The following is a 57,671-nucleotide window of genomic DNA, read 5'->3' on the forward strand; positions in this document are numbered from 1 at the left end:
CGAACGAAACCAGCAGACCCAACAGCATTCCTCGAAAGCCGCGCATGATCCTCTCCCCTGTCGTGACGACGCCTGTGCCCTTGCCCTCAAATTCGGCATTCAAGACGCGCAACCGTCATGCTCGCTCCAGCCCCACCATCCTGTCAATCGATTAATTCACTTGAGTTGGATTAATCGAAAGCGCAGCCTGTCGATCTCAACAAGCACTGGCCCATCATGCCTCACCGCCGCTCTCCCCCGTCCCGCAGCGTCGCCGTCGGCACCAATCCCGAGCGAACGCGCAGCCATAACCGCCGCGTGGTGCTGGAAACGGTGCGCCAGCACGGCCGGCTCGGCCGCTCCGACATCGCCGCCCTGACGCGGCTGACGGCGCAGGCCGTCTCGAACATCGTCGCGGAACTGGTCGGCGAAGGGTTCCTGATCGAGCAGGGGCGCCGGCGCACGGCGCGCGGCCAGCCGCCGATGGAGCTCGCGGTCAATGCCGATGGCGGCATGACCGCCGGCATGGAGATCGCAGCCGACCATATCACCACCGTCCTGGTCGATCTCGCCGGTGCAGTCCGGGCGCAGCGCATCGTGCCATTAGGCGATTCCGCGCTCGAGGCCGTGCAGGCGCTCGCCGCTGCCGAACTCGCCCTTGCCCGCACCGGGGCGGGATTGCCGCGCCGCCTGCTCGGCTGCGGGGTGGTGATGCCGGGCCCCTTCGAGATCGAGGGGATGAACTCTGTCGGCTCATCGCCGCTGCCGGGCTGGGCCGGGCACGATGCCGGCCGGCTCCTGTCATTGGCACTGCAGACACCCGTCACGATCGAGAACGACGCGACGGCAGCTGCCGTCGGCGAGCATCTGCACGGGCTGGGGCGGAATCTGCGGCATTTCTGCCTGGTCTATTTCGGCGCGGGCCTGGGGCTCGGCACCATCATCGGCGGGCAGCCCTATCGCGGCGCCTTCGGCAATGCCGGCGAGATCGGCCATATCCCGGTCGTCCAGAACGGGCTCGCCTGCGCCTGCGGCGGCCAGGGCTGCCTCGAACGCTATGCCTCGACGCATGCGTTGAGCGAGGCCCTGCGCGCCGCCGGGATTGCGCATGCCGGCCCCGACGAGGTCGCGCAGCTGCATCTGGCCGGGCACCCCGCCGTGCTGGGCTGGATCACCGAAGCGGCCCGGCTGCTCGCGCCGATGCTGGTGATGCTGGAAAACCTGTTCGACCCGGAGACCATCATCCTGGGTGGCGGCTTGCCCGATGGCGTCATCGACGCCTTGATCGAGGCGATGTCGCCTTTGGCCGTCTCGGTCTCGAACCGGTCGGGCCGCAGCGTGCCGCGCGTGCAGCGCGGCGCGACCGGCAGGCTCACCGCGGCGCTCGGCGCAGCCGCCTTGCCGCTGCTCGACACGATGACGCCGAAACTCGACCGCACCGTTCTGCATGAGCAGGACGAGACCATCACGGCCGAAGCCGAATAAGAGGCCTCCTAGAGATGCTTTCCGATCCGATGGATTCGAAAAGCATCTCTAGTCTCTTGTTTTGACGCATTTTCTTCAGGCGAACCGGATGCCACTTCGCTTGAAAATGCTCTTGCGATCAGCCGGCGGTCGCTCTCGCGAAGAAATCGACCGGCCCCATCTGGCCGCCCTTCAGGACGATATCGAGATCGTCCAGACGAGGGTCATCGCTATGTGTCCGGCAGAGCGGCGCGCCCGAAGCCAGCGGACCGCGATAGGACAACCCCCAGATGTCGAGCGATTTGACGGCAAGGCTCGATGTGTCGCCACCGGCCACGACGAGCCGGGACAGGCGCGCTTGCGCAATGATGTCGCGCAACAGCAGGCCGGTTGCCGCCGCGACGCCGCCGGCATTCTCCGGAGCCTGCGACGGACGCTCGGTGATCAACATGACATGGCCCTCCGCCAATCGCCGGAGCGCCTCCTGCCGCAGCGCCTCGGCATAGGCTGCATCATCGAGAAGCCTGCGCGGCTCGATCGCCAGCTTGGCAAAGCCCGTCGCCACCTCGACCTGCCCCCGGGTCACGGGCGAAAGGCTGCCAACCAGCGCCAGCACGGGACCATCGCGCCGCAGCGGAACAGTCCTCGCTACGGCTTCCTCCTGGACACCCCACAGGCCCGCCAGCGCCTGGGCGACAGAGCTCGGGCCGACGGCAAGCATCGGCTGCGCCTGCGCCCGCTGCGCGATCAGCTTGCCGATGACCGGGAGATCGGAAGCGCGGGCGACATCGAGCAGGACTGCGCCAGGCTCGGTTGCGAGACAGGCGGCGAGTGCAGCCTCCGCCCCGTCCTCCCAATTGCGATAGTCGAGCAGGGCGACCCGCTCCAACCCCTGCGCCGTGAGATGCCGGCGCAGATCCGCCTCCGCCATCGGCGTGACCGGGTGGACGCTCATCGTCGGATGGCGGTCGATCCTGTGGACCACGCCACCGATGCCGGCCGCGGCGAAGAGGTTTCCGAACAGGCAGTAGCGGCCGAGATTGGGCTGGCCGCCGAGGATCGGCAGGAACGGACTCTGAAAATAGGGGCGCAGCGCCTTCACCGCGGCGCCGATGCTGCCGATAAGTGGCGCGCTGTCGAAGGTCGAGCAGCATTTATAGTGCAGCAACGCGACGCCCTGCCCGGCGAAGAAGCGGCCGGCCTCGTCGAGCTCGGCTGCCATCGCGACCGGTTCCATCGAGCGGGTCGCCCCGGCTATGCCGATGGCGTCGAGCGGACCTGCAGCGCTCAGTTGCTCCGGCGTCGGAATCCGCAGGAACAGCAGCGCACGCCGCCCCTGCTCCGCCAGCGCCGACAAGGTGTCGGTCGCGCCGGTGAAATCGTCGCCATACCAGCCATAGAGCGGCGATGGGTTTGCCATCAGGGCCTCAACCAGCAAGCTTGCCGAAGAAATCGAGCGCCTGCCGCAATTCGCCCTGCGTCCTGGCAGCGTCCTCCAGCGAAATGCCGGCCGCCACGGCGTCCCAGGCCTGCCGGATGCTGACCACGCCGGCCGTCGGCCCGCCGGGATGGGCGAGGATGCCGCCGCCGGCCATGAAGAGCAGGTCGGAATGGCCGATCGCATCCCAGGTCGGCTGGGCCGTGCCGGCCCATTGGCCCGAAGAGAAAGCCGGCATGACGCGGTCATCGATGCCCGCGCTCAACGGCGTCACGCAATCCCTGGCGGAGGAGACGACCTCCTCGTCTTCCTGCGCGAATTTGCCCTGCAAGCCGTGGACATGCATGTGATCGACGCCGGCGAGCCGCCAGAGCGTCTGATAAGCCTGGAAGGAGATACCGAGCATGGGATGGCGCGAGAGCGCGCCATAGCCGTTGCGATGGCCGTGCACGGCGAGATCGGTCGAGCGGCGCAGCGTCTCCATGGCAGAGAACCCGCACCAGTTCAGGCTCGTCATGATGCAGGTACCGCCCTCGCGCGCCACCAGATCGGCATGGCGGCGCATCGCGTCGGTCTCGTCGGTGATATTGAAGGCGACCATCACCGCCTTGCCGGTGCGATCCTGATGGCGGCGCACGGCGGCCATCACCGCCGGCACGCGTTGCGCCAGCGGCGCATGGACGGGATCGGCCGAGATCTCGTCATCCTTGATGAAATCAAGCCCCGCCTCGCAGAGCTTGGCAACGAGCGCCGCCGTCTCCTCCACGCTCAGCCCGACATTGGGCTTGATGATCGAGCCGACCAGCGGACCCTGCGGAACACCCGTCAGCCGGCGCGTCCCAGCGATGCCCTGGCTCGGCAGCGGGAAGCGAGCCCGGAAGGAGGCGGGCAGCGTGATCGTGTCGAGCCTGAGGCCCGTGACCTCGCCGAGATCATAGAGATTGCCCGCGACGATCGCAGCCAGGGTCGCCAGATTGGCGCCGACATTGTCGACCGGAAACGAGATCGCCACGCGGGCCCGCCGCCAGGGGCCGGAGACGCCTTTGCGGGCGAGCCAGGCATTAGGCAGGCTCGGCGTGGCGATCGTTTCAAGCTCCTCGACCTTGATGACGACGGCGCTCGCCCGCTCGCGCAATTCGTCGGTCTCGCCGGCGACGCGGGTGAAGGTGCCACTCGACTGCTCGCCCGCCATCACCTGCGCCACCTTCATCGGATCGAGCGGTGTCTCGATCAGATAGGTCGCCTCGAAGCGTTCGCTGGTCATCTCGTCGATCCATCGTTGGGCCTGCCATTGTTCGGCCTGCCATCATTACACGGAGGCGCAGCCGAATAAGCAATCCGGGGAACCGCCTGCGAGACGCAGGATTGCTCCGCCGCGCCCGCAATGACGGGGAAGGCGCCGCCTCGCCGTCCCGCCCTCAGAGCTTGCTGAGATCGGGGAATGGACGCACGGGATCCTTGCCGTCCCAGCCTTCCGAGGCCTCGCGAATCAGGCGGAACATCTCGCCCTTGGGGCCGGCGACCTCCGACAGCTCGATCACGGTGCCGGGATGGTAATGCGTGTCGAAATAGATGAAGCGGCCGCGCTCGCCGACTTCGCCTGACATCACCGGCTTGAAGCCCTGCCCGATCAGGCGTTCGAGATCGGCGTCGTAGCTGTCGGTCCAGTAGGCGACATGCTGCAGGCCGCTATGCCCGGCCTGGGTGAAGTCGCGATACATCGAGGGCACGTCGTTGCGGCATTGGATCAGTTCGATCTGGAGCGGCCCGGAATTGGCCAGCGCGACCGAATTATGCGGCTCGTAGCGCTCGCCCTTGTAGCGGTAATTCTTGATCGGAACCTTCGGGTTGTAGAAGAACGGCCCGACGCCAAGGACACGGCTCCAGTAGTCCATCGCCGCCTCGATATCGGGGACGACATAGCCAGCCTGGCGGATCTGGCCGAAGAAGCGGCTCATGGGAATGCCTCGCGTTCGAAGAGCGGTGAAGGATCAGAATTTCAGGAAGCCGGTGGAGATCCACGGCACGGCGGCGACCACAACGAGGCCGATCAGCAGGGCCAGCATGTAGCCCCAGATGTATTTCAGGCCCTCATCGGGATTGATCTTGCTGATCGCGCAGGCGCCGTAATAGCCAACCCCGAAAGGCGGCGCGAAGAGGCCGATGCCCATCGCGAAGATCACCACCATGGCGTAGTGCACCTCATGCACGCCGACCTGCTTGGCGATCGGAAACAGGAGCGGTCCGAACAGCACGATCGCCGGGATACCCTCCAGCACGCTGCCGAGGATGATGAAGGCGACGATCGAGATCGCCAGGAAGCCCCAGGTTCCACCGGGCACGGCCGCCATGATCTTCGCCAGATCCTGCGAGAAGCCGGATTGGGTCAGGCCCCAGGCCATGGCCGTGGCGCAGCCGACGATGAAGATGATTGCACCCGTCAGCGAGGCGGTGTCGACCAGCATGCGCGGCAGCCGGCGCCAGTCGAACTGGCGGTAGACCAGAAGCCCCATCACGACGGAATAGGCGATGCCGATGGTCGAGACCTCGGTCGCCGTCGCCACGCCCTCGACGACCGCGGCGCGAATGACGAAGGGCAGCGAGACGGCCGGCAGCGCGACCAAAGCGAGCTTGCCGATCTCGCGCTTTGAATAGCGCGCGACATGGCTGAGATCCTCGCCGCGATAGCGCCACCAGATCACGAAGCAGAGCGCAGCGCCGAGCACGACACCGGGCAGCATGCCGCCGGTGAAGAGCGCAGCGATCGAGACGCCCGTCACGGAGCCGATGGTGATCAGCACGATCGAGGGCGGGATCGTCTCGGTCTGCGCGCCTGTCGCCGAGAGCAGGGCGACGAGATCGCCGGGCTTGGCGCCGCGCTTCTGCATCTCCGGGAAGAGCACCGGTGCGATCGCGGCCATGTCGGCGATCTTCGAGCCCGAAATGCCGGAGACGAGATACATCGCCCCGACCAGCACATAGGAGAGGCCGCCGCGGACATGGCCGAGCAGCGAAGCGAGGAACTGGATCATCGCCCTGGCCATGCCGGTCATCTCGATCAGCGCGCCCAGGAAGATGAAGAGCGGCACCGCGAGCAGGATGAGATGGCTCATGCCCTCGTCGAGCCGCCCGACCATGACGATCAGCGGCGTCGCGGTGGTGAGCGCGAGATAGCCGAAGGTGGCGAGCGCGAAGGAGAAGGCGATCGGCACGCCGGAGAAGACGTTGAGCGCCACCACCCCGACGAAGAAGACCACGAGATTGAGCTTGCCGAGCGGCTTCAGCATGGGGCCGACAAGCCAGAACAGCAGCACGAGGGCAACTGTGAGGCCGAGCGCCAGCAATAAGGGCTTGAGCGAGCCGAAACGCAGCAGCCGGAAACACGCCGCCAGCAGCATCAGCCCCATGCCGACGGGAATCGCCGCCGCGCGCCAGGCATTGGTGATCTCCAGCGCCGGAGTGACGATGAACCTTTCCTCCTCGGCATATTCCAGCGCATGGGGCAAAATCATCAGCAGGAAGGCGATCGAGGCGGTGATCGCGAGCGCCTCCAGTAGGCTGCGCGCCCCTGGCCCGACACGGCTGACGAGGCCGGTCATGCGCATATGCTCGCCGCGCCGGAGGGCTACGACCGCGCCCAGCATCGAGAGCCAGAGGAACAGGATCGAGGCCAGTTCGTCCGACCAGATCAAGGGCCTGTGGAAGACATAGCGCGCCGTCACGCCCGCCCCGAGGATGGCGATCTCGACCAGGACGAGCGCGGCCGCCACGGCCTCGACGAGGCCGCCGACCAGGCGGTCGAGCTTGCCGGCGAGATGCGCAATGCCATTCTCGGGGACAGGCGCAGGCGACAGCGTCGCATGTCCGTGCATGACGGGATCCTCCATCGGCTCGACCGCGCGACGCACCGGCCTCAAGCCAGCTTGCCGACAGCGCCTTCGAGCAGCCCCCAAGCCTCCTCCCCGAAGCGCCCCTGCCAATCCTTGTAGAAGCCGGCCTCGCGCAGCTTGGCGCGGAAGGAGTCGGGATTGGTCTTGTTGAAGGCGAGGCCCTTCGCCTGCAGATCCGCCTGGACCGTCTCGTTCAGGCCCTTGATATCGGCGCGCTGCCTGACGCCGGCCTCGTTGATGGCGTCGCTGACGATCGTCCTGACGTCGGCCGGCAGGGCGTTCCAGGCGCGACCATTGGCGATGAACCAGAAGCCGTCCCAGATGTGGTTGCTGATGGCGCAGTTCTTCTGCACCTCATAGAGCTTGGCGACCTGGATGATCGGCAGCGGGTTCTCCTGCGCGTCGACGATCCTGGTCTGGAGCGAGGAATAGACCTCGCTGAACTGCAGGCTGGCGGGTGCGGCCTCCAGCGCCTTGAACATCGCGATCGAAAGCGGGCTCACCGGCACGCGGATCTTCAGGCCCGCCATGTCCTTGGCGGTCTCGATCGGCTTGCCTGACGTCGTCATCTGGCGAAAGCCGTTGTCCCACATCTTCTCGAAGGCGAAGAGGTTCACCTTGGCGATCGCGGCGCGGACATGGGCGCCGAGCGCGCCATCCATCGCCTTCCAGACCTGGTCGTAATCGGCAAAGGCGAAGCCCACCGCATTGATCGCGGCGACAGGCACCAGCGTCGCGATCACCAGTGCTGAAGGCGTGAAGAAGGTGATGCCGCCATTGCGGACCTGGCTCAGCATGTCGGTGTCGCCGCCAAGCTGGTTGTTGGGGAAGATCTTGATCTCGACCCGGCCGTTGGTCTTCGCCTTGATCTCTTCGGCAGCCTCGGCGGCGCGCACGTTCAAGGGATGGCTGAGCGGCAGGTTGTTGCCGTATTTCAATTCGATCTCGGCGGCGCGCGCGATATGCGGCATGCCGATGAGGGGAATGGCCGGCGTCGCGGCAAGCGTGCGCAGCACCGTACGGCGGGTCAATGACGTCATCGTAACCTCCCTGGATCGCCTTGCGACCTGATTGTTTGCCGTCTTCTTGCCAAAACGATAGGAATTGCCGATGAGGTCCGTCAAACTCATTCTCTGATGGTTTTTGATTGGATTTGAATGCCTCTCTCTCAGAATGACGGTGCCACGACCGAGGAAACGGAGAACCTGCCACGCCGCCGCCGCATGGCCGGGATGGGCGATGTTGCGCGGCTCGCCGGCGTCTCGAGCGCGACCGTCGACCGGGTCTTGAACCAGCGCCCCGGCGTGCGCGCAGTCACAGTGCAGCGCGTCCTGAAGGCGGCTGGCGAGCTCGGCTACGTCATGGACGGCGCCCTGCCGGCCAGCGCGCTCAAACCCTTGCGTCTCGCCTTCCTGATCCCCGCCGGCACGAACCGCTTTCTCGGCATGCTCGGGCGCCTGATCGGCAGCTCCCAGGACCAGCTCGCCTCCTTCAACATGCGGGCGCGCGTCGATTATATCGAGAGCTTCAAGCCCGAATTGCTGGCCCAGCATCTGCGCCGCATCGGGCGCGACGTCGACGGCATCGCCTTCATGGCGCTGGAGCACCCGACGGTCCGCGAAGCGGTCGACTGGCTGGCCGAGCGCGGCGTGCCGACGGTGACGCTAATCTCCGACATCGCCAAGACACAGCGCGTCGCCTATGTCGGGCTCGACAACCGCTCGGCGGGGCGCTCGGCCGGATACCTGATCGCACGCTTCATCGGGGCCAAACCCGCCAAGGTCGCGATGATCGCCGGCAGCCTGAGCTATCGCGCCCATGAAGAGCGCGAGATGGGCTTCCTGCATCTGTTCGAGGAGCTCTTCCCGGCAATCGAGGTCGTCGGCCTGCGCGAGGGCCATGACGACGAGGCCAGGAATTATCGCCAGACCAAGACCCTCCTGGCGCAGCACCCCGACCTTGCCGGTATCTACAATATCGGCGGCGGTCCCGAAGGCATCGCGAGGGCGCTGAAGGAAGCCGGCCGGCAGCACGAGGTCGTCTTCGTCGGCCATGGCCTGACGCCGGAGACGCGGGCCTTGCTCATCGAGGGCGCGATGGATGCGGTCATTACCCAGAATCCGCAGGCGGCGCTGATGGATTGCGTCGCGATCTTCGCCAATCTGCGCGCCGGGCGGCCGGCCCTGCACGGCACGGCAAGCCCCCGCACCGAGATCATCCTGCGCGAGAACCTGCCGTGAGAGGCCGTGGCCTCAAGCCTTGAAATGCATGCTGACCAGCACGGTGATCTCCGCCCCCGCGGGCAAGGACGCCGCAACACGCAAAAAATTGCCGAAATGGGCGACGCGCTGGAAGGTGACGGCGTTCTCCGTCGCCGGCAGGTCGAATTCCGAACCTTCCGGGGCCCAATGCATGCCGTCGGCCGAGATCTCGATGCGCGCTTTGGGGAGTTTACCCTTGGGTGGCTTCAGCGCCCGCACGAAGACGATCGCTTCCTTGGCCCAGCCGGCCTCATAGGGTTCGGTCGCGCTCTCGGCCGTCCAGATCTCGTTGCGGGCGACGATGGCGGTGAGGTTCTCGGGCAGCATCAGAAGTCTCCCGACAGGCAGACGGAATCGAGATAGGCGAAGGCGCGCTTGTCGGTGTCGGTCTCGGCGAAGAAGCCGATATTCAGCATGCACCAGAGGTTCTTCATCGCCGGGATGCGGATGCAGTCATAAGCCTGCATGTCGAAGACGCGGTCGTTCACCTGAAAACGCGTCGCCTGCATCGTCGCGAGGTCGAAATCGAAACGCAGATAATGCCAGTTCACCTTGGTCGGGATCTCGTTGTAGCAAAGCCGCTGCTCGCCGCCCGGCAGGTCCTCCCAGTCGGTCGGCGCGAGATGGTAATGCGTGATCGTCTTGCCGGCAGTGCCGATCGGCTTGATCGGCGTCGTCTCGCGCTTGAACTGCCATTTCTGCAGGTGCACGCCGTTTTCGGCATTGAGGAAGCGCAGATGCGGCATCACCCGGTTGCCGCCCGCACCATGCTGGTCGCCGACCTGGAGGTCATAGAGGAAGCCGAAGGAGCGGATGTCGGTCTCAGAGAGCTGGAGCTCGGTCGCCTCCGGCTTGAAGGTGAAATAGGTCTCGAGCCGGATCGGGCCGGCCTTGCGGAAGGTCAGGCGCTTGATCGCGACGTTCTGCGCACCCGTCTTCGGCCGCGTCGCGATCTTCAGCGCATAGGAGCCGTCGACGCCGCCATGCGAGCCGAAATCCCAGTTCGGCAAGGTCGAGAGCATGGCATGGCTGTGTTGGGCATAGCCCGGCAGCATCGCGTCGAGCGAGTGCTCGTAATTGCCGACGAGCTGGGTCCAGCCGCACATCCCCCGGTCGAAATCATCGAGGCAGATGATGCGCGGCAGCGGGTCGAAGCGGCTCAAGCTGGGATCGGCCTCGCGGATGGCACGGCGCATGTCGTCGAGCTGCGAATTGGGTGAGGTCATTGGTTTCTACCCCTTCACCGCGCCGGCGGTCAGGCCGGCGACGAGATGCTTCTGCATGAGGATGACGAAGGCGAGCACCGGCAGGAGCTGGACGGTCGAGGCGGCGAAGAGCACGCCCCATTCGACACCCTCGACCGCGCCGATCATCTCCGAGATCACCAAAGGCGCGGTCTTGGCCTTGGTGGTGGTGAAGATGAAGGCGAAGAGGAACTCGTTCCAGGCATAGACGATGACGAAGACCGCGACCGCGAGCATGCCTTGGGCCGCCATCGGCAAAATGATGCGCCAGACGATCTGCATCTGTGAAGCGCCGTCGATCATCGCCGCCTCGTCGAGCTCGCGCGGGATCTGGTCGATGAAGGTGCGCATCACGATGGTGCCGAGCGAGACGAAGAAGGTGGCGTAGAGCACGATCAGGATCAGATGCGTGTCGTTGAGCCCGAGCCAGTTCACCACCGGAAACAGCGGCAGCGTGATCACGATCGGCGGGATCAAGCGGATGAAGATCAGGAAGAAGGCGCTGGCCTGCAGCCCCTTCGAGGCATGGCGCGAATAGGCGAAGCCGGCGAGCAACGAGACCAGGACGGCGAGCACCGTTGCGCCGACCGTGACGATGAAGCTGTTCCAGAGCCCGAAGAAGAAGTCGCCCCAGCGGCTCCAGAGCAGTTCGTAATTCGCCAATGTCGGCGCGAAGCTGAAACGCGAGGTCAGCGAGAAGATATCGCGGTCCGATTTGAAGGAGGACATCGCGATCAGGGCGATCGGCAGAACCGACCAGGCGACGATGACGAGGACGCCGAGAAGCTTCAGGGCTGCGCGAGAGAGGGAGGGTGGTTTAGACATGCTTGCCGAACATCTCCCTGTAGAGCCGGCGCAGATAGAACAGCGCGAGCAGGAGCGAGGCGAGCACGAGCAGCCAGCCCGTGGCGGCAGCCGAGCCGAAGGCGTTGTAACGAAAGGCCTCGAGATAGAGATAGACCGCCAGCACCTCGGTGGTGCGCGCCGGCCCGCCGCCGGTCATCAGCCAGACCTCGGAGAACAGCCGGAAGGCGAAGATGTAGCGAAACAAGGCCGCGATCAGCAGGGCCGGCATCAAGAGCGGCAAGGTGATGCGGCGAAACGCCGTCCAGCTGCTGGCGCCGTCGATCGCGCCGGCCTCGTAGAGATCGCTCGGGATCGAGAGCCTGGCCGCGTAGATGATGATGAAGGAGAAGGGCAGGTGCAGCCAGATCGAGAGCAGCGAGACCATGAACAGGCCGTGGCTCGGCTTCACCGCCCATTCGATCGGCGGCAGGCCCAGGAATGAGAGCATCTGGCTCATCATTCCGACATCGGGCTCGAACAGATAGCGCCACATCACCACGGCCGAGACCTCGCTGACCGCATAGGGCGCGAGCACGATGGCGAGCAGGATCGGTCGGAACGGCACGCCCGAGGCGAAGAACAGCGCCATCAAGAGGCCAAGCAGCAATTCGAGATGCACGACCACGGCGACGACGATCACCGTGTTGACGAGCGCCCGCCAAAAATAGGGGTCGCTCAGGACCTTGGCGTAGTTGGCGAGGCCGACGAAGCTCGCCGCCTGGCCGAAGGAGGACTGGTTCAGGCTGAGCCAGAACACGTAGATCGCCGGCAGGAAGATGATGCCGCCGACCATGAGCTGGACGGGGCCGACCAATGCGATGGCCGAAAGGGGCGTGCGCGCGGTCATTGGTGACCCCGCAGCATCAATTGCCATGCTCTTGGCCGTTTACACCTCCGCGCCGTCATCCCGGGCGTAGCCCCCGGGTCCGATCTTCGATCGGCCCAAGGATAAACTCCGCGGAGACCCGGAATCCATGCCTGAACCGTTCCGGAATGGATCCCGGATCGGCGCCGCCGCGCGGCTTGTCCGGGACGACGGCGCGTTTCCCAGTGATGGTACGGAAGAGAGAGAAAGAACCTCATCGCCGGCATCACGAAACCCGGAAACGCTGGAGCGCGTCGCGATCGACCTCGATGCCGAGGCCCGGGCCCTGCGGCACTGCGAGCTTGCCGTCGGCGAGCTGAGAGCCCTCGCCGACCACGGGATGCGTGAAGGCATCGCGCAGCGGGTTCTCGTAGACCATGCACTCAAAGGTGCGGAAGCTCTCGGCGGCGGCCGCGAGCTGGAGGCTGGCGGCGACGCAGATCGCGCCGGACCAGCCGACATGGGGAGCGTAGGCCGTGTTGAAGGCGGCGGCGAGTTCCGCGATGCGCCAGGTCTCGGTGATGCCGCCCGAGCGTGTCACATCGGGCTGGATCAGTCCTAGCGAACGGTCCTGCAGCATGAGCAGCGCCTCGGTGGCGACATAGTCGCTTTCGCCCGCCGCGAGCCTGATCGGCAGGTGCTGGGCGAGCCGACGATAGCCCTCGCGATCATGCGGCGCGATCGGTTCCTCGAAGAAGCCATAGCCGAGATCGGCCAGCACCCGGCCGACGATCAGCGCGTCATCGACATCATAAGCCCAGTTGGCGTCGACATAGAGGGCGATATCGTCGCCCGCGAGCTTGCGGATGAACCGCGCCCGGGCGATCGCATCCTTCAGCGGGTGGCCGAGCTTGACCTTGATCTCGCGGAAACCGGCTTTCAGCGCAGCAGTGACCTCCGCCTCCACCGTCGCATCGTCGAGCCAGTTGATCGAGGAGGCATAGGCCGCGACCTGCGTACGCCCGATGCCGCCGAGCAGCTTGTGGATCGGCAGGCCGGCCTGTTTGCCGGCGATATCCCAGAGCGCGATGTCGATGCCCGCGATCGCCTCGACCAACTGCCCGCCGGGGCGGCCAGACAGCGCGGCGCGCATCGCCTTCCAATGCGCGCGCCGGTCGGCTGGGTCCTTGCCGATCAGGCGGGGGCCGAGCACCTCGTCGATCAACCGCGCATAGCCGGCCGCGCCGCGCCGCGCCAAAGCCTCGCCGAACCCCACCACGCCGTCGCTGGTCACGACCTCGACGACGACAAGCTCGATGGCGGGATAGTCGCCCTGCGAGGTGCGCTGCACCTTGGGAAGCGTGGCGCGCAAGGGATGCGCGATGATCTGCGTGATGCGGCTTGCCGTCATGGCGGCGCTGTCCTCCCCAGGACACTGAACTTATCTGAGACGTTAAACTTATCTGATAGGTTGATCAGTTGCAAAGATGAGCAGCATCTGTCAATCATCAATTCATGGAGACGATGATGAACGACGCCGCCCTGACAGCCGCGATCGACAACGACCCGTTCGGCGGGTCCGATGTCGTGCCGACGCGGCTCGGCGACGCGCTGATCGCGCGTATCACCCAGGCGATCCATGACGGGCGCTTGAAGCCTGGTGACGCGCTCCCCTCGGAATCGCGGATCGCGGCCTCCTTCGGCGTCAGCAAGCCGATCGCGCGCGAGGCCATCCGCCAGCTCGCAGCGATGGGCGTCGTCCATATCCAGCAGGGCAAGGTCACGCGCGTGCAGGCGCTGAATGCCGCCCCGCTCGACCGCTTCTTCCGTTTCGCCGTCAGCGGCAGCAAGACCGGGCTGATTGAGGCGGTCGAACTGCGCCGCATCCTCGAGCCGCCGATCGCCGCCCATAGCGCCGAGCGCCGCAGCGACGCCGATCTCGAGCGCCTGCGAGGGATTCTGCAGCGCATGGAAGCCGCACTCGGCGACGTGCCGCTCTGGATCGAGGCCGATCTCGATTTCCACGAGGCCATCGCCGCGTCAGCGGGGAACCGCCTGCTCGATTTCCAGATCAGGGGCCTGCGCCCGGTGATCCGGCAGGTGATGGAGATCTTCAATTCGCGCGAGGCCCGCACCAAGGCCGATTGGCGCCGGACCTATGAGCGGCATGTCCGCGTCGTCGAGGCCATCGCCATCGGCGACGCCGCGGCAGCGCAAGCCGCCATGAACAAGCATTTCGAAGCGGCTGAAGCCGCCATCGCGGAAATCGCGGCATCCCGGGAGGAATATCATGACGGCAGGACAAGGGCTCGACCGTAGAGAACTGCTCGTTGGCATCGCAGGCCTGGGCATCGCAGGTCTGAGCTTCGCCGGGCTGAAGGCTGCACCTGCCTTTGCACAGACAGGTCCGCTCAACGTCTTCGCCCACCGCGTCATGCAGACGGTCGCAACCGGCACGCAGGGCGGCGACATCACCAGGGATTGGAGCCAGAAGACCGGCACCACAATCCAGTGGACGACCTTCGACACCGGCCCGCTGCAGGAGCGATTATTCCGCGAGGCGAGCCTCGGCGAGACCTCCGTCGATGTCGGTTTCCTCCTGAACACCCAGGCGATCCCGCGCGCCGCCAACCTGTTCGAACCGCTCGACGACTATCTCAAGCGCGACCCGCTGGAGGATGCAGCCGACATCTTCCCGGGGCTGATGGAGGGAATGAAGGTCGGCGGAAAGCAGCTCGCCATCCCCTTCCGCCATGCCTCCTCGGGCCTGCACTACAATGAGGAGCTTCTGGCCGAGAAGGGCTTCAGCAAGCCGCCGGCGACGATCGAGGAAATGATCGAGATCGCGCGCGCCTGCACCTATCGCCGCAGCGACGGCACGGCGGTGACGGGCCTGTGCATGCCAGGCGTGACCTATCCCAATGTGATCGACCTCGCGCGCGCCTGGGACGGCGATTTCATCACGGCCGACTTCAAATGCGTCGCCGACCAGCCGGCCATGCTGAACGCGATCAAGCTCCTGCGCGCGCTCTTCGAAAGCGGGGCGTTTCCGCGCAATTTCGCGACGCTCTCGCCCGAGGACGTCAATGTCTGGATGCAGACCGGCCGCGCCGCGATGAGCCTGCAAAGCATGGGCCGCAACCGCATCTACAACGACCCGCAGAAGTCGAAATTTCCAGGCAAAATCAAGACGGTCGCGGTGCCGGCCTCGAAGACGCTCGCCGGGAAATACGACGCTGCGCCAGCCAAGGTCGAGTTCTGGGGTCTCGTCATCCCCAGGAACGCCAGGCGCAAGGAGCTCTCCTGGAGCTTCATCAAGGCGATGGTCGCGAAGGAGGCGACGCTGAAGGCAGCGCTCAACGGCAATGGCCCGGTGCGGGCCTCGACCTATGCCGATGCAGGCTTCGCCGGAACCGTGCCCTATGCGGCCGAGGAGCTGAAGGTGCTGAAGGTCGCGCGCGTGCCGATGCCCGCCTTCGACGAAGCCGCACGTGCCGGCGACCTGTTCAAGGAAGAAGCGGAAGCCGCCGTGCTCGGGCTGAAGACGCCGGAGGAGGCGATGGCCTCGCTGGTCAAGCGCGTGCAGCCGCTGCTCCCCGCCTGAGATCGAACACATGACAACGCGCGAGACAGCGCGAGCCAAACCCTCGGAGGAAAGCCATGACCACATCCATCTCCCGCCGCGCATTCGGCCTGATCTCGGGCGGCGCCGCGGCCTCGCTCGCCTTGCCAGGCATCGCCCGTGCCCAGGCAAAGGCCGTCACCGCGCTCGGCCATCGCGTCCACCAGACCTCGGCCACGACTGGGCCGGGCGGCGACGCAACCGAGGCCTGGCGCAAGCAATCCGGCGCGAGCGTCAACTGGGTGACATTCGGCGACGTCAACGCCATCCATGAGCGGCTGCTGCGCGAGGCGACGCTGGGCGAGACCACAATCGACGTCGCCTATCTGCTCAACGGGCGGGCCGTGCCGCGCAACCTCAAGCTGTTCGAGCCGCTCGACGCCCTGCTGAAGGATGCAGCCATCGAGGCGCTGGATGATTTCGCGCCGGGCCTGATCGCGCCGATGAAGCTCGACGACGCGCTGCACGGCATCCCCGTCCGCCATGCGACCAACGCGCTGATCTACAACGAGGCGATCCTGGAGGAGCGCGGCGTCAGCAAGCTGCCGACCAGTTTCGAGGAGCTGGCCGAGCTCGCCCGCAAGCTGACCTTCAAGCGCGACGACGGCACACAGGTGAACGGCCTCGCCTTCACCGCCGCCTTCGCCTCGAACTTCCTGACGCTCGCGCGCTGCCTCGGCGGCGACTACATGACCCCCGACGGCAAGCTCGTCGCCAACGAGCCCGGCATGGTCAAGGCGCTGACGCTGTTGGCCGATTTCTACAAGGCCGGCGTGCTGCCGCGCAATTTCGCGACCGTGAACAATGAGGAGATCACGACCTGGATGCAGCAGGGCCGCGCGGCGATGACGATCAACCCCTTCGCCCGGTTGGTGACCTATAACGACCCGGCCAAGGGCAAATATGGCGGGCGCTTCAAGTCGCTGCTGCCGCCGATGGCCGCGGATCTCGCCGGCAAGGTCACTTACGCGCCGACGACCGAATTCTGGTCGCTGGTGATCCCGAAGAACGCCAGGCAGAAGCCGCTGAGCTGGGAGATGATCAAGGCGCTGTCGTCCAAGGCCGGGACCTTGGCCATGGCGCTGAACGGCAACGGCCCGACGCGGGTTTCGACCTATACCGACGAGAAGCTGAAAGCCGCGATGCCCTATGCCGCCGATGAGGCTGCCGCGCTCAAGGCCTCGCGCATCCATCTGCCCGCCTTCGACGAGCAGGCCCGCGCCCACGACATCTTCCTGGAGGAGACTCAGGCCGCCGTGCTCGGCATCAAGCCGCCGCAACAGGCGATGGATGACGCCGTGAAGCGCGTGAAGCCGCTGCTCGGCTGATGGGCGAGACGCTGTCAGGACGCGTCGCGCTCGTCACGGGCGGAGCGCGCGGGATCGGGCTGGCGATCGCGACAGCGCTGGCGGAAGCCGGCGCGCATGCGATCCTGCATGACCGCGACCGGGAGGCGGCCCAGGCCGCGACAGCGGCGCTTCTCGGCAGCGGAGCCTCGGCCTCCAGCCTGATCGCCGATCTCGCCGAGCCCCTGGCTCCCGCCGCGATGCTGACGGAACTTCGGGCGCGCGGAAATGAGCCCGACATTCTCGTGCTCTGCGCCTCCGCGGAAATCCGCGAGAGCTGGGATGCGGTCAGCGACAAGGCCCTGCGTGTCCAGAGCGAGGTCAACCTGCACGCAACCGTGCGATTGATCCGCAGCTTCCTGCCCGGCATGGTCGCGCGCGGCTTCGGCAGGATCATCGCGATCGGCTCGGTGCAGGAGGCGCGCGCCAATGCCGACTGCTTCTACTACGCCGCGACCAAGGCGGCACAGACCAGCATGATCCTCACCCTCGCCCGCACGCTGCGCGCCCCGGACGTGACCTGCAACGTGATCCAGCCCGGCGCCATCCGGACGGAACGTAATCGCGCGATCCTCACTGAGCCCGGTCGCGAGGCGCTCGCGCTGGAGCGCATCCCGCTCGGACGGATAGGCGCGCCGCAGGACTGCGCCGGCATCGCGCGGCTGCTGTGCGCGCCCGAGGGCGCCTATATCAACGGCGCCGAGATCGCCGTCGATGGCGGCATGCGGCTGTGACCGTGCTCAGAGCATGATGCCGAAAAGTGGGAACCGGTTTTCGGACGACATCATACTCTAACTCTTTGATGAGAGACGGATTTAGGTTTCAGACGGGATCACTTTTTGATCCCGTCTGAAACCATCCGGCTCTAAGCCGACCGCAGCCGCCCTTCGGCGATATCGCGAGCCTTGTCCTCTGCAGCCCGTTCCGAGGGTGGACCGTAGCCGCCAGCGCCCGGTGTGATGATCTCGACGATCTGCCCCGCTTCCAGCGCTCCGTCGCCCCTAACGAAGGGGCCAACGCCGTCACTGAAGACAAAGGAGCCGCCCTGCCCCGACTCGCCGCCGGCGATGCCCCAGGGACGCGAGTTCAGGCGGGAGTTGTCGACATTGAGGCGGCAGGGAGCCTCGGCGCGGTAGACGCGACGCAGGCCCATGCCGCCGCGATGGCGGCCCTGGCCGCCCGAACCGTCGACCAGTTCGTAGCGCAGCAGCGTCAGCGGATATTCGACCTCCAGCGCCTCGACCGGCAGGTTCGAGGTGTTGGTCATATGGACATGGACGCCGTCGAGACCATCCTTTGTCGCTCGCGCGCCGGAACCGCCGCCGATCGTCTCCAGATAGACCCAGAGCTGACCGGAGCCCGGCATCTCGCCGGCGAAGGTCGCCGACGCCGCCGTGCCGCAGCAGGCGGCGATCACACGCTCTGGCACAGCCTGCGCGAGCGCCCCATGGATCAGGTCGACGACGCGCTGGCAGGCCGCGATGCGCCCGTTCACCGCTGCCGGGTGGACGCAGTTCAGCACCGTGCCCTCCTTCGCCGTGACGGTCAGCGGCCGGGCGAGGCCGGCATTGGGCGGGATCGTCGGGTCGGCCACGGTTTTGACCGCGTAATAGACCGTCGAGAGCAGCGCGGTGTAGACCATGTTGAAGCCGGCGCGCGCCTGCGGCGGGGATTCGAAAGCGAGCTTCATCTCCTCGCCCGCGACCGTGATCGCGACCGAGAACGTCATCGGCTCGTCGATTTCGGGATTGTCGAAATAATCCTCGAAAAGATAGACCCCGTCGGGGATCGACTTGATCCCGGCGCGCATCTTGCGCTCGGCATAATCCTGCAGCGCCTTGCCGGCAGACAGCACGGTCGAGCGTCCGTATTTGTCGCAGAGCGCCCGCACGCGCTCGACACCGAGGCGGTTCGCCGCCATCTGGGCGCGCAGATCCGAGAGGCGCTCGCGCGGCACCTGGCAGTTGAGCAGGATCAGTTCCTGCACGTCCTTCATCAAAACGCCGCCGTCATAAAGCCGGATCGGCGGAATGCGCAGGCCTTCCTGGTAGATATGGGCGTGGCCGCGATCGGCGAAATCGGCATGGTGGGCGGTATTGACGGCCCATGCGACCATCGTGCCGTCATGGAAGATCGGTTCCGCGAGGACGATATCGGGCAGATGAGTGCCGCCGCCTTCATAAGCGTCATTGCCGATGAAGACGTCGCCGGGCTTCATCTCGGCGACGGGATGGCGCTTCAGGATATGCGGGATGATGCCGATGAAGGAGCCAAGATGCATCGGGATATGCTCGGCCTGGCAGAGCGTATCGCCGCCGATGTCGAAGAGCGCGGTCGAGCAGTCGCGGCGCTCCTTGATGTTGGTGGAATAGCTCGCCTTGACCAGCGCCTCACCCATTTCCTCGGTGATCGAGGCAAAGGAGGAGCCGATGACTTCCACGGTGATCGGATCGACGGTGACGGTGGCGCTGATGATCATCACGGCGTCTCCAGGATCAGGTTGAGGTAGGGCTCGACGGTCGCGATCATCCCCGGCAACAGCACGGTGGTCGAATCCATCTGCTCGATGATCGCCGGCCCGGCGATGACATTGCCGGATTTCAGCTTGTCGCGATCATAGATCTTGCACGCCACGAAACCGCCGGCCTCGGGGAACCAGACCTCGCGGCTGCCGATGATCGCTTGATCCGATTCCGGCCCGGCATCGGCTTGCGGCCGGAACTGCGCCTTGGGCACGAAGCCGATCGCCTCGACGCGGTAGGTCACGAGTTGCACCGCCTCGCCTTCGGCGACGAAGCCGTAGAGCCGCTTATGCGCCTCGGCGAAGCCATCGGCCAAAGCCGCGATGGTCGCGCTCGAGATCTGGCCTTCCGGCACGTCGATCGACAATTCGTAATTCTGGCCCTGATAGCGCAGATCGGCCGTGCGCCGGAGCTTGCGATCGTTGGGCGCGACCTTCTCCTCGGCGAACCAGTGCTCGCCCTGCGCGACCAGGCCGGCGAAGGCCTCGGTCATCGCGCCGACCAGAGCGTCGCCCAATGTGGCAAGGCGGGTGGTGGCGAAATTGGCGCGCAGATCGGTCAGCAGGAGGCCAAGCGCGCAGCCGATGCCGGGATTGCGCGGCACGACGATGCGCTTCATCTCCAATTCGCGCGCAAGCCGCGCCGCATGCAGCGGACCGGCGCCGCCAAAGGCGACGAGCGCGTAGTCGCGCGGGTCATGCCCGCGCTGGACCGAGACGACGCGGATCGCCTTGGCCATGTTGGCGGTGACGACCGAGATGATGCCCTGGGCGGTGGCCATCACGTCGAGGCCGAGCTGGTCGGCAAGCCGGCTAATCGCCTGCTTCGAGAGATCCTGCCGGATCGGCATGCGGCCGCCGAGCAGATGAGTGGGGTTCAGCGTCTGCAGCACGACATTGGCGTCGGTGACGGCGGGCTCCGTCGCGCCGCGATCATAGCAGACCGGGCCGGGATCGGCGCCGGCACTGCGCGGACCGACCTTGAGCAGCCCGCCGGAATCGATCGCGGCGAGCGAGCCGCCGCCGGCCCCGACGGTGTGGATGTCGAGCATCGGCGCCTTGATCGGATAGCCGTGGACGATCGCGTCGCTGGCGAACTTCGCCTCGCCGCCGCGCAGCAGCGCGACGTCGGAGGATGTCCCGCCCATATCGAAGGTGATCAGGTTCTCGATGCCGGTCATCTGGCCGATCGCCTGCGCGGCGACGACGCCGGTGGACGGCCCCGACAGCACGGTGCGCACCGGCAGGCGGGCGGCCATGTCGAAGCCGATGACGCCGCCATTGGACTGCGTCAGATGCGGTGTCGTGGTGACGCCGAGTTCCGTCAGCCGGTCGGCAAGGCGGCGGATATAGCTCTGCATGACCGGGCCGAGATAGGCGTTCACCACGGCCGTCGAGATACGCTCATATTCGCGGAACTCGGGCGCGACTTCATGCGAGGCGCAGATGAAGGCCTCCGGGAACTCCTCGGCGACGATGCGCTTGGCAGCCTGCTCATGGGCGGGATTCACGAAGCCGTAGAGGAAGCCGATTGCCACCGCCTTGACGCCGGCCGCCTTCAGCGCGCGGGCGGCAACCCGCACGCCCTCTTCGTCGAGCGGAATCTCGACCGAACCGTCATGGCGCAGGCGCTCCGAGACGCCGAAACGCAGATCGCGGGTCACCAGAGGCGGCGCCTTGTCGACCTGGAGATCGTAGAGATCGGGGCGCTTCTGGCGGCCGATCTCGATCAGATCGCGGAAGCCCTCGGTGGTGATGAGACCGGTCTTGACGCCGCGATGCTGGATCAGGGCGTTGGTGCCAACCGTGGTGCCATGACCGAAATAGGCGACTTCGCTCGGCTTGGCGCCGACGCGTTCGGTGCCTTCCTGCGTGCCGCGCGCGATGGCGCGGGAGGGATCATCCGGCGTGGAGGGCACTTTCCAGACCGCCACCTCACCGGTCGCGTCGTCGAACAGACAGACGTCGGTAAAAGTTCCCCCGGAATCGATCCCGATCCGCCAAGCCATGAAGCCACTCCCGCCTTCAGTTCGATGTCATGCCGGGCGGCGTCGACCATGCCGCGCCGTGGCCGAAGCCGCCTTGATATCCGCAGACCATAGCGGCGTGATCGGCGCCGGCGGCAAGCGCCTCATCCAGACCCGCGCCATGCAGCAGGCGCAGAATGAAGGCGGCGATGAAGCCGTCTCCAGCGCCCAACGTATCGACGATGCGCGCCTCGCTGATACCGTGCGCGTGGAAAGCGCCGTCAGACAAGGCCATCGAGCCGCGTGCGCCCCGGGTCACGACCGCGATCCGCGCGCCCTGACCGGTGCAGCGCTCCAGCAATGCGCGGCACTCCGCATCCGAGCCATTGGGAAAGGACAGGAAGGCGATATCGAGCGCCGGCAGCGTCGCCGCCAGATTGGCGTCGGTCCAGCGCTCGGAGAAATCATAGGACAGCAGGCGGACAGCGCTGCGTATCGTTCCAAGCTCGGCCTCCAGCTCGCTGTAGACGCTGGAATGGACGAGATCGAAGCCCGCGACATAGGCTAGGTCGGCGGCGCTGAAGCCGCCCCACTGCCCGCGCACGCCGCGCTCGGAACGCAGGAAGCGGCGATCATTGCCATCATGGCCGATGAAGGCGCGCGCATTGCCGCCGGGCAGAATACGGCAATGGCCGGTGTCGACGCCCTCCTGCCGCAAGGCGTCTACCAACAGCATGCCGGCCTCGTCCGTGCCGATGCAGCCGAGATAGCCAGCCTGCGCGCCGAGCCTGCGGGCGAGCACGGCGACATTGACGGCGTTGCCGCCGGGAAACTGCAAGCCTCGATCGACATAGGTGTCGACCGTATTGTCGCCTAGGCCGAGCAGCCTGTGGGCCATCGCCGCGCTCCGCTCAGTAAGCCACCTTCCACATATAGCGGCGGGTCGTCAGCGGCTGGTTGTGCAGCACCGAGAGATGCACCGACAAGCGCTTCAGCGCCGATTGCAGGATATAGGGCGCCACGATCGGGCGGATTTCAGGCGCGATGCCTTTCATCGCGAAATCGCGGGAATCATATTTCATCACGCGCTCGGCATAGGTGTCGCAGAAGCTCGAGACGCGCTCCATCAGCGGGCGGCTCGGATCCTCGCCGGTGATCAGGATCAGCGGCGTCGAGCGGTCGACGATCTCGAAAGGACCATGGAAGAACTCGGCCGCCTCGATCGGGTAGCTGTGCAGCCAGAGCATCTCCATCAGGATGCAGACGCCGAAGACATAGGCCGTGGTGAAGCCCGGCCCCGAGGCGACGTGATAGAAATTCCGGTCCTTGGCATAGAGCGCCGCGTCCGTCGCGGCGCGCTCCTCGTTCTGCTCGGCCGCATCGGCAATCGCGCCCGGCAAGGCATCGAGCGAGGCGAGCAGCTTGTCGCCAAGCGGCCAGCCTTCCTTCTCCGTCATGATGCCACCGACCAGAGCCTGCATCAGCATGAACATGGCGATGAAGGATTCGCTGGTGTCGCCGACGATGAAATGCTGCGGCACGGCCTGGGCCAGCGGCTTGTCGGCATATTGGCTGAAGGCCACGACCTGGCAGGGCTTGTCCTTCAGGAACCGCGCGGCGGCGACCGTCTCCGGCGTCGTGCCCGATTTCGAGGCGAGCAGCACCAATGTGCGGCCGTCGAGCCGGGGCGGGTCGATCGCCATGAATTCGGCCGGGAAGTAGCGGCGCACCTCGATGCCGGGCGAATAATGCTCGAGCCAGTATGCGATGCCGAGCATGGCACGGTTGGCCGAGCCCGCGGCAACGAGATAAATCCGGTCGATACCCGCCGCGAGCTTGCGGCCGAGCGCGAAAGCCTCGGGCACGGCAGCCTGCGTCTGCGCGAGGCCATCCAGCACGCGGATGCGGTCGTAAGCGATGGACATGAGAGCAAGCCACTTCCTGACAGGCGAGAATTGGTATATACCAATCAGCTATACCAATTGCTGTCAAGCATAGTCCAATCAGCACGGATATGTCGTCACCTGGGTTGGTCTGGCGCGTTTTTCGGCTTCCAGTGACGGGAACCGGGCGCTACAGCATCGGACCGAATATCGTATTCGGTCCGATGCTGTAGCTCTTTGATTTTGCATCGGCTTCTTCCGAAAACCGGATTCCACTTTTCGGGCCGATGCTCTATCCCAGTTCAACTGCGACGACGGGAATCCGAGAGACGCCAGCCATGCGCGAACCCGTGAAGCGGGCCAAGCCGATCTATGTCGAGGTGCAGGACTACCTGCTCGACCTCATCAACGGGCCCGATTACGGCCCGGGAGACCGGATTCCGTCGGAGCGCGTCCTGGCGGACACGCTGCGCATCAACCGCATGACCGTGCGCAAGGCGATCGACAAGCTGGTCGAGCGCAATGTGCTGGAGCGCAACGGCACCAGCGGCACGCGCGTCCCCCTGGTCCAGGTCACGCGCCCGATCGAATTGAGCTCCTCGCTCGGCATCACCCGGATCATCCGCAACTCCGGCGGCAGCCCCGGCAACAAGCTGCTGCATTTCGGCGAGGAGGCGGCAACCGAGAGCATCGCGCGCCGGCTCGATCTCGCTGCGGGCGCCGACCTCATCATGTTCCGTCGGCTGCGCACGGTGAATGACGAGCCGTTCTGCATCGAGACGAGCTATCTGCCGGCGGAGCGCTTCGCCGGTCTGGTCGCGGAGGATCTCGTCGCCGGGCAATCGCTCTACGCGCTGCTGAAAGCCCGCTACGGCGTCGAGGCCAGCGCCCGCGATCGCGAGATCGGCGTCGGCACCGCGACCGACATGGAAGCCCGCCTGCTCTCGCTCAAGCCCGGCTCGCCCACCCTGGTGCTGAGGCTGGTGGCGCGCGACGGCGGCGGCACGCCGATCGAATACATGAAATCGGTGAACCACCCCCACCACGTCGTCTTCCGCAATTCGACGCCGACCCCGCAGGACTGACCAATGCCGCCGCTGATGCCCCGCCCCCGCCGAGAAGCCGGCTCGCCTCCTTCCATCGGGGCGAGCCTCTGATGGGCATTACCATCGAGACGATCGATCCCGACGCCACATTGCCTGGGAGCAGTGATGTCGTCGTCATCGGCGGCGGCATCATCGGCATCATGACGGCGATCTTCCTGGCCAAGGAGGGCGTTTCCGTCACCGTCTGCGAGAAGGGCGAGGTCGGCCACGAGCAGTCCGGGCGCAACTGGGGCTGGGTCCGGATCATGGGCCGCGACGCCAGCGAAATCCCGCTTGGGCTGGAGAGCATGCGGCTCTGGTCGGAGATGGACAAGCTGGTCGGCGGCGATACCGGCTTCACCCGCTCGGGCATCGTCTATGTCGCCGACACCCCGGCGAAGCTTGCCGAGCACGAGGCCTGGCTCGACCACGCCAAGCAGTACCAGCTCGATTCACGCCTGCTGAGCTCGCGTGAGATCGAAAGCGTGCTGCCCGGCTGCAAGCGCGCTTTCGCAGGCGCCCTGTTCACGCCGAGCGATGCGCGCGCCGAACCACAAAAGGCCGTGCCGGCCATGGCGCGGGCGCTACGGCGGCTCGGCGGGCAGGTGCTGACGCAATGCGCCGTACGCGGCATCGAGACCAAGGCCGGCCGGGTCAGCGCCGTGGTGACGGAGCGCGGCACGATCGCCTGCCAGCGCGTCGTGCTCGCCGGCGGCGCCTGGTCACGGCTCTTCCTCGGCAATCTCGGCATCGACTTCCCGCAGCTCAAGGTGCTGGGCTCGGTCCTGCGCACCGAGCCCCTGGACGGCCCGCCTACCCATGCCGTCGGCGGCTCGGACTTTGCCTTCCGCAAGCGTCAGGACGGCGGCTACACCATCGCCCATCGCGGCGCGAGCGTGGCCGAGATCGTGCCAGACAGTTTCCGCCTGATGGCCGATTTCCTGCCATCCCTCGTCAAGCAGCGGGATGAATTGAAGCTCCGGCTTGGCCAGCGCTTCCTGGAGGAGGCGAAGACGGTGCGGCGCTGGTCGCTCGACGAGACGACACCCTTCGAGAAAACCCGCGTGCTCGATCCGGCGCCTTACGACTCGATCCTGAGCGAAGCGCAGGCCAATCTCGTCGCCGCCTTCCCAGCTTTCAAGGACATGAAGGTCGCTCAGGCCTGGGGCGGCTTCGTCGATGCGACGCCCGACGCCGTGCCGGTGATCGGCGAAGTGCCGCGCCTGCCCGGCTTCTTCATCGCCAGCGGCTTCTCCGGCCATGGCTTCGGCATCGGCCCGGGAGCGGGCCGGCTGATCGCCGATCTCGTCGCGGGCAAAACCTCGATGATCGACGCCAAGCCGTTCCGGCTGGAGCGTTTCGCGCGGCTGGAGCGGACGACGCGGGCGGGGTGACCTCCCACGTCATGCTCGCCCTTGTGGCGAGCATCGACGTCTTGACCACGGCCGGCGACCAGCAAAGGCGTGGATGGTCGGGACGAGCCCGACCATGACGAGGTTGGCGTAGCGGCCCGAACGCCGCAGCCTCAGGAGAACGACGTCTCTTCCATCGAATAGGCCGAGAAGAAGTTCGTGCTGCCCGGATAGCTCTTGAAGCCGGTCACGCCCTTGACCATGCCATAGCCCTGCGAGCGCCAGGCAAGACCGACGAGGGGCGCCTGTTGGAGGGCGACCTTGGTCAGTTCGGCATAGATCGCCTTGCGCTTGGCGGGATCGAATTCCGAGCGGCCCTTGACGAAGAGGGCGTGGATTTCGGGCGTCGGCATCTGCCAGCTACGGGCCATATTGGCCGGCAGTTCGCCGTCGATCAGCGGCGCGAGGCCGTCGGGGTCGTTATTGTCGGCGGTTGTGCCCTGGATCATGAACTCATAGCGGCCCTTGCCGGCAGCATCGACGCGCCCTGCCCAGTCGGGCAGGTTGAGCTTCACCTCGATGCCGATCTCGCCGAGATGAGCCTGCACCACCTCGGCGGTAGATTTGTGCATCCCGTATTGCGCTGTCGAGAGCAGCGTACAGGAGAAGCCCTTGGGCACCCCCGCTTCGGCCAGCAGCTTCTTCGCCTTCTCGGGATCGTAATTCCAGAACTCCGAGAGCGCCTTGTCGAAATAGGGGCTCCCGGGCGATATCGGGATGCTTTCCAGCTTGCTGCCTCGACCGAAGAAGGCCGCCTGCACGATCTCCTCACGGCGTACGGCATGGGCAACCGCCTGGCGCAAGCGGACATCCTTGAACGGCCCGCTGCCGCCATTGAAGTTGATGCCCATGAAGGGGCCGTCGGCGGCAACCAGGGTCAGGCGCGGATCCTTCTCGATCACGCCCATATGCTGCCAGGGCACATATTCGATCAGGTCGATATCGCCGGCCTGCAGCGCCGCGACCCGCAGGTTCTCATCGGCGTAGGCCGTCAGCTTGACGCCGGCGAGCTTGGGCAGGCCCGGCTTGTAGTATTTGTCGAACTTGGCGACCTCGATCGAGACGCCGCGTTCCTGATCCTTGAGCGTGAACGGTCCGGCGCCGACGCCCAGACCGGCCCGGCCCTCGATCGAGTCCTTGGCGATGATCGGCATATGCGGGCTCGCCAGCCAGATCGGCAGCGTGGCGGTGGGCTCCTTCATGACGATGCGCACGGTGCGCTGATCGGGGGTCTCGATGCGCTCGACGCCGCCGAACTCGGCTTTGAGGAAGGCTGTCGAGGTTGGCGCCGCGACCTGCTCCAGCGTCCACTTCACATCCTCGGCCGTGACCGGCTTGCCGTTGTGGAAGGTGGCCTCGCGCAATTTGAAGAGCCAGCCGGTCGGTCCGTCCTGCGTCCAGGATTCCGCGAGCTCGGGCCTGGCCTCGCCATTCTCGTCGAAGCCGGTCAGGCCGCGGAAGATCAAGAGCTTGACCGTCAATGCGGCAGTGCCGGTATGGACCCAGGGCTGCATGCTCGGCGGGAAGCTCGACAGGCCGAAGCGCAGCACTTTCCCCGAAGCTTGCGCAAAGGCGGAACCTCGAACCAGCGGCAGGCTCGCCCCGGCGGCAAGGAGGGCACGGCGCGAAATCATCGTCATCGGAAATCCCCTTTTTTTATCAGCCTGAAGCCAGCATGGATTGGTGTATACCAAACTGTCAATTGCGGCCCTCGACTGGCGCAGCGCGCCGTGCATCGGGCGTGCCATTGCATCACGGCGATCGACCGGAGCCGAAAACCGCAGGCAGCCTATTCTTCTCCGTCATGGATGCCATCACGAAATAATCGGCTGAGCCAACCACGCCGCGGAGAAAGCTGTTTTCGAGCGGTTCGGCTTCACGGACCACCAAACACGAGCCGCCACAGGCGAAAATGGTCCAACCGAACACGACTCGGCGCCGCCTGGCCTCGCGCTTGATCGTCTTGACAGCAGTCAAAGGCTTGAATGGTATACACCAAGCCGCTCCTCCCGAGCCGGCCAATCGATCGCCGGCCGCATGACGAAACCCGTCGAGCCCGGCGCACCATGCCTGAAGGAGGCCTCCCGTGAGCGAGATCATCAAAGTCAAATCCGGCAGCAAATATGAGGATTTGAACAGCTACTCGCGGGTCGTCGTCGCCGGCGACATGATCTTCGTCTCCAACACCGCCGGCCGCAACTACAAGACCCGCGCCATCGCCAGCGATGCCAAGGGCCAGGCCGAGCAGGCCTTCAGCAATATCGAAGGCGCGCTCGCCGCGGTGGACGCCTCATTGAAGGATGTCGTCGCGATCAAGGTCTTCGTGCCCGACATCGCCGATATGGAAGAGGTCAACGAGGTCGTCGGGCGCAAGTTCAGGGGCATCGACCCCGCCAACACCACGACCTGCACGCCGCTCGGCCAGCCCGAGCTCAAGGTCGAGTTCGAGGTCACCGCCTATAAGCGCCGCAAGCCCGACGAGGCCGAAAAGCGCATCAGCGTCGACCTCTCCTGAGGTTCGGCCCGATGCCTGACGTCGTCATCGTCGGAGGCGGGATCAGCGGCGCGGCGGCGGCCTATGAGATCGCTCGCGCCGGCCATTCCGTGACGCTGTTCGAGGCGCGCAACCTTGCGGCGATGGCCTCGGGCTGGACGCTTGGCGGGGTCAGGCAGTCGGGTCGCGACCCCGCCGAACTACCGCTGGCGAAGGCTGCGGTCACACGCTGGAGCGGGCTCGATGAAGAGCTTGGGGCCGCGACCGGCTATCGCCGGCGCGGCAATCTGCGCCTGGCGCGGACGGAAGCGGAAGTCGAGGTGATCCGCGAGCTTGTCGTCCAGCAACGCGGGCTTGGGCTCGAGATCGACTATCTGCCGGACAATGCCGCGATCCGGGCGATCGCGCCGGCAATTGCGCCATCGGTCCTCGCCGCCTCCTTCTGCCCGGGCGACGGCCATGCCGACCCGATTCCGGCGGTGCAGGCCTTTGCCGCCGCTGCCGCGCGCCATGGCGCGGTGATCCGTGACGGCGTCGGCGTGCGGGCGCTGATCCGCTCCGGCGATACGATCACCGGCGTCGAGACGAATGCTGGCGAGATCGTCTCCGCTGGACGCGTCATCCTGGCGACAGGCATCCATGCGCCCGAACTGTTGCGGCCGCTCGGGCTCGACCTGCCCCTGCGGATCAGGCTGGTCTGCGTGCTGCAGAGCGCGCCGCTACCGCCCCTGTTCGAGCAGGTTTTCGGCGTCGCCAATGCCGATGCCGCCGGCCGGCAGGAGATCGACGGGCGCCTGCGCGTCACCACCGGCATCGGCGACTGGCCGCATGAGCCCGGCTCCTGGAGCCCTGACAATCTTGCGCCGCGCGCAGCCGATATCGCCACCCTGATCGATCGGGTGACGCAGGTTCTACCAGTTATGGCGGATGCCGGCGTCTCGCGGATCTGGGGCGGGCTGATCGATCTCACGCCCGACGCGCTCCCAGCGATCGACGCCCATACCGGGATCGACGGGCTGGTCGTCGCAGCGGGCTTCTCCGGGCATGGTTTCGGCATCGGCCCGATCACCGGCGAGATCCTTGCCGATCTTGCGTTGATGCGGCAGCCGCGTTTCGATCTCAGCCCCTTCAGGCTGGGCCGCTTCGCCGGCTCCACCGCCCCGGATTCCGTGCTGACCTTGCACGGCTAGAGGACTGTCCGATGCTTGCCCCCACCGAACGCGTGATCCTGATCTCCGGCGCCAATCGTGGCATCGGCCGCGCCGTCGCGCAGGCGCTGTATGAGCAAGGCTATGCCTTGAGCCTGGGCGGGCGCGATCTCGCTTCGCTCAAGGCGATGAGCGTCGATTGGGATGAAACCCGCATCCATATCGCGCGCTATGACGCGCAGGATTGGGCGACGCATCGGGCCTGGACGGATGCGGCGGTTGCGCGCTTCGGCCGGATCGACGGGCTCGTCAACAATGCCGGCATGCACAGCACTATTACCTTGCGCGCGCCCGACGAGGCCGTGCTCGACGCGATCTGGGCCGTGAACTGCAAGGGGCCGCTCAGCCTGATCCATTGCGCGCTGCCGCATCTGGAAGCGAGCGGGGCCGGGCGCATCATCAACATCGCCTCGATGTCGGGCAAGCGCGTGCGCAACGATGCCGTCGCCTACAACATGACCAAGCATGCGATGGTGGCGCTGACCCATGCGGCGCGCCGGATCTCCTGGGACAAGGGCGTGCGGGCAACCGCGCTCTGCCCCTCCTTCGTACCCACCGACATGACGGCCGCGAGCAATGCGATGAACCGCCAGGACATGACGCAACCGGGCGATCTCGCGCAATTGGTTGCTACTGTCCTCGCTCTGCCTAACAATGCATCAGTCGCAGAGTTGCTGGTGAATTGCCGGCTGGAGGATACGCTTTAGACGGGTTTGGCCCGAAGATTGCGGACAGGGATCGGCGAAACCGCCGGACGCATCGAATATCCAAGAAAATCGAATACCCAAGAAAAGCAGGGGAATAACGATGAAAAAAACCGGACTGGTGATCGCCGCCGCGCTCGCGGGGGCCCTGTTGGGCTCGCCCGCACTGGCTCAGAAGACCGTGCTGACCGTCGGCATGCAAAGCACCGATGCTGGCGTGCTCGATCCGCATCTGAACTCCGGCACGCCCGGCAAGGCGATGCTGCAATGGATGTTCAACGGCCTGGTCCGGATCAAGCCGGGCGAGCTTTCGCCGGAATTCATGGAACCTGATCTGGCCGAAAGCTGGACCTCTTCGACCGATGGCAAGGAATGGACCTTCAAGCTGCGCCAGGGCGTGCAGTGTCATCTCGGCTATGGCGAATTCACCTCGGAGGACGCGGTCTATTCGCTGGCACGCGCCGCCAACAAGGAAACCTCGGCCTTCTCCTCCGACTACGCCGCCTTCGACAAGGTCGAGGCGCCCGACAAATACACGGTCAAGATCACGCTGAAGCAGGCCATTCCGAGCCTGCTCGGCATCGTCATGAATTACCATGGCGGCAACATGGTCTGTAAGAAAGCCGCCGAGGAGCTGGGCAAGGAAGGCTTCGCCAAGAAGCCTGTCGGCACCGGCCCGTTCATGTTCCAGGAGTACGTGCCGCAGCAATACGCCAAGCTCGTCGCCAACCCGAACTATTTCCGCGGCAAACCGAAGCTGACCGAGATCCTCTACCGCTTCATCCCGTCCGATTCCTCGCGCGATCTCGCCTTCCAGTCCGGCGAGCTCGACATGATGCTAGGCCGGCAGGAACAGGCCTGGGTCGACCGCATGAACGCGCTGCCCGGCGTCAAGGTCGTCGCCATGGGCCCGGCCGAGATGTCGATGCTGCATCTCAATATGAGCCAGCCGCCGCTCGACAACCTCAAGGTCCGCCAAGCCATCGCCTATGCGATCGACCGCAACGCGATCTGGCAGTTCCGCGGCAAGAACATCTCCCGGCCAGCCGTCTCGGTCGTGCCGTCGGGCTATCTCGGCACCGACGAGAAGGCGCCGCTCTACCCGTTCGATCTCGCCAAGTCGAAGGCGCTGCTGGCCGAGGCCGGCTTCCCCAACGGCGTCACGGTCAAGGCGATCAACACGACGCTGCCCTCGATGCTGAGCTTTACCGAGGCGACGCAGGCGCTGTTGAAGCGGGCCGGCATCACGCTGGAGATCCAGCCGGTGGAGCACGCGACCTTCCACCAGCAGATCCGGCAGGACCTGTCGCAGGTGGTGCATTTCCAGGCGGCGCGCTTCCCCATCGCGGATGTCTATCTCTCGCAGTTCTTCCATTCGCGCGCGATCGTGAAGACGCCGACGGCGGTAACGAACTTCTCGCATTGCAATGTCGCCGATGCCGAGATCGATGCGGCCCGCTCGGAAACCGACAAGGCCAAGCAGCTCGCGCTCTGGAAGACGGCGCAGGAGAAGATCATCAAGGAAGTCTGCGCGATTCCGGTCAACGAGATGATGCAGCTCTGGGCCTATAAGGACAGCCTCGACCTCGGCTACGACCTCAAGGCCTCGCTCAACCTCGGCCCGCCGGTGCTCGAGACGACGCGCTTCACGAAGTGAGATGAACCACCGCCGTCATCCCGGACAAGCCGCGTAGCGGCGCCGATCCGGGATCCATGCCTGAGCCGTTCCGGCATGGATCCCGGGTCTCCGCGGAGTTTATCCTTGGGCCGATCGAAGATCGGACCCGAGGGCTCCGCCCGGGATGACGCGGGTACTGGAATTGGCTTCGACGCAGCGGGTAGCCGCTGCGGGCCCCTCCTCCAACATGGCGGCATCATGGGCGCCTTTCTCGTCAAACGGCTCGGCTTTGCGGTCGTCACGCTCTGGGCCGTGCTTTCCCTCGTCTTCGTCGTGGTGCGGATCGTGCCGGGCGACCCGGCGCAGGTCATCCTCGGAGACCAGGCCGACGCCACCGCGATCGCGGCGATGCGGACACGGCTCGGTCTCGACGCACCGCTCATCGAGCAATACTGGACCTTCCTCACCGGTGCGATCCGGGGTGACTGGGGCGTCTCGCTCGTCACCGGCCGGCCGGTGATCCAGGAGATCCTCTCCGTCCTGCCCTGGACGCTGGAGCTGACCGTGGTCTCGATGCTGATCGGTGTCGCCATCGGCGTGCCGCTCGGTGTCTGGGCCGCGATCAACCGCAACCGCATGCCCGATTATGTGACGCGCATCGCCTCGCTGCTCGGCTTGTCCTTCCCGCCCTTCGTCTCGGCCATCATCCTGCTGATCCTGTTTGCGATCATGCTGCGCTGGTTCCCGGTGATCAGCGCCCGCTCCGGCTCGGCCTCCGCCTGGTTCCAGTCGATGGCGCTGCCGGCGCTCAATCTCGGACTGATCATGGCGGCCTACATCACCCGCGTGGCACGCTCGGCGATGCTCGAGGTGATGCAGGAGGATTATGTGCGCAGCGCGCGGGCCAAGGGCGTGCCCTGGCGTGTCGTCGTCTGGCGGCATGCGCTGCGCAACGCATTGATCCCCGTCATCACCGTCGTCGGCCTGTATCTCGGCATCCTGATCGGCAATTCGGTGCTGACCGAGATCGTCTTCAACCGGCCGGGCCTGGGCAAGCTCATCGTCGGCGCGCTGAACCAGCGCGACTACACCATGCTGCAGGGCATGATGGTGATCTACACGCTGATCGTCGTGTTGGTGAACATCGCCACCGACCTGACCTATGCCTTCGTCGATCCGAGAGTGAAGCTGTCATGAGGGTGAAGTTGTCATGAGCGCCTCGGTCCATGATGCCGGTCAGGCCGCCCCGCCGCGGCTGCGCTGGCTCGCCGCCACGCTCAGTGCCTTCAACGCCAACAAGACCTCCTGGGTCGGCCTCGTCATCGTCGTCGCGGTGATCCTGGCCGCAGTGCTCGCGCCCATCATCGCCCCGCATGACCCGCTGGAGCAGAACATCCTGTCGCGGCTGCAGCCGCCGCATGACGACTACTATCTCGGCACCGATTATTTCGGCCGCGACATCCTCTCCCGCCTGCTTTACGGCGCGCGGATCTCGCTCGTCATCGGCGTCGCCTCGACCGTGATCGCTCTGGTGCTGGGGTCGCTGATCGGCATCCTGGCTGGCTGGTATGGCGGCAAATTCGATGTCGTCGTGATGCAGGCGATGGACATCCTGCTCGCCTTCCCCTCGCTCATCCTCGGCCTGATCCTGGTCGCCATGCTCGGTCCCTCGATGGAGAACATCACCATCGCGATCGCGCTGACCTCGATCCCCTCCTTCGCCCGCATCGCACGCGCGCCGACGATTTCGGTGAAGGAGCGCGACTATATCGAGGCCGGACGAGCGCTTGCCTTCTCCGACGCCCGGATCATGGCAGGCCATATCCTGCCCAACATCTTCCCGGAAATCCTGGTGATGGGCTCGCTCTGGCTCGCCAACGCGATCCGCACCGAGGCCTCGCTCGCCTTCATCGGGCTCGGCGTCAAGCCGCCGACCGCGACCTGGGGCGGCATGATCCGCGAGGGTTTCGAGAACATCCTCGACAGCTACTGGCTCGTGCTGGCGCCGAGTCTGGCCATCCTGATCATCGTCTTCGCCCTCAACATCCTCGGCGACGGTCTGCGCGACGCCATCGACCCCAAGCTGAAGGGCGAACGATGAGCCGGCCTGTCCTCTCCGTCCAAAATCTGCAGACGGCCTTCCGCGTCGGCGGGCAATGGCGCTGGGCGATCGAAGATCTGAGCTTCGACGTCGCGCCGGGCGAAACCGTCGCGATCGTCGGTGAATCCGGCTCGGGCAAATCCGTCACCGCGCTCTCGATCATGCGACTGGTCTCGGCCGCAAATGGTCGCATCGAAGGCAAGATCGCGCTCGAAGGCCGCGATCTGCTGGCGCTTTCGGAAGAGGAGATGCGCAAGGTCCGCGGCAACGATGTCGCGATGATCTTCCAGGAGCCGATGACCAGCCTGAATCCCGTGCTGACCGTCGGCTACCAGATCTGCGAGGCGCTGCGCTATCATCGTGGGCTCGACAAGGCGGCAGCCGAGGCCGAGGCGCTGCGCATGCTGGAGAAGGTGCGCATCCCGTCCGCGAAGGCCCGCTTCGGCAATTACCCGCACCAGCTCTCCGGCGGCATGCGTCAGCGCGTGATGATTGCGACCGCGCTCGCCTGCAAGCCAAAGCTCCTGATCGCCGACGAGCCGACGACCGCGCTCGACGTCACGATCCAGGCGCAGATCCTCGAACTGATCAAGACGCTGCAGGACGAGGAGGGCATGTCGGTCCTCTTCATCACCCATGACATGGGCGTCGTCGCCGAGATCGCCGACCGCGTCGTGGTGATGTGGAAGGGGCGCAAGCTCGAGGATGCGCCGGCTCCCCAGGTCTTCAACGCGCCGGTGCACGGCTATACCAAGGCGCTGCTCGCCGCCGTGCCCAGGCTCGGCGACATGGAGGGGCATGGCAGGCCGCTGCGCTTCCCCCATATCGACCCCGATAATGGCGAGGTCCGCGGCAAGCCGGTCGAGGCAGCCGACACGGTCAAGGCCGAAGAGGCGCCGCTACTGGAGGTCTCCGGCCTGACGACACGCTTCGGCATTCGTGGCGGCCTGCTTGGGCGCCTGCGCGGCCGGGTCCATGCGGTCGAGAACGTCTCCTTCACGCTGCAGCGCGGCGAGACGCTGGCGCTTGTCGGCGAATCCGGCTGCGGCAAGTCGACGACCGGGCGCTCGATCCTGCGCTTGATCGAGCCCACCGCCGGCACGGTGCGTTTTGAGGGTCGCGATGTGACCGGTTTCGGCAAGGGCGACCTGCTCAATGTCCGCCGAGACATGCAGATGATCTTCCAGGATCCCTTCGCCAGCCTGAACCCGCGCAAGAGCGTGGGCGCGGCCATCGCCGAGCCGATCGTCGTTCATGGTCTCGCCAGGGGCGCGGAGGCCAGGGAGCGCGTGGCGGAATTGATGCGCCGCGTTGGCCTCTCGCCCGCCATGGGCTCGCGCTTCCCGCATGAATTCTCGGGCGGGCAGCGCCAGCGCCTCGCCATCGCACGTGCGCTCGCGCTCTCGCCCAAGCTGGTCGTGGCGGATGAGGCGGTCTCGGCGCTCGACGTCTCCGTCAAGGCGCAGGTGCTCAACCTGATGCTCGACCTGCAGGCCGAATTCGGCCTCGCCTATCTCTTCATCTCGCATGACATGGCGGTGGTCGAACGGGTAAGCCATCGCGTCGCGGTGATGTATCTTGGCGAGATCGTCGAACTCGGCACGCGCGAGGCCGTCTTCGCCAACCCGCGCCATCCCTATACGCGCAAGCTGCTCTCGGCCGTGCCGGTGCCCGATCCGGCGCGGCGATCCCTGCGCCGCGAACTCGCGATCGACGAGATTCCGAGTCCGATCCGCACGCTCGACTGGCGCGCTCCGGCGCAGGCGTTGGTCGAGGTCGCGCCCGGCCATTTCGTCAGGCAGGCGGTATAGAAGTCACGGGTGCGAGGGCGGCTCAGCCCGTCCGCGTCCGGCCGGAAGCAGCCTGTGAGCGCGCCGCTTCATCCTCGGCGAAATGTTCGCCGATCACCGCCGCGCCGTCCTCGATTGCCTTGCGGATCAGCCTGACCGCCTTCTCGGTGTCGCGCCGGGCCAGCGCCTCCAGCAGCAAATCATGGTTGTGCGGCTCGCCCAGCCGGGTGGAATCGACCGGGAAGAGATAGTTCAGGCTCGGCCCGATCTTGAGCCAGAGCGACTCGATCACCGCATAGAGCGCCGGCATCGCCGCGCGCTCATAGAGCATCAAGCGGAATTCCTTGTTCTCATGCAGAGCCTCGCGTGCGGCGTTGCGCGCCCGGGCATCCTTGAAGCGCTCGTTGATCGCGCGCAGGACGACAAGATCCTGCTCGGTCAGCAATGGCGTCGCCCTCTCGACCGCGAGGCTCTCGACCACCATGCGGATGTCGATGATCTCGCGATAGCCCTCGAGCGAGAGCGCCGGCACGGTGAAGGACTGCGCCGGCGCCATCTCCAGCGCGCCGCTGGCGACGAGCTTCAGCAGCGCCTCGCGGACCGGGGTAGGGCTGGTGCCGAGCCTGGCGGCGAGATCGCGCGCGACCAGCCTTTCGCCGGGCTTCAGGCTGCCTTCCATCAGCGCCTGCTTGAGCGTTCTTTCGACATGCCCGGTCAGGCCGCCCTTGGGCGCGATCGGCAATTGGTCAAGGCTCACGAAGCGGCTCCGTCGGCGGAAGCGCGGAAGATGTCGCGGCGCTTCGTGATTGGCAATGGCTGGTTGCAACGCCCGGTGGCGCGGCGCGGAGCCATCGTCACGGCCTGCCAAAACACGGCTGATCTGCCCATCAAACGTTCTCCCGCCTGCCGCAAATTCAGACGCAATATCTCTTGCGGGTAATGTTACAGAATATATTCTGCAGCGCGACGGAATTCTGGCGCGGCCGGCAAGGCCGCCATAAAAAAGGGGATTGCCATGCGACGGATCCTATCTGGAGTGCTGGGCTCTGGAATGCTGGGCTTGGGCCTGCTGGCGGCCGCCGCCGCGTCGCCCGTCCTTGCTGCCCCCAACGAGCTCGTGATCGGGCGCGCGGCCTCGGCCGCGACGCTCGACCCCGGCTTCCTGCGCGAGGCGGGCACGCTGGTCGACAATGTCTTCGACACGCTGATCCTGCGCGACAAAGAGATGAAGCTGATCCCGGGCCTTGCCCTGTCCTGGGCCGCGATCGACGACACCACCTGGGAGTTCAAGCTCCGGCCCGGCGTGAAATTCCACAATGGCGAGGCCTTCGACGCTACCGCCGTCAAGTTCACCTTCGACCGCGTGATCGACCCCGACGCCAAGTCGCCGACGATTTCCTATGTCCGTTCCGTGGTCGGCGTCGACGTGGTGGATTCGCTGACCGTGCGCGTGCGCACCAACGGCCCCGACCCGCTGCTGCCGACGCGGATGAGCCGCTACCCCGCCTATATCGTGCCGCCGAAATACATCGCCGAGGTCGGCAAGGACGTCTTCGCCCGCAAGCCGGTCGGTACCGGGCCCTACAAGGTCGCCGAATTCGTCCAGGACGACCGCGTCGTGATGGTCGCCAACCCCGATTACTGGCGCGGCAAACCGACGATCGGGCGTGTCGTCTGGAGGCCGATCCCCGAGGCGACAGCCCGCATCGCGGCGCTGGTCTCCGGCGAGGTGCAGTTGATCGAAGGCGTCCCGGCCGAGCTCGTCAGCCTCGTCAAGGCAAGCCCCGAGCTCAACCTCGAGCAGGTCCGCGATGGCGGATTGACGATCTATCTCGGGCTGAAATCCAGCGAGAAGCCCCTCTCCGACGTCAAGGTCCGGCGTGCGCTCTCGCTGGCGATCGACCGCAAGACCATCGTCGCGGAAATCCTCAAGGGGCTGGGCACCGCTACCGGCAGCCAGACCAGCCCGGCCGATTTCGGCTACAAGGCGATCGAGCCGCCAGCCTTCGATCCGGCCAAGGCCAAGGCGCTGCTGGCGGAAGCCGGCTATCCCGACGGCTTCTCGATCAAGATGCAGGTGCCGCGCCGCTACATCTCCTCGGCCGAGGTCGGCCAGGCGATCGCGCAGCAATTCGCCGCCATCGGCGTCAAGGCCGAGCTCGAAGTGCCGGAATGGTCGGTCTATGCGCAGCAGGTTCCGGCCGGCAAACAGGCGCCGATCTACATGCTGGCCTGGGGCTCGACCCAGACGCTCGATGCCGACGCCGCGCTCTTCGCCATCCTGCGCACGGGCGAGCCTTATTCGACCGTCTCGATGCCGGCACTCGACACGCTGCTCGACCAGAGCCGCAAGATCGTCGACGCCGATAAGCGCAAGGCCGTGCTGCTGGAGATCCAGGACAAGATGGTCGAGGATGTGCCGCTACTGACGCTCTACCAGGAAGACTCGCTCTATGCGGCGCGCAAGGACCTCGTCTTCAAGGGGCGCCCCGATGCTCGCCTGCCCTTGTTCGACCTGAAATTCGCTCCGTGACACCGGAGCTAAGACGCTCTTTCGCCGGCATCGATGGCTGGGTCGGCGCAATACTCCTGATCGCCGTCCTGCTGCTGGCCGTGCTCGGCCCGCAGCTCTGGGCGCTCGACCCGATCAAGGGCGTGCTGACTGCGACCTTCAAGCCGCCCGGAACCATCGTCTCCGGGCAATGGCACCCGCTCGGCACCGACCAGCTCGGCCGCGACCTGCTCGTGCGGATCATGGCCGGAACCCAGCTTTCCCTCGGCATCGTCGTGATCGCGGGGCTGATCTCGGCGCTGATCGGCACCGGCCTCGGGCTGCTGGCGGGCTATGCCGGCGGCTGGACCGACATCGTCATCATGCGGCTCGTCGACATCCAGCTCTCGATCCCCTTCATCCTGCTGGTGCTGCTGGTGATCGCGGTGCTGGGCCCCAGCATCGCCAATGTCGTGATCGTTCTCGGCGTCACCGGCTGGGCCATCTTCGCCCGCGTGGCGCGTGCCCGCACGCTGGAGGTGCGCGAGCTCGATTATGTCGAGGCGGCGCGCGCGCTCGGCGCCTCGCGTCTGCGCATCGTGCTGCGCTATATCCTGCCCAACATCATCACCCCGCAGATCGTGCTGCTGACGCTCGATCTTCCCCGCCTGATCGTGCTCGAAGCCTCGATCGGTTTCCTCGGCCTGGGCGTGCAGCCGCCTGTGCCGACGCTCGGCAACCTGATCGGCGAAGGCCGCTCCTATCTCCTGGTCGCGGACTGGCTGGTGATCTATCCCGGCCTCGTCATCGCGGCGCTGGTGATCGGCTTCAACTTCCTCGGCGACGGCCTCATCCGCCTGACGCAAGTGCGGGTCGACTGAGCCATGCTGCGCTTCCTCGGCAACCGCCTGCTGCAATCGGCCGTCGTCCTGCTCGGCGTCTCAGCAATCGTGTTCTTCTGCCTGTTCCTGGCGGGAGACCCGGCCGCGCTGATGATGTCGCCCGATGCCAGCCGCGCCGAGATCGATACCTTCCGCAAAGCGATGGGCTTCGACGATCCGATCCTCGTCCAATATCTGCGCTATCTCGGCAAGGCGTTGACCGGCGATTTCGGCATCTCGCTGCGCTTCCAGCGGCCGGTGCTGGAGCTGGTGCTCGAGCGGCTGCCGGCGACCGCGCTGCTCGCAGTGGCGGCGCTGGCCTGGAGCACGGCGCTCGGCTTCGTCTTCGGCGTGCTGGCCGCGATCAAGCCCGGCGGCATCGTCGACTTCCTCGTCCGCACCGTGGCGCTGGCCGGACAGGCCGTGCCGGTGTTCTGGCTCGGCCTGGTGCTGATCCTGTTCTTCGCGATGAAATGGCGGCTGCTGCCGACCGGCGGCTATGGCGAGGCGCGCCATCTCATCCTGCCGGCGCTGACGCTGGGCGCCTATTACACCAGCGCGGTGACGCGCCTCGTGCGCGCAAGCCTGATCGACGTGATGGGCGAGGACTATATCCGCACGGCCCGCGCCAAGGGGCTTTCGCCGGGCCGCGTCATCATCGGCCATGCGCTGCGCAACGCGCTGATCCCGGTGCTCACGGTGCAGGCGATGTATTTCGCCGCCCTGCTCGGCGGTGCGCTCGTCACCGAGATCATCTTCGCCTGGCCCGGCATCGGCCGGCTCGCGGTGCAGGCGATCCAGAACCGCGATTTCCCGTTGGTGCAGGCGGTGGTGCTGCTGGCCTCGACCGTGTTCGTGCTGGCGAACCTCCTGGTCGATATCGCCTATGTGCTGCTGAATCCGAGGATCAGGCTGTGACCGGGCCGGAGACGATCGCGCGCCTCCGCGGCCGCACCCTCGACCTGCTGGCGGAATGGACGCCGATTCGCTCCTTCGCCGGCAACGAGGCGGGATTGAAGGTGATGGCGCAGACCCTCATTGCCCATCTGCGCGACGATCTCGGTGCGACCATCATCGCGGACGGCCTGAAGCTCGATCCGCCGGTCGTCCATGCCCGGATCGAGCGCGGCGCGCCCGTCACCATCCTGCTCTACAATATGTATGACGTGATGCCGGCCACGCTCGAGGGCTGGAGCGTCGATCCCTTCATCGGCGGCGTGATCGAAGGCCCCAAAGGCCCGCGCTATGTCGGGCGCGGAGCGGAGAACAACAAGGGCCCGATGGCGGCAATGCTGGTGGCGCTCGCCCATCTCATCGCGACCTCCACCCTCGATGCCAATATCGAGATCCTGCTCGAAGGCCAGGAAGAGACCGGCAGCGGCGCGCTCAGGCGTTACCTGACCGCTCAGGACACCCCGGTGCGCCGGACTTCGACGGCGCTGTTCCCCTCCTTCTGCGAGTATGGCGGCGGGCCGCCGCGGATCTATTTCGGCTTCAAGGGCCTGGCTCAGGGCAGGATATCGGTCGAAAGCGGTGACTGGGGCGGGCCGATGAAGCCTTGCCACGCTTCGAACTCGCCATGGATCGCCAACCCGATCTGGGAGCTCGCCAAGGCGCTCGCCGGCCTCGATGGCGGCTCGCGCGGCGCTGTCGCCCTCCCCGCCCCACTCGCGCCCGTGCTCGACGTGCTGGCCGCAACCTTCGACCCGCAGGCCGAGCTCGCCTTCCGCGCGGCCAGCCGCTTCTCCCGCGACGGCACGCCGCGCGAATTGCTGGAGCATGTGCTGACGGCGGCCCATCTCAATCTGGCGGAGGTCTCGTCGTCTCCGTTGGGCGGGCGCAGCGTCATCCCGACAGGCGCTAGCGCGCGCTTCGACATGCGCCTGCCGGCCGGGCTCGATCCAGATGACGAGATCGCCCGCCTCGCCCGGGATTGCGCACCGGCCTTGCTTTCGCTCGACGATGCCTATCCCGGCTGCTGGTTCGATCCCGCCGCGCTCGGCTTCGCCGAACTCGCGGGGAGCTACCGGGCGCTCGGCGCAAACCCGCAATCCTGGCCCTGGGCCATTGGCGCAGCGCCGGCCTATGCCTTCGCGGGGGTCAGCGACGCCTTCATCATCGGCGGGCTCGGCCATGGCGGCAATGCCCATGGCCCCGATGAATTCGTCGAGCTTTCCGGCATCGACCGCTTCATCCAGTCGCTGCTGCTCTGGCTCCCAGCGATCGCGGCCAAGGGCCGATCATGAACCACACCATCACCATCCGGAGTATCTCGCGATGACACCCGACGATTTCCCGCGCGTCGAACTCGGCTTCTTCCCGACGCCGATCGACGCTTTGCCGAATCTCTCGACTGAAGCCGGCATCACGCTCAGGATGAAGCGCGACGACTATTCCGGCTTCGGCGGCGGCGGCAACAAGGTGCGCAAGCTCGAATTCCTGCTCGCCGACGCGCTGGCCAAGAAGGCCGGTGTGCTGATCACTACCGGTGGCCACCAGTCCAACCATGCCCGCATGGTCGCGGCCGCGGCGCGGCGCTTCGGCATGGAAGCCGTGCTGGTGCTGCGCGGCAACCCGCCGACCGAATACCAGGGCAATCTCCTGCTCGACCGCCTCCTCGGTGCGACGCTCGAATTCTTGGAGCCGACAGCCTATTTCACCCAGGTCGATCCGCGCATGGCCGCCCATGCGCAAGCGGCGGAAGCCGCCGGCAAGGCGGCTTACATCATCCCGCTCGGTGGGGCGAACCCGCTCGGCGCGCTCGGCTATGTCCGCGCCGTCGAGGAGATGTCGCGCCAGCTCGAGGCAGCCGGGCGCCAGCCGCCCGACATCGTCGCCGCACCCACCGGCTCCGGCGGCACGCTGGCGGGCCTCTATGTCGGCATCCGCCGGTACTGGCCGAAGACCAGGATCGTCGGCATCAGCGTCAGCCGCGACGCCGCCTGGTTCCAGGAACGCATCGCCGGCATGGCCAATGATTGCGCCGCGCTGCTCGGCTGGCCTCAGAACTTCAAGCCGGCCGATATCTGGATCGAGGACGGCTTCGTCGGCTCGGCCTATGGCGTGCCGAGCCCGGGCGGCATCGCCACGATCAACCGCGTCGCCCAGAGCGACGGCGTGCTGCTCGACCCGGTCTATACCGGCAAGGCGATGGACGGCGTGCTCGCGCTGGCGGCCAGCGGCAAGATCCCGGCCGGCAGCGATGTGCTCTTCGTGCATTGCGGCGGCAGCCCGGCGCTCTACCCCTTCGCCAAGGTGCTGACCGAGGCGCCGGAAGCCTTGCCAGCATGAGTCTTGTCGGCATGCGCGTGCTCGATCGCGCCGCGGTGATCGCGGCCGGCGGCGCGGATTTCGGCCTCGCGCTTGCCGATGTCCGCGACGCCTTCGCGCTGCTGCGCGCGGGCGAGGCCGAGATGCCGGCCGAGACCTCGGTTGCGCTAGGCTCGCCCGATCTGCCCGGCCGGGCCTATGCCCTGCCCGCCGCGCTCGGCGGCCGCTTTCAGGCCGCAGGCGTGAAATGGACGGCGCATCGGCCGGCGCTCGGCGACGGGCAGCCGATGATCGCCTCCTCCACCATCGTCAATGATCGCCGGAGCGGCCTGCCGCTCGGCATCGTCGAGAGCGCGCTGCTGACCGCGATGCGCACCGCCGCCGTCTCGGCGCTGGCATTGGAGAGCTTGATGCCGGTGCCGCTGCGCAGCGCCGCCGTGCTCGGCGCCGGCTTCCATGCCCGCACGCATCTGGAGATGCTGGCGGCGCTGTATCCGGGGCTGGAGCGCGTCTTGATCTGGAACCGGACGCGTTCCAGGGCCGAGGTGCTGGCGGCGCGGAATTGGCCCTTCCCTGTGAAGGTGGCGGAGAGCGCGGAGGAGGCTGCGCGCTGCGACGCCGTCCTGACCTGCACCAACGCCAAGGAGCCTATCCTCGACGCCGCCGCATTGGCACCCGGCCGGCTGGTCGTCCAGGTCGGCTATCACGAGGTTTCCTTCGAGGCGATCGACAAGGCCGACCATGTCGTGGTCGATCTCTGGGGCGAGTTCCGGCTGAAGAGCGCCAAGAGCCTGTTCCAGATGCATCGCGCCGGCCGCTTCCCTGAAGGAGGCGTCGCTGCCGATCTCGGGACAGTGCTCGCCGGCGGCTTTACGCCGACGCCAGGCAGTCTCGTCTATCTCTCGAGCTTTGGGCTCAACATCTTCGACATCGCGCTCGCCGCCCGCGTCATCGTCACGGCGAGGGCTGCGAATTCAGCGCCAACCACGTATCAGGACAGGAGCGACTGGCCATGGCTGTGACGATCTCCGCGGAAGCGCTCCGGGCGCGGCTGGGCGAAGCCGGGCTCGTCCTCGTCGATGTGCGCGGCATCGAAGCCTGGCGCGAGGCGAGCCTGCTCAGTGCCATCCATCTCAACGTCTACGACTACTTCATCCCGCAAAGCGACGAGGCCGGCATCGCCTCGCTCGCTGCGGCAACCGAGGCGGCGTTCGAGAGCTTGAACCTGTTCGCGGCCAAGACCGTCGTCTTCTTCGAAGAGGATACCGGCATGATCTCGCCGCGCGGGCTCTGGTTCCACGAGTTTCTCGGCCTTGAAGGCGGTCTGATCCTCGATGGCGGCATCAAAGCCTGGCGCGCGGCTGGCTTCGCAGTCGAGCCGGGCAAGGGGCCGGCTGCGGTCATCGCCCCGGCAGAAGAAGGGGCCGAACCGCACCGCCCGTTCCGGCGCGAGCTGATCGCCTCGATCGAGGAAGCTGGCCAATCCACGATGCTGCTCGATGTACGCCGGCGCAGCGAGTTCACCGGCGATTTCGTTCATCCCTGCTGCGCACGCGCCGGCCGCATTCCCGGCTGCCGCCATATCTTCTGGGAGAACCTGGTCGAGGGCGGCGCCTATCGCGCACCGGCAGAGATTGCAGCGCTCGCCCTCAAGGCGGGCCTCCGCAAGGATCAGCCAATCGTGACCTATTGCCATCGCGGCGCGCGGGCAGCGACCGCGCTCTACGCGCTCCGGCAAGCGGGCTTCGCGGATGTCCGCGTCTTCGTCGGGTCCTGGCACGAATGGGCCGGGCGCAGCGACCTGCCGATAGCGAGCGGCGCATAAAGCAGCGCCTCGGTTTCAAGGCGCTGGGAGCGAGGATTGCAGCGATTTCGGCGTCCACGAAACCGGCGGTCGGCCACTGGGATGACGACCGCTGAATTGTCAGGACAGCGGCGGGAATGGATCTGAGGCCGCATGACATGCGGAAGGCTCGCAGACCACGGCGGGCTCTCGGGGGGTACCTGTCGCCGCATAGCTTGCGCCCGTCATTTCCTGCTCTCACTCTTTGATGAGAGACGGATCAGCCGACTGAACGGTTCGGAAATCACCTTGCAGAAGCCAGTTCGCAGCAAAAGCGATGCCGCCGGTAGCCTCGCTAAACGTTGATATCTTTGAGGTAAGAAGAGCCTCGGAATTTCCCGTCATCTCGTAGTACGCCAGGTAAAATCCCGCCCTATCGCCACTCTCTGTTAGTTTCGTTAGCAGATTCAATTCGGCTCCGGTCAATGAAATACGCTAATCGGACGTAAACACGAAAGATGATATTCTATTTCTCCAATATAATTGCTTAATCGATTGTCCGCGCCACGACATGCCGCGACAGGAAATTCATGATTGCGCTGTAGGCAGCGTCCCATTCCGCAGCTTTGGCGGGCTGCACCACGACTCGCCCGGACCAACTGCCGAAATCGACGCTCATCCAGCAGATTTGATGTGAGCCGAATGCATCGCAACTGACCCGAAAGCGAAATTCGCCGGCCTCGTTGAACTTGTAGAAGACGCGCGGCGGGAAATAGCGCGGCGCATCTTCGCCACGATATCGACCGCGGTCGCCGTACATGATGTAAATACCACTGCAAAACTTCGGTAGCCGCACGTATCCATCGACTGGAGGCGGGTAGTCGGCCTCAGGAACGGTCACGACCGTCATCGCGAGTTGAGGATCGTCGTAGACGGTGCATGCTTCCGTGATCGATCGGGCCCGGATCAATTGGGCCACGCGGAGACGAAAGCGCTCGGCGGGCGTAGCGACGCCGTTGAACATCTCCACTTCGACTTCCCACTCGCCTGCCTCATGCCGCTTGGCGACAGGGTCGCCCGGGCATGGCAAGGCCTCCCTCTTGTGGAGCTTGCAGAGTCGGGACTGCTCGATGAGATCCGGTCCAACGGGATCGCCCGTCCTGCTCCAGAAATTGAAGGCAACGGCCTGCATTCCCCGCTCGGCAGCGGGTTTGCCGATGGCGCTGTAATAGGCTGCAGGCGCCTCGAAGGTGAGCCGGAAATCCCCTTTGGTCAGCCGGTTGCTGCCGCCGCCTGGCGGGGGCGTATCCATCAGGATGTCCGTCCTCAAAGTCGCACGGACCGGAACCATGCTGGCGTTTCGCATCAACCCGAGCGAGCGCGGGTCTGTCGTGGTGCCGGAAATGGCTCCCAGAAAGGCACCCCGCAGCGGGTCAGCTGCGAAGGCGATCACACCAGCGGCAATGCAAATCGATAGGGCCAGCCACCCTTTTTTCATGAAGGCCAACGCGGATCGCTGCACACCACACTCGATCTCCCGATAGCGCCTTGCGCAGAATCCAATATGAGCCGGCGTCTTCGATCACGCAGAATCTCAACTTAAGCGGGAACGTGAGCTGACGCTCAGGCACACCACAACCATTATTGAAGCAATCTCAAATTTCATGAAACTGCCTCAAGCGCCTGGTGAGCCACGTTGAAGATTTGCCTCGAACCGAACATTCGTGATCGACCGGATTGTGGTCGCTTCCAGAGCAGGATGCGAAAAAGTGGGCACCGGTTTTCGCATCCTGCTCTCACTCTTGGATGAGAGACGGATGATTTCAGATGGGATCATTCTTTGATTCCATCTGAAATCATCCGTCTCTAGGATCAGCCGACCGTCATCGCGGCGACGCTCTGTTCGCGACCATTCCATCTGCTCACACGGAAGGTTCCAGGCATGAGGCGTCGTACATTTCTTGGCGCCGCGGCTGGCGCCGCCGTATCGGCGCTGGCCAAGCCCAGCCTTGCGCAGCCGGCGAAGCTGCTGAAATTCGTCCCTGAATCGGATGTTGCGATTGTCGACCCGGTCTGGACGACGGCGACGGTGACGCGCAACCACGGCTATCTCGTCTTCGATACGCTCTACGGGCAGACCAGCGACTATAACATCGAGCCCCAGATGGTGGCCGGCCATACGGTCGAGGACGACGGCAAGCTGTGGCGGCTGACTTTGCGCGAGGGCTTGCGTTTCCACGACGGCGAGCCGGTGCGTGCGCAGGATGTCGTGCCGAGCGTGCGCCGCTTCGCTGCCCGCGACGCCTTCGGTCGCGCCTTGATGGATGCGACTGACGAATTGTCGGCTGAATCGGACCGCGTCGTGAAGTTCCGCCTGAAACGGCCTTTCCCGTTGCTGCCGGCAGCGCTCGGCAAGACCGGAACCTCCATGCCATGCATCATGCCGGAACGCTTCGCGGTCACCGATCCCAATAAGCAGGTGACCGAGATGGTCGGCAGCGGTCCGTTCCGCTTCAAGGCCGACGAGCGGGTTTCCGGCGCGCTGACAGTCTATGAGAAGTTCAGCGGCTATGTTCCGCGGTCGGGCGGCTCCGCCAGCTTTACCGCAGGTCCCAAGCACGTCTTCTTCGACCGCGTCGAATGGCGCATCATGCCCGACCCGTCGACGGCGGCCAATGCGCTCAGCGCCGGCGAAATCGATTGGTGGCAGAACCCGACGCCGGACCTGCTGGGCGTGCTGAAGCGCAAGGCTGGAATCAAGATCGAAGGGCTCGATCCCGCTGGCGGCATCGGCTGCCTGCGCTTCAACTGCCTGCATCCGCCTTTCGACAATCCCTCCATCCGGCGGGCCCTGCTCGGCGCCATCGACCAGACCGAATACATGACTGCGGTTGCTGGCGACGAACGCTCGATGTGGAAGGACCATGTCGGCGTCTTCAGCCCGGATACGCCGCTGGCGACGACGCTCGGCACGGATGTCCTGGTCGGCAAGCGCGATTTCGAGAAGGTCAGACGCGAACTGGCGGCGGCCGGCTACAAGGGCGAGCGCGTGGTGATGCTCGATCCGACCGACTATCCCTCGACCCACGCGCTGGCGATGGTGGCGGCCGATGCGCTGCAGAAATGCGGCATGAACGTGGATCTGATCTCGAGCGACTGGGGCACCGTGGTCCAGCGCCGCGCCAGCCGGCAGCCCACAGACAAGGGCGGCTGGAATATCTTCTTCACCTATCTGAACGGCACCAATAATTTCGATCCGGCCAGTCAGCTCGGCATCCGCGGCAATGGCGACCAGGCCTGGTTCGGCTGGCCGAAATCGCAGCGCCTGGAAGATCTGCGCGCCGAGTGGTTCGTCGCCAAGGACCTTGCGGCCCAGAAGGCGATCTGCGCCGAGATCCAGAAACAGTTCTTCGCCGACGTGCCCTATATCCCGCTCGGCGCCTACTACGAGAAGACGGCCTATCGCGGGCTGACCGGCATGCGCAACGGCTTTGCCCAGTTCTACGACGTGAAGCCGGCGTGAGGCAGCTCCCTATGCGTATCGCAGTCCTGCAATTCGCCCATGAGACCGTCACCTTCCTCCCCAACGACACGACGCGGGAGGACTTCATCTATCCGGGCTCGCCGGCCGGCGGCGAAGCGCTGCTCACCACCGACCCGAAGGGCTATATGGGCGGCTTCGTGCAGGTGGCGCGCGAATATGACGATGTCGAGCTGATCGGCATCACCTCCCCGCTCTGGCCGCGCACCGGCACGGGGTCGGGCTGGATCACCCAAGACGCCTATGAGCATTTCCTGCGCATCATGATCGCGGAACTGAAGGCGCAGCAGGGGCTCGACGGTGTCTATCTGGCGCTTCACGGCGCATTGGCCGTGCGCGGCGTGCCGCGCCCCGAAGCCGATATCGCGCGGCGCGTCCGCGAGGTGGTCGGCAGGGAAGTCTTCATCTCCGCGACCTTCGACCCCCATGGCAATGAGGACGAGGCGTTTCTGGAGCAGGCCGACATGGCCTTCACCGTCAAATACTTCCCCCATTACGACATGCATCTGCAGGGCGAGCGCGCGGCGCGCATGCTGGTCAGGGCGATCCGCGGCAGCTTCAAACCGCTGCATCGCACGGTCCGGATTCCGATCATCGCTCCGACCGTGGTGATGTGGACCGGCGCCTCGCCCTGGTCCGACCTCATCCAGCGGGCGTTGATCTGGGAGGCGCGAGAGCCCGATGTCTTCGTCAATGTGTTCTTCGGCTTTCCCTGGTCGGACGTGCCCGATGCCGGCATGGGGCTCCAGGTTCTGACCAATAACGACCCAGCCCTTGCCGATCGCGTCATTCGCGACATGGCGGAATGGACCTGGCGGCGGCGCGAGGCGCTGCTCAACACCGTCAAGATCCACACGATGAAGCAGGGCGTCGCACTGGCCCGCGAGGCCGTGACGTCAGGCAAAGCCCCCGTCGTGCTCGCCGACTATAGCGACCGCTCGGGCTACGCGACCTGGCTGCTGCAGGAGATCATCACCGAGAGGCTCGAACGGACCCTGATCGCCACGATCGCCTCGCCCGATATCATTCGCTCGGTGCTGGCAACCGGGGCCAAGCCGGGTGATGCGTTTGATGCGGAGATCGGCGGCCTGTTCGATGAATCGGCCGGCGAGCCCGTCCGCATCGCCGGGACGATACGCTATCTCAGCCACGCCACGACGACGCGAGGCACTGGCAATGAATGGATCTGCGTCAGCTTCGGCAAGGGCAATGTCGTGGTGCTGAGCCCCTATCTCGTCCAGATCATGGAGCCGTCGGAACTCTGGCAGCTTGGCTTCAAGCCCGATGAATTCGATGTGATCGCGATCAAGTCGCGCGCGCATTTCCGCCGCGGCTTCGACGATAGCGGTTTTGCCCCGACGATCCTTCTGGTCGAACCGCCGCAACCGTTCATGGGCACGGTGCATCTCCAGGCGCTGCCCTACGAAAATCTCACGCTGACGGACTATTATCCCTACGGCGACCCAAGCTTTCCGCCGGCGGATTGGAGCTAGAGCAGGCCGTTCATGCTCGGAAACACACCGTCATTCCGGGGCTACGCGAAGCGTAGAGCCCGGAACCCAGAACCGATGAGGCTGGGAATGAGGTGCCGTCATCAGCGGCGCTTATGTCGTCGCTACCCGAGGTTCTGGGTTCCGGGCTCAGGCCTGCGGCCTGCCCCGGAATGACGGCGTGGTTCCGGCTGACATCATCAGAGGCCAAAGAAGGGTGATTTTGCTCGGAACCACGCGTCATCAGAGTCCAGCGGCTTGGTCCCTGCGCCTCGACCGACATAAAGAACATTTTTCTCCGGCATGTTGAAAATTGGAAGCGCGATTGCGCTTGATGCCATGGACTTCAGCTACGGCGAAATCGTAAAACCTCACAGCTGTTCTTTTTTAAGAACGATCTGGAGTCGCTTTCATGCCGATATCGTTCGCTCGTATCAGCACTGCTTTTCGGTCCTTGGCCGTTGTCGCCGCGCTGGGGCTTGCCAGCCCGTCGCTTGCGGCCGGGCAGATCACGGTCGGTGTCGGCGACAACATCCTCGGTCTCGACCCGACCGATCTCAATGACTCGGTCTCGCTCTCGGCCAGCCGGCTTTTCTTCCAGGGGCTCTATGGCTTCGACCGCGATCTGAAGCTTGTTCCGGTGCTCGCCGAGAGCACCGAGGTCAACAGCGACTCGACCCAATACACCGTCCACCTGCGGCGCGGCGTCACATTCCATGACGGCACATCCTTCGATGCTGCCGCGGTGAAGCTGAACTACGACCGGTTGCGCGACCCGGCCAACCATCTCAAGCGTCAGAGCCTGCTGGAGGCCGTCGACAAGGTCGAGGTCGTCGACGAATTCACCATCCGTCTCGTCCTCAAGGCGCCATCGGGCGTGCTGCTCAACTATCTCGCCCATACCGGGGCCTCCATCCTGAGCCCCAAAGCCATCGCGCAATACGGCTCCGAGATCTCGCGCCACCCGGTCGGCACGGGTCCCTTTATCTTCACCAGCTGGACGCCCGACACGCTCAAGGCCGCGCGCAACCCGCAATACTGGCGCCAGGGCCTGCCGCAGCTCGATGGCGTCACGATCCGCAGCGTGCCCGAAAGCGGCGCAAGGCTGGCCTTGCTGCGTTCGGGCGAAGCGCAGTTCGTGTTTCCCCTGCCGCCCGAGACGGTGCAGCTCATCGAGCGCGACGAGCGCCTCGCCATCGACAAGACGCCGTCGATCGTGATCCAGTATGTCGCCCTCAACACCCGCAAGAAGCCGTTCGACGATCCGCGCGTCCGTCAGGCCCTGAACTATGCGATCGACAAGACGGCTTTCATCAAGGTCGTCTATAACGGCTTCGGCATCCCCATGGATGCGCCGGTGGCGCCGGGCATCGCCTTCTACAGCAAGCAGGGCGTCTGGCCCTATGATCCCGCCAAGGCCAAGCAGTTGTTGGCGGAAGCCGGCTATCCGAACGGCTTCGAGACCGAGATCTGGAATTTCAGCAACACGCTGAACAACCGGGCCTCGCAGTTCCTGCAGCAGCAGCTCGCCGTCGTCGGCGTGAAGGTCGCGGTCAACCCGCTCGAGGCCGGCGTCGCGACCACGCGGCTCTGGGGGGCCAAGACCCCGGAGGAAGCCGAGGTGCGCATGTTCTTCGGCAGCTGGGCGCCTTCGACCGGTGACGCCGACTGGGCGCTGCGGCCGCTGCTGTCGAGCCGCAGCTATCCGCCGGCGCTCTACAACCTCGCCTATTTCAAGAACGACGCGGTCGATGCAGCGCTTCTGAAGGGGCTGTCCACGGCCGATCCCGCGGAGCGCAAGGTTGCTTATGACGCAGTCCAGAAAGTGGTCTGGCAAGAGGCGCCCTGGATCTTCCTCTCGGTCAACACGCTGGTGGCCGGCCGCGACAAGCGCCTGACAGGTCTCGCGCAGCAGCCCGATACGGCGCTGAGCTATGAGGACGCAGACCTGAAATAGGGGTTGCTCCCCATGGGCGAGCCGGAACTGCTCGACGTCCAGGATCTCTCTGTCAGCTTTCCCGCTGACAGAGGTCGCACAACCGTGGTTCGCGGGCTTGGGCTGACGGTCAGGCCGGGCGAGACCGTGGCGCTGGTCGGTGAATCAGGCTCCGGCAAGTCCGTCGCCTCGCTGGCGATCACCCGGCTTCTCGACTATGGGTCCGGCCGGATCGATACGGGCCGCATCCTCTATCGCGACAATGGCGGCACGGTCTTCGATCTCGCGCAGGAAGATGCGGAGACGATGCGGGGACTGCGCGGCCCCGAGATCGCCATGGTGTTCCAGCAGCCGATGAGCTCGCTCAACCCGGTCATGCGGATCGGCGACCAGATCGCCGAAGCCATCGTGCAGCACCGCCAGCTCGACTGGACGGCCGCTCTCGCCGAGGCGCAGCGCCTGCTCGAGCGTGTCCGTATTCCCGATGCAAACCGGCAGTTGCGCGCCTATCCGTTCGAGATCTCGGGCGGCATGCGGCAGCGGGCGATGATCGCCATCGCGCTGGCGAGCCAGCCGCGGCTTCTCATCGCAGACGAGCCGACGACGGCTCTCGACGTGACAGTCCAGGCCCAGGTGCTGCGCCTGCTGCGCGACCTCCAGCGCGACCTCGGCACCGGCCTGCTGTTCATCACCCATGACATGGGCGTCGTCGCCGAACTCGCCGACCGCGTCGTGGTGATGCGTGCCGGCGAACGTCTCGAAGAGGGCGAGGTCGGCGCGCTCTTCGCCACGCCTGCCCACCCCTATACGCGCAGCCTGCTCGCCGCCGTGCCGGTGCTCGGCAGCCTCAACGAAGAGCCCCTGCCAGTGCCGTTCCCGGAGCCGCCCGCGCCGACCGGGCCGCAGGATACCGTGGCAGCCGCAGCGCCGGTGCTGGAGCTGCACGACCTCGTCACGCGGTTCGACATCAGGGGCATGCTCGGCCGCGTCCGGGCCCGGATCCATGCCGTCGAGCAGGTGAGCCTCGATATCCGCCCCGGCGAGACGCTCGCGCTGGTCGGCGAGAGCGGCTGCGGCAAGAGCACGCTCGGGCGCAGCATCGTGCGTCTCGAAGAGCCGTCCTCAGGGCGCATCCTGTTCCAGGGCGAGGATGTTCTCGCCGCGGCCGCGAACAGCGCTGCAGACAGGGCTTTGCGGCGCGGCATCCAATATGTCTTCCAGGATCCGTTCAGCGCGCTCGATCCGCGCCTCACAGTCGGCTTTTCCGTGGCGGAGCCGATACGCACCCATGGCCTCCTCGAGGGGCCGGCCGTCATCCGCCGCGTCGAAGAGCTGCTCGAACTCGTCGGCCTCCCGCGCGCCTTCGTCTCGCGCTATCCTCACGAGCTCTCGGGCGGCCAGTGCCAGCGCGTCGGAATCGCGCGTGCGCTGGCCTCGGAGCCGCGGCTGATCATCGCCGACGAGGCGGTCGCGGCGCTCGACGTCTCGATCCGCGCGCAGATCGTCAACCTGCTGATGGATCTGCAGCGAAAGCTCGGCCTCGCCTGCCTGTTCATCTCGCACGACATGGCGGTGGTCGAGCGGATAAGCCATCGTGTTGCGGTGATGTATCTCGGGCAAATCGTCGAAATCGGACCACGCCAGGCCGTGCTCGCCTCGCCGCAGCACGCCTATACGCGGCGGCTGCTCGACGCCGTGCCGGTGCCCGATCCCGCGCGACGCCGCGAGGAGGTCGCGATCGACGACAGCGAAGTGCCAAGCCCGCTGCGGGCATTGGACGACGTGCCGGAGGTCGCTCCGCTCGTTCAGGTCGGGCCTGACCATTATGTCGCCCGGCACCGAGTGGGAGGTCTCTATTGAGGAGAATGCGATGCGCGCCGCACTGACCCGCGGAAAGGATGAGAGCCGATGCCCATCTTCTTCCTGAAGCGGCTCATCGGCGCGGTGCCGGTGCTGTTTGCCGTGTCGCTGTTCGTCTTCGGCTTCGTCCGGCTGCTGCCGGGCGATCCGGCGCGTCTGGTGGCGGGTGCGGATGCGACGGAACAGGAGGTGGCATCCGCGCGCGAAGCGCTCGGGCTCGACCGGCCGATCTGGGAGCAGTATCTGCGTTATGCCGGGGCGACCCTTCACGGCGATTTTGGCGTCTCCAGCCGCACGCATGAACCCGTGATCGCGGTTATCGGGGCGCGCTTCCTGCCGACCCTGTGGCTCACTCTGGCAGCGATGGGCTGGGCGACCCTGACGGGGGGTCTGCTTGGCGTCTGGGCCGGGGTCAAACGCGGGCGATGGCAGGACCAGGCGGCCATGCTGGTGGCGATCGGTGGCCTGTCCTTTCCAGGCTTTTGGCTCGGGCTGCTGCTGATCGATCTGTTTTCGGTGCATCTCGGCTGGCTGCCGACCGGTGGCTATGACGGCTGGCGTTCGCTGCTGATGCCCTCCTTCACGCTCGGCGTCGGGGTGGCTGCGGTGCTTGCCCGCTTCACGCGCTCGGCCTTCGTCGATGTTGCCGGCGAAGATTTCGTCCGCACGGCGCGCAGCAAGGGCCTGACCGAACGCCGCGTGATCTGGCGCCACGCGGCGCGCAACGCGCTGATTCCAGTCGTGACCCTGACGGGGCTGGAATTCGGGACGCTGCTGGGCGGCGCGATCGTGGTCGAGACGGTGTTCGCCTGGCCGGGCCTAGGCCGTCTGCTCGTCGACAGCATCTCCTTCCGCGACTACCCCGTGATCCAGGCGCTGATCCTGCTTCTTTCCGCCGAGTTCGTGCTGATAAACCTCGTGGTCGACCTCCTCTACGGCGTGCTGAACCCGGCGATCCGGTTGCGATCATGACGACGCCCGCCATCCGCTCACCCGCTCGGGAATTCTGGCGGCGTTTTCGCCGCAGGCACACAGCGCTTCTGGCTGCGGCTATTATTGCTCTCATCGTCTTTGCAGCGGTGTTTGCGCCGTATATCGCGCCTTACGATCCGGCCGCCGCCGACTACGATGCGCTCCTGCAAGCGCCGACCTGGGCCCATCTTGCCGGCACCGACTCCTATGGCCGCGACATCCTGAGCCGGATCATCTGGGGAGGCCGCGTCTCACTGGCCGTGGGCCTGATCTCGGCCTTTGCCGGCGGCTTCATCGGCACAATCATGGGGCTTGTCAGCGGTTGGAGCGGCGGCTGGGTCGACACGCTGCTGATGCGGCTATGCGACGTGCTGTTCGCCTTTCCCGGCCTCCTGCTGGCCATCGCCGTGGTGGCGCTGCTGGGGCCGGGAGTGGGAAACGTCATCTGGGCGGTGGCGGTGTTCAGCGTGCCGGTTTTCGCCCGGCTCGTCCGCGGCAGCACGTTGGTGCTGAAGCAGACTCAATATGTTCAGGCGGCTCAGAGCATCGGCGTGTCCAGGTTCAAGCTGATCCTTCACCATATCCTGCCCGGAGCCCTGCCGGCCGTGATCGTCTATATGAGCCTGCGCATCGGCTCGGCGATCCTCGTCGGTGCGGCGCTGTCTTTCATTGGGCTGGGAGCGCAACCGCCAAGCTCCGAATGGGGCGCCATGCTGGCGGATGGGCGCAGCTATCTCGGCGTCGCCGATCACCTGACCCTGTTTCCGGGCCTCGCCATTTTCGTCGTCGTGCTCTGCTTCAATATCCTCGGCGACGGCCTGCGCGATGCTCTGAACCAGAAGCTGCAATGAAGGGCAATCGTCTGATCGACGATTTGGAACGGCTGAGGGCGGCCCTTACCGTTTAGGCTTCGCCCGGCGTCCAAAGGCCTCGCAGCTATCGGAGGCTATCCCCGAAACTGCGAGGCGAGGACGTCCCCTCCAGCGGTTTTCATGGCGCGGGGGAAGGCGGCCGTCAGGCCGCCTTCTTGGCTGCGTCGAACGGGATCTCGACGTCGACGGCGAGCGTCGAATATTGCGCGCCGCGCTCCATCTTCACGGTGACCTTGTCGTGATCGATCTGCATATGCATCGAGATGGCGCGCAGGATTTCGTCCCGCAGCTTGGAGACCAGGTCGGAATCACCGACCGCCGCGCGCTCATGGGCGAGGAGAACCTTCAATCGCTCGCGGGCGGCAGGGGCCGACTGGGTGCGGGAAAACAGGCGACGCAAATTCATGCCGCTTTCCTTCCGAAGATCTTGCCGAAGAAGCCGCGCTTTTCGCCCGGGATCATGATCGGCAGGTTTTCGCCCTTGAGCCGGCGCGCCGCCTCGAAATAGGCAATCGACGGCGCGCTGCGATCATCGGCGAGGGTGACGGGAGAGCCGAGATTGGACGCGCGCAGCACGTCCATGCTTTCCGGGATGATGCCGAGCAGCGGGATCGACAGGATTTCGAGGACGTCGTCGACCTTCAGCATGTCGCCACGTTCGGCGCGGGCCGAGTCGTAGCGGGTGAGCAGGAGATGCTTCTCCATATGCTCGCCGTTCTCGGCCCTGAGCGTCTTGGAATCGAGCAGGCCGATGATGCGGTCGGAATCGCGGACCGAGGAGACCTCCGGATTGGTCACGACGATGGCCACGTCGGCATGGCGCATGGCCAGCGTCGCACCGCGCTCGATGCCGGCCGGGCTGTCGCAGATGACCCAGTCGAAGACGCTCTTCAGGGCACTGACGACCTTCTCGACGCCCTCCGGCGTGAGGTTGTCCTTGTCGCGTGTCTGCGAAGCCGGCAGCAGGTAAAGCGTCTCGACCCGCTTGTCGCGGATGAGCGCCTGCGTCAGCTTGGCTTCGCCCTGGATCACGTTGACGAGGTCGTAGACCACTCGTCTTTCAGCGCCCATGACGAGATCGAGATTGCGCAGGCCGACATCGAAATCCACGACCACGACCTTATCGCCGCTCTTTGCAAGAGCAGCCCCCAGTGCCGCGGAGGACGTCGTTTTGCCGACGCCGCCTTTGCCGGATGTGACCACGATGACTTTGCCCATAGACCTCTCCTGTTTGTAGTGATGCGCCGTGAGCGATTCTAAAAATTGAGAGCATTGCTCATGCGAAAAGCCGGTACCCACTTTCGCGCAATGCTCTAGGCGAGCGATCCGACCTTGAATGTTTCGCCTTCGAGCCAGATCTGGACGGCCTTGCCGCGCAGTTCGGGTTCCATGTCCTCGGCCGTCTTGTAGAAGCCGTCGATGGCGAGGAGCTCCGCTTCGAGCTTGCTGCAGAAGATGCGTGCGGACGCATTGCCCATCGTGCCGGCCAGCGCTCGTCCCCGGAGCGTGCCGTAAACATGGATGGAACCTCCCGCGACGATTTCCGCGCCGGATGCGACCGACCCGATGATGGTGACGTCGCCCTCGGGAAAGAACAGCGACTGACCGGAGCGCACGGGCTGGGTCACGATGATCGAAGGCGTGGTCTTGATCGGCAGCGGGTCGGAGCGAATGATGCTCTCGGACACGGCCACCTCCTTGATCGGCTCGGCGACCGGCGCTTCGATATCCGATGTCGAGCGCCCGCCGGATATCGCAGGCGGCAGATCCGTACCGAGCAATGAGGTGCGGGCGCCTTCAATGCCCATGATTCGGACATTGCGCGTGCACAGCTCATCGACGAGCGCGCGGAGCTGCGCGCGGTCGAGGTCAAGGCCTTCGACATCGAGCACGACCGGCCGCCTCAGGAAGAACCCGGCGGACAGCGCAGCCAGCTCATCGAGCCGCACCAGCCAGTCCTCGATGGGCAGCTCGGGGGTCAGCGTGAGCGCAAGGTAGGAGCGCCCCTTGAGGCGGATCGGCCTGGGTTTGGTTAACACGGCGGTCATCTTGGTAAATTTTCGGTAGCTCCGGTGTATCGGCGGATGGTTAACAGATGGTAAATCGCCGGAGCGCGTCCACGGCAACGCGCCCATTTTGAACTCTGGCGAGGCGTGGCAAGGGCTGTGAATTATCAGCCGGTCAGGCGTCAAAAGCCGCCGAAGCTGAAAGTGCCCGCAGCAGGCCGAAAGCGCTCCTCGGCAGGTTCCGAAGCCGTTTACGACAGCGCTTGTCCCATGCTGCCCATGCGAGGCATCGCTGCCGCCGGCTTCGGCCGCGCAAAGGCGAACGCGGTCACATCCGCGTGGCTCGCGGCCGATCGCGAGATCCAACATCGCGAGATCGCAGATCCAGCGGTCATGCCGCAGCGAGGGCGAGCGGCCCGCATATGTTTCGGCTTACGAGGGGACTTGGGTCCGATCATGCGACCGGCGGTCCAGGCCTGCCGTGGAATTTATCAGAGGGCTTCTCCGCACCGACCTCAGCTAGAACCACGCCGAAGTGCTCGCCGAGCACGGCAAGCGGTCAAACGCTCGGGGCGACGGTCGTGACCATCGCGCAGCGGCGCAGGTCCATCTCGCCTTCGAGCACCTCGGGAAGCGCGGCGACGAACGCCTTCATGTACGGCAGCTCAAAATGCTCGTTCAGGTCGGATGCGTCCTTCCAATTCTCGTAGAGCATCCAGACGTCGGGGTCGTCGTGCGAGCGGTGGAGGTCGTAGTTGATGTTGCCAGGCTCGGCGCGGGCCGGCTCGACGAGCGTCGACAGGCGACGGCCAAGTTCGTCGCCCATACCCTTCTTCGCGCGGACGAACGCCACGAGCGTGAGCTGGGCGCCATTTGAGGGCGGCGGGACGG

General features: G+C 65.7%; 50 protein-coding genes (2 of these 50 running past the window's edge). 28 read left to right on the forward strand and 22 right to left on the reverse strand.

The window, feature by feature from the left end:
- Positions 1-46, reverse strand: the start of a protein-coding gene (locus RMR04_RS28375; protein ID WP_410492165.1) for an extracellular solute-binding protein. Its footprint begins 1,214 nt before the window's first position; only the first 46 of its 1,260 coding nucleotides appear in the window; its start codon is at positions 44-46; its stop codon lies off the left edge, out of view.
- 170 nt (positions 47-216) lie between these two features.
- On the opposite strand from RMR04_RS28375, the gene RMR04_RS28380 reads away from it, so the two are divergent.
- Positions 217-1,464 (forward strand): ROK family transcriptional regulator, encoded by a 1,248-nt coding sequence (locus RMR04_RS28380; RefSeq protein WP_311911857.1) that lies wholly within the window; start codon positions 217-219, stop codon positions 1,462-1,464.
- 118 nt (positions 1,465-1,582) lie between these two features.
- On the opposite strand, the gene RMR04_RS28385 is transcribed toward RMR04_RS28380, so the two are convergent.
- From RMR04_RS28385 to RMR04_RS28405, 5 genes are all read right to left on the reverse strand, one after another.
- Entirely contained in the window at positions 1,583-2,863 is a 1,281-nt protein-coding gene (locus RMR04_RS28385) for a four-carbon acid sugar kinase family protein (protein WP_311911858.1), read from the reverse strand.
- 7 nt (positions 2,864-2,870) lie between these two features.
- On the reverse strand, positions 2,871-4,145 hold the full coding sequence (locus tag RMR04_RS28390; RefSeq protein WP_311911859.1) for a ribulose-bisphosphate carboxylase large subunit family protein: 1,275 nt from the start codon (positions 4,143-4,145) through the stop codon (positions 2,871-2,873).
- A gap of 154 nt (positions 4,146-4,299) precedes the next feature.
- A complete protein-coding gene (locus tag RMR04_RS28395; protein WP_311911860.1) occupies positions 4,300-4,839 on the reverse strand; it encodes a VOC family protein in 540 nt (179 codons plus the stop codon).
- A gap of 33 nt (positions 4,840-4,872) precedes the next feature.
- Positions 4,873-6,753: a TRAP transporter large permease gene (locus tag RMR04_RS28400; protein ID WP_311911861.1), complete on the reverse strand. Its 1,881-nt coding sequence runs from the start codon at positions 6,751-6,753 to the stop codon at positions 4,873-4,875.
- Between the two features lie 41 nt (positions 6,754-6,794).
- Positions 6,795-7,811, reverse strand: a complete 1,017-nt coding sequence (locus RMR04_RS28405; RefSeq protein ID WP_311911862.1) for a TRAP transporter substrate-binding protein — start codon at positions 7,809-7,811, stop codon at positions 6,795-6,797.
- A gap of 117 nt (positions 7,812-7,928) precedes the next feature.
- Between RMR04_RS28405 and RMR04_RS28410 the strand changes: the two genes are divergently transcribed.
- Entirely contained in the window at positions 7,929-9,011 is a 1,083-nt protein-coding gene (locus RMR04_RS28410) for a LacI family DNA-binding transcriptional regulator (protein WP_311911863.1), read from the forward strand.
- A 12-nt stretch (positions 9,012-9,023) separates the two neighbouring features.
- Here RMR04_RS28410 and RMR04_RS28415 read toward each other — a convergent pair whose 3' ends face one another.
- The 5 genes from RMR04_RS28415 to RMR04_RS28435 form a co-directional block, all read right to left on the reverse strand.
- Positions 9,024-9,359: a hypothetical protein gene (locus tag RMR04_RS28415; protein WP_311911864.1), complete on the reverse strand. Its 336-nt coding sequence runs from the start codon at positions 9,357-9,359 to the stop codon at positions 9,024-9,026.
- Positions 9,359-10,258 (reverse strand): DUF6772 family protein, encoded by a 900-nt coding sequence (locus RMR04_RS28420; protein ID WP_311911865.1) that lies wholly within the window; start codon positions 10,256-10,258, stop codon positions 9,359-9,361. Before RMR04_RS28420 ends, RMR04_RS28415 begins: the two co-directional genes overlap by 1 nt.
- A 6-nt stretch (positions 10,259-10,264) precedes the next feature.
- Complete coding sequence (locus RMR04_RS28425; protein WP_311911866.1) at positions 10,265-11,101, reverse strand: carbohydrate ABC transporter permease; 837 nt, start codon at positions 11,099-11,101, stop codon at positions 10,265-10,267.
- Positions 11,094-11,969: a carbohydrate ABC transporter permease gene (locus RMR04_RS28430; RefSeq protein WP_311911867.1), complete on the reverse strand. Its 876-nt coding sequence runs from the start codon at positions 11,967-11,969 to the stop codon at positions 11,094-11,096. Before RMR04_RS28430 ends, RMR04_RS28425 begins: the two co-directional genes overlap by 8 nt.
- Positions 11,970-12,213: 244 nt before the next feature.
- A complete protein-coding gene (locus RMR04_RS28435) occupies positions 12,214-13,338 on the reverse strand; it encodes a mandelate racemase/muconate lactonizing enzyme family protein (RefSeq protein ID WP_311911868.1) in 1,125 nt (374 codons plus the stop codon).
- A 116-nt stretch (positions 13,339-13,454) separates the two neighbouring features.
- Here RMR04_RS28435 and RMR04_RS28440 point away from each other — a divergent pair, with 116 nt between their 5' ends.
- The 4 genes from RMR04_RS28440 to RMR04_RS28455 are packed head-to-tail and all read left to right on the forward strand — an operon-like array spanning position 13,455 to position 17,629.
- Complete coding sequence (locus RMR04_RS28440) at positions 13,455-14,246, forward strand: FadR/GntR family transcriptional regulator (protein ID WP_311911869.1); 792 nt, start codon at positions 13,455-13,457, stop codon at positions 14,244-14,246.
- Complete coding sequence (locus tag RMR04_RS28445) at positions 14,218-15,531, forward strand: ABC transporter substrate-binding protein (RefSeq protein WP_311911871.1); 1,314 nt, start codon at positions 14,218-14,220, stop codon at positions 15,529-15,531. The genes RMR04_RS28440 and RMR04_RS28445 overlap by 29 nt, the downstream gene beginning before the upstream one ends.
- Positions 15,532-15,587: 56 nt before the next feature.
- Positions 15,588-16,877 carry an ABC transporter substrate-binding protein gene (locus RMR04_RS28450; RefSeq protein ID WP_311911872.1) on the forward strand — a complete coding sequence of 430 codons (1,290 nt, stop codon included), beginning with the start codon at positions 15,588-15,590 and terminating at the stop codon, positions 16,875-16,877.
- The gene (locus tag RMR04_RS28455) at positions 16,877-17,629 is read left to right on the forward strand and encodes an SDR family NAD(P)-dependent oxidoreductase (protein WP_311911873.1); all 753 of its coding nucleotides are present in this window, start codon (positions 16,877-16,879) and stop codon (positions 17,627-17,629) included. The genes RMR04_RS28450 and RMR04_RS28455 overlap by 1 nt, the downstream gene beginning before the upstream one ends.
- A gap of 131 nt (positions 17,630-17,760) precedes the next feature.
- On the opposite strand, the gene RMR04_RS28460 is transcribed toward RMR04_RS28455, so the two are convergent.
- Genes RMR04_RS28460 through RMR04_RS28475 form a run of 4 tightly spaced genes read right to left on the reverse strand, consistent with a single transcriptional unit; the run spans position 17,761 to position 23,308 of the window.
- Entirely contained in the window at positions 17,761-19,374 is a 1,614-nt protein-coding gene (locus tag RMR04_RS28460) for a hydantoinase B/oxoprolinase family protein (protein ID WP_311911874.1), read from the reverse strand.
- Positions 19,374-21,425, reverse strand: a complete 2,052-nt coding sequence (locus RMR04_RS28465) for a hydantoinase/oxoprolinase family protein (RefSeq protein ID WP_311911875.1) — start codon at positions 21,423-21,425, stop codon at positions 19,374-19,376. The genes RMR04_RS28460 and RMR04_RS28465 overlap by 1 nt, the downstream gene beginning before the upstream one ends.
- Positions 21,426-21,441: 16 nt before the next feature.
- A complete protein-coding gene (locus tag RMR04_RS28470) occupies positions 21,442-22,281 on the reverse strand; it encodes a PfkB family carbohydrate kinase (RefSeq protein ID WP_311911876.1) in 840 nt (279 codons plus the stop codon).
- 13 nt (positions 22,282-22,294) lie between these two features.
- Positions 22,295-23,308: an SIS domain-containing protein gene (locus RMR04_RS28475; protein WP_311911877.1), complete on the reverse strand. Its 1,014-nt coding sequence runs from the start codon at positions 23,306-23,308 to the stop codon at positions 22,295-22,297.
- Positions 23,309-23,604: 296 nt separating this feature from the next.
- Between RMR04_RS28475 and RMR04_RS28480 the strand changes: the two genes are divergently transcribed.
- Positions 23,605-24,351, forward strand: a complete 747-nt coding sequence (locus tag RMR04_RS28480) for a GntR family transcriptional regulator (RefSeq protein ID WP_311911878.1) — start codon at positions 23,605-23,607, stop codon at positions 24,349-24,351.
- A 68-nt stretch (positions 24,352-24,419) separates the two neighbouring features.
- Positions 24,420-25,745, forward strand: coding sequence for an NAD(P)/FAD-dependent oxidoreductase (locus RMR04_RS28485; RefSeq protein WP_410492300.1), 1,326 nt, complete (start codon positions 24,420-24,422; stop codon positions 25,743-25,745).
- A gap of 131 nt (positions 25,746-25,876) precedes the next feature.
- On the opposite strand, the gene RMR04_RS28490 is transcribed toward RMR04_RS28485, so the two are convergent.
- Entirely contained in the window at positions 25,877-27,403 is a 1,527-nt protein-coding gene (locus RMR04_RS28490; RefSeq protein ID WP_311911880.1) for an ABC transporter substrate-binding protein, read from the reverse strand.
- A gap of 446 nt (positions 27,404-27,849) precedes the next feature.
- Between RMR04_RS28490 and RMR04_RS28495 the strand changes: the two genes are divergently transcribed.
- From RMR04_RS28495 to RMR04_RS28525, 7 genes are all read left to right on the forward strand, one after another.
- The gene (locus RMR04_RS28495) at positions 27,850-28,278 is read left to right on the forward strand and encodes a RidA family protein (RefSeq protein ID WP_103721110.1); all 429 of its coding nucleotides are present in this window, start codon (positions 27,850-27,852) and stop codon (positions 28,276-28,278) included.
- Between the two features lie 11 nt (positions 28,279-28,289).
- A complete protein-coding gene (locus RMR04_RS28500) occupies positions 28,290-29,447 on the forward strand; it encodes an NAD(P)/FAD-dependent oxidoreductase (RefSeq protein ID WP_311911882.1) in 1,158 nt (385 codons plus the stop codon).
- Positions 29,448-29,458: 11 nt separating this feature from the next.
- Complete coding sequence (locus RMR04_RS28505; RefSeq protein ID WP_311911883.1) at positions 29,459-30,172, forward strand: SDR family NAD(P)-dependent oxidoreductase; 714 nt, start codon at positions 29,459-29,461, stop codon at positions 30,170-30,172.
- Between the two features lie 100 nt (positions 30,173-30,272).
- Entirely contained in the window at positions 30,273-31,826 is a 1,554-nt protein-coding gene (locus RMR04_RS28510; protein WP_311911884.1) for an ABC transporter substrate-binding protein, read from the forward strand.
- A gap of 219 nt (positions 31,827-32,045) precedes the next feature.
- Complete coding sequence (locus RMR04_RS28515) at positions 32,046-32,984, forward strand: ABC transporter permease (RefSeq protein ID WP_311911885.1); 939 nt, start codon at positions 32,046-32,048, stop codon at positions 32,982-32,984.
- Between the two features lie 13 nt (positions 32,985-32,997).
- Positions 32,998-33,888 (forward strand): ABC transporter permease, encoded by an 891-nt coding sequence (locus RMR04_RS28520; RefSeq protein ID WP_311911886.1) that lies wholly within the window; start codon positions 32,998-33,000, stop codon positions 33,886-33,888.
- Positions 33,885-35,699, forward strand: a complete 1,815-nt coding sequence (locus RMR04_RS28525) for an ABC transporter ATP-binding protein (RefSeq protein WP_311911887.1) — start codon at positions 33,885-33,887, stop codon at positions 35,697-35,699. Before RMR04_RS28520 ends, RMR04_RS28525 begins: the two co-directional genes overlap by 4 nt.
- A gap of 22 nt (positions 35,700-35,721) precedes the next feature.
- Here the strand turns inward: RMR04_RS28525 and RMR04_RS28530 are convergent, their stop codons facing one another.
- Positions 35,722-36,435, reverse strand: a complete 714-nt coding sequence (locus tag RMR04_RS28530) for an FCD domain-containing protein (protein ID WP_311911888.1) — start codon at positions 36,433-36,435, stop codon at positions 35,722-35,724.
- 279 nt (positions 36,436-36,714) lie between these two features.
- Here RMR04_RS28530 and RMR04_RS28535 point away from each other — a divergent pair, with 279 nt between their 5' ends.
- From RMR04_RS28535 to RMR04_RS28565, 7 genes are read left to right on the forward strand one after another with little or no spacing between them, the layout of a single operon-like run.
- Positions 36,715-38,211, forward strand: a complete 1,497-nt coding sequence (locus tag RMR04_RS28535; protein ID WP_311911889.1) for an ABC transporter substrate-binding protein — start codon at positions 36,715-36,717, stop codon at positions 38,209-38,211.
- Positions 38,208-39,050 carry an ABC transporter permease gene (locus RMR04_RS28540; RefSeq protein ID WP_310159033.1) on the forward strand — a complete coding sequence of 281 codons (843 nt, stop codon included), beginning with the start codon at positions 38,208-38,210 and terminating at the stop codon, positions 39,048-39,050. The genes RMR04_RS28535 and RMR04_RS28540 overlap by 4 nt, the downstream gene beginning before the upstream one ends.
- A 3-nt stretch (positions 39,051-39,053) precedes the next feature.
- Positions 39,054-39,968 (forward strand): ABC transporter permease, encoded by a 915-nt coding sequence (locus RMR04_RS28545; RefSeq protein WP_311911890.1) that lies wholly within the window; start codon positions 39,054-39,056, stop codon positions 39,966-39,968.
- The gene (locus tag RMR04_RS28550; protein ID WP_311911891.1) at positions 39,965-41,296 is read left to right on the forward strand and encodes a M20 family metallopeptidase; all 1,332 of its coding nucleotides are present in this window, start codon (positions 39,965-39,967) and stop codon (positions 41,294-41,296) included. The genes RMR04_RS28545 and RMR04_RS28550 overlap by 4 nt, the downstream gene beginning before the upstream one ends.
- Positions 41,297-41,327: 31 nt before the next feature.
- A complete protein-coding gene (locus RMR04_RS28555; protein ID WP_311911892.1) occupies positions 41,328-42,341 on the forward strand; it encodes a 1-aminocyclopropane-1-carboxylate deaminase/D-cysteine desulfhydrase in 1,014 nt (337 codons plus the stop codon).
- Entirely contained in the window at positions 42,338-43,342 is a 1,005-nt protein-coding gene (locus tag RMR04_RS28560) for a hypothetical protein (protein ID WP_311911893.1), read from the forward strand. The genes RMR04_RS28555 and RMR04_RS28560 overlap by 4 nt, the downstream gene beginning before the upstream one ends.
- Complete coding sequence (locus RMR04_RS28565; RefSeq protein WP_311911894.1) at positions 43,333-44,145, forward strand: sulfurtransferase; 813 nt, start codon at positions 43,333-43,335, stop codon at positions 44,143-44,145. Before RMR04_RS28560 ends, RMR04_RS28565 begins: the two co-directional genes overlap by 10 nt.
- A gap of 505 nt (positions 44,146-44,650) precedes the next feature.
- Here RMR04_RS28565 and RMR04_RS28570 read toward each other — a convergent pair.
- Positions 44,651-45,610, reverse strand: a complete 960-nt coding sequence (locus tag RMR04_RS28570) for a hypothetical protein (protein WP_311911895.1) — start codon at positions 45,608-45,610, stop codon at positions 44,651-44,653.
- A gap of 435 nt (positions 45,611-46,045) precedes the next feature.
- Between RMR04_RS28570 and RMR04_RS28575 the strand changes: the two genes are divergently transcribed.
- The 6 genes from RMR04_RS28575 (at position 46,046) to RMR04_RS28600 (ending at position 54,753) form a co-directional block, all read left to right on the forward strand.
- Positions 46,046-47,626 carry an ABC transporter substrate-binding protein gene (locus RMR04_RS28575; RefSeq protein ID WP_311911896.1) on the forward strand — a complete coding sequence of 527 codons (1,581 nt, stop codon included), beginning with the start codon at positions 46,046-46,048 and terminating at the stop codon, positions 47,624-47,626.
- Positions 47,627-47,637: 11 nt separating this feature from the next.
- Complete coding sequence (locus RMR04_RS28580) at positions 47,638-49,137, forward strand: M81 family metallopeptidase (RefSeq protein ID WP_311911897.1); 1,500 nt, start codon at positions 47,638-47,640, stop codon at positions 49,135-49,137.
- A 409-nt stretch (positions 49,138-49,546) separates the two neighbouring features.
- Positions 49,547-51,091 (forward strand): glutathione ABC transporter substrate-binding protein, encoded by a 1,545-nt coding sequence (locus RMR04_RS28585; RefSeq protein WP_311911898.1) that lies wholly within the window; start codon positions 49,547-49,549, stop codon positions 51,089-51,091.
- 12 nt (positions 51,092-51,103) lie between these two features.
- Positions 51,104-52,930 carry an ABC transporter ATP-binding protein gene (locus RMR04_RS28590; protein WP_311911899.1) on the forward strand — a complete coding sequence of 609 codons (1,827 nt, stop codon included), beginning with the start codon at positions 51,104-51,106 and terminating at the stop codon, positions 52,928-52,930.
- Between the two features lie 48 nt (positions 52,931-52,978).
- A complete protein-coding gene (locus tag RMR04_RS28595; protein ID WP_311911900.1) occupies positions 52,979-53,902 on the forward strand; it encodes an ABC transporter permease subunit in 924 nt (307 codons plus the stop codon).
- Positions 53,899-54,753, forward strand: a complete 855-nt coding sequence (locus tag RMR04_RS28600; RefSeq protein WP_311911901.1) for an ABC transporter permease — start codon at positions 53,899-53,901, stop codon at positions 54,751-54,753. Before RMR04_RS28595 ends, RMR04_RS28600 begins: the two co-directional genes overlap by 4 nt.
- A 163-nt stretch (positions 54,754-54,916) precedes the next feature.
- Here RMR04_RS28600 and minE read toward each other — a convergent pair whose 3' ends face one another.
- The 4 genes from minE to RMR04_RS28620 form a co-directional block, all read right to left on the reverse strand.
- A complete protein-coding gene (gene minE, locus RMR04_RS28605; RefSeq protein ID WP_069689375.1) occupies positions 54,917-55,180 on the reverse strand; it encodes a cell division topological specificity factor MinE in 264 nt (87 codons plus the stop codon).
- Positions 55,177-55,992 (reverse strand): septum site-determining protein MinD, encoded by an 816-nt coding sequence (gene minD, locus RMR04_RS28610; protein WP_310159049.1) that lies wholly within the window; start codon positions 55,990-55,992, stop codon positions 55,177-55,179. Before minD ends, minE begins: the two co-directional genes overlap by 4 nt.
- Positions 55,993-56,087: 95 nt before the next feature.
- Positions 56,088-56,822 (reverse strand): septum site-determining protein MinC, encoded by a 735-nt coding sequence (gene minC, locus RMR04_RS28615; protein ID WP_311915975.1) that lies wholly within the window; start codon positions 56,820-56,822, stop codon positions 56,088-56,090.
- Between the two features lie 517 nt (positions 56,823-57,339).
- A protein-coding gene (locus RMR04_RS28620; RefSeq protein WP_311911903.1) for a putative quinol monooxygenase crosses the window boundary here: on the reverse strand, positions 57,340-57,671 show its 3' portion. 22 nt of this gene lie beyond the right edge of the window; the window shows 332 of its 354 coding nt (coding positions 23-354); the start codon falls outside the window, past its right edge; the stop codon is at positions 57,340-57,342.

It is taken from the genome of Bosea sp. 685 (assembly GCF_031884435.1).
Classification (GTDB): Bacteria; Pseudomonadota; Alphaproteobacteria; order Rhizobiales; family Beijerinckiaceae; genus Allobosea.

Excerpts from the sequence above, each read along its gene's own strand:
- RMR04_RS28380 (WP_311911857.1), top strand. The coding sequence starts at position 217 with ATGCCTCACCGCCGCTCTCCCCCGTCCCGCAGCGTCGCCGTCGGCACC.
- RMR04_RS28385 (WP_311911858.1), bottom strand. The coding sequence starts at position 2,863 with ATGGCAAACCCATCGCCGCTCTATGGCTGGTATGGCGACGATTTCACC.
- RMR04_RS28390 (WP_311911859.1), bottom strand. The coding sequence starts at position 4,145 with ATGACCAGCGAACGCTTCGAGGCGACCTATCTGATCGAGACACCGCTC.
- RMR04_RS28395 (WP_311911860.1), bottom strand. The coding sequence starts at position 4,839 with ATGAGCCGCTTCTTCGGCCAGATCCGCCAGGCTGGCTATGTCGTCCCC.
- RMR04_RS28400 (WP_311911861.1), bottom strand. The coding sequence starts at position 6,753 with ATGCACGGACATGCGACGCTGTCGCCTGCGCCTGTCCCCGAGAATGGC.
- RMR04_RS28405 (WP_311911862.1), bottom strand. The coding sequence starts at position 7,811 with ATGACGTCATTGACCCGCCGTACGGTGCTGCGCACGCTTGCCGCGACG.
- RMR04_RS28410 (WP_311911863.1), top strand. The coding sequence starts at position 7,929 with ATGCCTCTCTCTCAGAATGACGGTGCCACGACCGAGGAAACGGAGAAC.
- RMR04_RS28415 (WP_311911864.1), bottom strand. The coding sequence starts at position 9,359 with ATGCTGCCCGAGAACCTCACCGCCATCGTCGCCCGCAACGAGATCTGG.
- RMR04_RS28420 (WP_311911865.1), bottom strand. The coding sequence starts at position 10,258 with ATGACCTCACCCAATTCGCAGCTCGACGACATGCGCCGTGCCATCCGC.
- RMR04_RS28425 (WP_311911866.1), bottom strand. The coding sequence starts at position 11,101 with ATGTCTAAACCACCCTCCCTCTCTCGCGCAGCCCTGAAGCTTCTCGGC.
- RMR04_RS28430 (WP_311911867.1), bottom strand. The coding sequence starts at position 11,969 with ATGACCGCGCGCACGCCCCTTTCGGCCATCGCATTGGTCGGCCCCGTC.
- RMR04_RS28435 (WP_311911868.1), bottom strand. The coding sequence starts at position 13,338 with ATGACGGCAAGCCGCATCACGCAGATCATCGCGCATCCCTTGCGCGCC.
- RMR04_RS28440 (WP_311911869.1), top strand. The coding sequence starts at position 13,455 with ATGAACGACGCCGCCCTGACAGCCGCGATCGACAACGACCCGTTCGGC.
- RMR04_RS28445 (WP_311911871.1), top strand. The coding sequence starts at position 14,218 with ATGACGGCAGGACAAGGGCTCGACCGTAGAGAACTGCTCGTTGGCATC.
- RMR04_RS28450 (WP_311911872.1), top strand. The coding sequence starts at position 15,588 with ATGACCACATCCATCTCCCGCCGCGCATTCGGCCTGATCTCGGGCGGC.
- RMR04_RS28455 (WP_311911873.1), top strand. The coding sequence starts at position 16,877 with ATGGGCGAGACGCTGTCAGGACGCGTCGCGCTCGTCACGGGCGGAGCG.
- RMR04_RS28460 (WP_311911874.1), bottom strand. The coding sequence starts at position 19,374 with ATGATCATCAGCGCCACCGTCACCGTCGATCCGATCACCGTGGAAGTC.
- RMR04_RS28465 (WP_311911875.1), bottom strand. The coding sequence starts at position 21,425 with ATGGCTTGGCGGATCGGGATCGATTCCGGGGGAACTTTTACCGACGTC.
- RMR04_RS28470 (WP_311911876.1), bottom strand. The coding sequence starts at position 22,281 with ATGGCCCACAGGCTGCTCGGCCTAGGCGACAATACGGTCGACACCTAT.
- RMR04_RS28475 (WP_311911877.1), bottom strand. The coding sequence starts at position 23,308 with ATGTCCATCGCTTACGACCGCATCCGCGTGCTGGATGGCCTCGCGCAG.
- RMR04_RS28480 (WP_311911878.1), top strand. The coding sequence starts at position 23,605 with ATGCGCGAACCCGTGAAGCGGGCCAAGCCGATCTATGTCGAGGTGCAG.
- RMR04_RS28490 (WP_311911880.1), bottom strand. The coding sequence starts at position 27,403 with ATGACGATGATTTCGCGCCGTGCCCTCCTTGCCGCCGGGGCGAGCCTG.
- RMR04_RS28500 (WP_311911882.1), top strand. The coding sequence starts at position 28,290 with ATGCCTGACGTCGTCATCGTCGGAGGCGGGATCAGCGGCGCGGCGGCG.
- RMR04_RS28505 (WP_311911883.1), top strand. The coding sequence starts at position 29,459 with ATGCTTGCCCCCACCGAACGCGTGATCCTGATCTCCGGCGCCAATCGT.
- RMR04_RS28510 (WP_311911884.1), top strand. The coding sequence starts at position 30,273 with ATGAAAAAAACCGGACTGGTGATCGCCGCCGCGCTCGCGGGGGCCCTG.
- RMR04_RS28515 (WP_311911885.1), top strand. The coding sequence starts at position 32,046 with ATGGGCGCCTTTCTCGTCAAACGGCTCGGCTTTGCGGTCGTCACGCTC.
- RMR04_RS28520 (WP_311911886.1), top strand. The coding sequence starts at position 32,998 with ATGAGCGCCTCGGTCCATGATGCCGGTCAGGCCGCCCCGCCGCGGCTG.
- RMR04_RS28525 (WP_311911887.1), top strand. The coding sequence starts at position 33,885 with ATGAGCCGGCCTGTCCTCTCCGTCCAAAATCTGCAGACGGCCTTCCGC.
- RMR04_RS28545 (WP_311911890.1), top strand. The coding sequence starts at position 39,054 with ATGCTGCGCTTCCTCGGCAACCGCCTGCTGCAATCGGCCGTCGTCCTG.
- RMR04_RS28555 (WP_311911892.1), top strand. The coding sequence starts at position 41,328 with ATGACACCCGACGATTTCCCGCGCGTCGAACTCGGCTTCTTCCCGACG.
- RMR04_RS28560 (WP_311911893.1), top strand. The coding sequence starts at position 42,338 with ATGAGTCTTGTCGGCATGCGCGTGCTCGATCGCGCCGCGGTGATCGCG.
- RMR04_RS28565 (WP_311911894.1), top strand. The coding sequence starts at position 43,333 with ATGGCTGTGACGATCTCCGCGGAAGCGCTCCGGGCGCGGCTGGGCGAA.
- RMR04_RS28575 (WP_311911896.1), top strand. The coding sequence starts at position 46,046 with ATGAGGCGTCGTACATTTCTTGGCGCCGCGGCTGGCGCCGCCGTATCG.
- RMR04_RS28580 (WP_311911897.1), top strand. The coding sequence starts at position 47,638 with ATGCGTATCGCAGTCCTGCAATTCGCCCATGAGACCGTCACCTTCCTC.
- RMR04_RS28585 (WP_311911898.1), top strand. The coding sequence starts at position 49,547 with ATGCCGATATCGTTCGCTCGTATCAGCACTGCTTTTCGGTCCTTGGCC.
- RMR04_RS28590 (WP_311911899.1), top strand. The coding sequence starts at position 51,104 with ATGGGCGAGCCGGAACTGCTCGACGTCCAGGATCTCTCTGTCAGCTTT.
- RMR04_RS28595 (WP_311911900.1), top strand. The coding sequence starts at position 52,979 with ATGCCCATCTTCTTCCTGAAGCGGCTCATCGGCGCGGTGCCGGTGCTG.
- RMR04_RS28600 (WP_311911901.1), top strand. The coding sequence starts at position 53,899 with ATGACGACGCCCGCCATCCGCTCACCCGCTCGGGAATTCTGGCGGCGT.
- minE (WP_069689375.1), bottom strand. The coding sequence starts at position 55,180 with ATGAATTTGCGTCGCCTGTTTTCCCGCACCCAGTCGGCCCCTGCCGCC.
- minD (WP_310159049.1), bottom strand. The coding sequence starts at position 55,992 with ATGGGCAAAGTCATCGTGGTCACATCCGGCAAAGGCGGCGTCGGCAAA.
- minC (WP_311915975.1), bottom strand. The coding sequence starts at position 56,822 with ATGACCGCCGTGTTAACCAAACCCAGGCCGATCCGCCTCAAGGGGCGC.